Genomic DNA, 44,145 nt, shown 5'->3' on the forward strand with positions numbered 1-44,145 from the left:
TAGGAAAATGTAAGTTAATTTTTTTGAGCTAGTTTTCCTTTAATAATCACGCATTTTTTTGATGTCACGACGCCAGTGGTGAAAGAGCCACTGGCCAGCAAGACCTACATATTGTGTGCCAAGAATTTCACGAGCGGCATCAGCGAGGGTGCGGTATGCACGAGAACTCAGGCTGGTAGTAGGTGTCTTCAAGCCAAACCATTGAGCAAGGTACTGGCGCACGTGGGTATCAATTGGAAAAGCATCATGGTGCCCGAGTCCGAAAAGACAGATGCAGTCAGCAATTTTATCGCCAATGCCATCGTATTGGAGCAGTGTGTTGCGGGCATGTTCAAGCGTAGCATGTGGTGCAGCAAGTGCATTGAGATTGAGCGAGCCATCGGCAACAGCATGTGCGACACGGCGGATATTTTCTGCGCGTCGGCTGTTGTTGTTAGTGCATTGGCGCAGTTGGCGAAGTGGTGCATCGGCAAGATCAGCCGGCGTAGGAAAGGTGTAATCCTTGATGACAAAAAACGACGGTGAAGCACTGTGAGGCTTACGCAGCGGTAGAGAAAATGCAAGCGGTGTTCCAAAGCGTTGTGCAAGCTGTGCCACTTGACGACGAATCAGAGCAATGCCCATACCTTGCGCACACATAAACGAAATCAGGGTTTCAAACGGTGCTTGTCGCAGAAGTCGCAATCCAAAGTATGGCATGGCACCAGCCACCAAATGCGGGTAGCGGCTCTGAAACGATGGACTGAAAACCTCTTGCAGATTATCAGACAGTCCCAGGTAGTAGTCTACGAAGAGTGTTAGCGGTTGTTGCGCAATCATGGGTGCAGAAGAGGCAATGAGGAGTTGTGATGACTGCATCTGCAGCGCAACGAAAGCATTTTGTACAACTGCTGTATAAATTTCGCCCGAATCACTGTGCAAAGTTTGCCAGCGAAAGGCTTGACCGCAAAAGAGAGTTTCGCGCAAATTCAGTGGTACGTTGAGCGAGAGCTTTTCCACAAAAGGGCTTGCTAGTTCAATACAATCGCCTCTGGAAGAGATCAGCACAGCTAAAATCAGGATTCTTGGAGTGCGTGCGTAGTAAGAAATTTTTCCATCAGCTCCACGCAGCGTGCGTTTTCTTTGGGCAATCCAATTGAGATACGCAGACAATGTGGCAACCCAAACGCTTTGAGTGGGCGGACAATAACGCCATTGCGAAGCAAAAATTCTGTAAGGTCATTGACGCGCGCCTCACTTTCCAAATCCAGCATAATAAAATTCGCCCAAGAGGGAATCCAAGTATAGCCGAGCTCTGAAAAAGCTTTGGTAAAAAACTGATAGCCTTCTCGGTTAAGTGCAAGTGAGCGTTGTAAGAACTCTTCATCGTCAAGGGCGGCAAGTGCGGCGGCTTGCGCAACAGAATTCGGTTCAAACGGGAGCTTGACTTTCAGAAGGTTGGTGATGAATTTTTCATGCGCAAAGCCATATCCAACACGCAAGCCTGCAAGTGCGTAGGCTTTTGAAAAGGTGCGCAGTGTAATAACGTTGTCATAGCGATACGACATAGAATCAGGGTAGAGTGGGTCGGAAGCGGCATACTCAAAGTAGGCTTCATCGAGGATGATAATGACGCGCTCAGGAATATGCTGAATGAAACGATCGAATTCTTCACGGGTGAAAATTGTGCCAGTCGGGTTATTGGGGTTGCAGAGATAGATGACTTTTGTGTTTTGTGTGACGGCATTTGCGATAGCATCTAAATCAAAGCGGTAGTCTTTTTTCAAGGGAACTTGAATGAAAGGGGCGCCTTTGGATTGCGCTAGCACTTTGAAGCCGATAAATGTGCCTTCGGATGTAAGCAGTTCGTCTTCGTCGCTGACAAATGCGCGAATGATGTTTGACATAATGCCTTCTGAGCCGGCGCCAGCGATGACATTATCTACTTTGAGATTGAAGCGTGCCGCTAATTTTTCACGCAAGGCAAGTGACAACGGATCGCCATAACGATTCACGCTGGTAATTGCTTCACGCATCGCTGAAAGTGCACGGAGTGAAATGCCCAGGGGATTTTCATTTGAGGCAAGTTTATAGACTTCGCTGATGCCGTAGAGCGTCTGGATTTCTGAAATGCTGCGTCCCGCTTTATAGGGCTCTAATTTTTCGATATGCGGTGGCACTAATTGCGACATACTTGTGCTGAAAAAGCGTTAGCGAAATTGGCAAAGTAATTTAGCAAAAGTGTAAAACTAAAAGTATGGAGCGTGCTACGACCGCCAGCGCTCAGCTGAAGTTGTAGCTAAAAGTGCCGCTCGATGCGCAGGGTAGAGACTGGCAAGAAATACAATCAGAAGTGCAGCCAAAATCACGGCAAGAAAATCGCTAGCAAGCATGGAAACGGGATAAGCACTAATGATAAACGACTCGGCATAAGGCAATGGCACAAGACCAAGTTTTTCTTGTAGCAAGCACACGAGAAACCCAAGTGCAGTGCCAATTGCTACGCCAATGAGTCCGATGAGCAAGCCCTCGAAGAGAAAGATGCGTCGCAGACTTGCAGGTGTAAATCCGATGCAATAGAGAAAATAGATATCGCGTCGTTTCTCGATGGCGGTCATGGTAAGTGAGCCAATCAAGCTCAAAGCTGCAACGATAACAATGAGTAACAGAATGATAAAGCTGCCCCATTTTTCTAGCTTCATAACGCGAAAAAGATCGAGAAATTTATCCGACAGACTCTCAACACTATACTGTTCTGAAAGCCCCTTTTGCTCAAGCCACTTAATCAACTGTGCTTTAAGCACGTCGTCAGAGATGCCTGATTTTGCGCGTACTTCAATGCCTGTAACGACGTCAGCCGGATAGCCAAAGACTTCTTGTGCAGTGCGAAGTGCAGCAAGGGCATAGATCTCGTCATAGACACGATGTGCTGAAAAGAAATTAGCAACGCGAAGTGTAGGCAACTCAAGGGTAGAGTAAAACAGCGGATTTTGCAGGGCGGCAAGTCCAGCATCAATGTGTTTTGCAGAAAGCAGACGCGCCTTGGTGTTATACATTGCAGAAAATCGGTAAGCCAGTGGCAAGCCCAACGTGAGTGTCCCTTCCTCGAGCGGTCGGCGATGTTCATCTAAGTAGTACGCTATTTCTTGATATGCTTCAGGCAAAATGCCTTTGAGCATGATAACGCCGCTTTGTTTATCGGTAATCATTAAGGCTTTGCCTTCAACGAATGGACGTGCTGAAGCGACACCATTGAGTGTAGAGAGTTCAGCACAAAGCGAATCGGAAAAACGAAGAGTAGCGCCCTGTTTGGCAATAACTTTTGCTTCGCTATCAATCACCAAAAAAAGGTTGTAGGCAAGATCTCGAAAGCCATTCATGACGCTGAGCACAATGATAATTGTGGCAGTGCCGATAATCACGCCAAGGATGCTAATGCCTGTAATCACGTTAATGATGCGAACTTTTTTAGCGGCGAAAATAAACCGTGAGGCAACATGCATGTTGGCTTTCAACTGCGGCGCTTGATGAAGCAAAGGAGTCTTCATATGCGAATGGCGTTGATGGGACTAAGTCGTGCCGCACTTTGTGCAGGAACAAGCGATGCCAAAAGTGCAATGACAAGTGCGACAATTGAAACAATAGCGTAATGTGCTGGCTCAATGATAATTGGAGCTTGCGAAATGTAGTATGTTTCTTCAGGCAAGGGAATAAAGTGAAAGTGCAGCTCAAGCAGCGAAAGTGCAAGTGCAAGTGCATTGCCAATCCCAATTCCCAAAAGCGACATCAAAAAAGCCTGAGAAATGAAGATTCGGCGTATATGTTTTGGGCTTGCGCCAAATGACATCAAAATACCGATTTCCATACTCTTTTCTAAAACAGTGATAAGCAAGGTGGAAATAATGTTGAAGGAAGCGACGATTGTAACCATCACCAAGAGCAGCGGCACGACATTTTTCTGCAAGCCAAGCCACGCATAAATCGAGGCGTGAAGTTGATAAATCGTGCGTGCAACAAGCGGCGCTTTGAGCTCATGGTTTATGATGTCGGCGGTTTGCCGCACCTGCGCAAAATTCTCAACGCGCACGTCGTATCCAGAAATTTTTTGGGGCGAATCTAGAAAGTGTTGAAGTGCAGGCAGCGTGGTGAAAACAATTGTTTCATCGAAGCCTTGCGCAAGACCTGTTTCATAGATACCGACGACCTGAGCGGTTTCAATTTTAAGTTGGCGCAAAAGTTCTTCAGGGCGTTGAATGTGAATGTGCGGCGGCAACTCACTCATTGCCACCGTTGAGGAAATAACCAAGAGTTCGGAGCCAACAGACAGTGCCAGACGCTGGGCTAGTTTTTTACCAATCAAAATTGGCAGTTTCACTGAAGCACTGTCTGAGAGGAAGTTGCCAGCGATAACTTTTTCATGTATGAATGAGACATCGTCTTTAGGTAAAATGCCTTTGACGAGAGCAGGCTCAATGAGTGCTTCACCAGTGTTGGAGCGCGATTTCAGAATCACATTGCGCTGCAGGAACGGTGCAACAGCTGCAACATTTTCAAGCTGCGAAAGGCTCAAGAGGGTTTGTGTGTCTAATTCAATTTCTTTGAGTGAGGCGTGCGAGACTTGAAGATGTGCACCGAAGAGAGAGAGTTTGGATTCAATGACTTGACTGAAGCCATAGACAATCGAGAGTGTCAGAATGAGAGCGGCTGTACCAACGCTCATGCCAACAACAGCAATAAGTGTAATGAACGAGGGTTTGCGATGACGCTCTTCTCTTGGAAAGGTAAAACGCCGAGCAATTGTGAACTCAAATTTCACAGCGCTTTATTCAGTTTGAGTCAGTTGAAGGTCGGAATAATGTAAGGATCGGTTTCGACCACGTGCTTTTGCTTCGTAGAGCGCCACATCAGCCACGCTAATCAGTTCCTCTTCGCTAGTGGCATCATGTGGGAAGGTGGCGATGCCTAAACTTGCGGTCAGGTTACCGCCCGGTTGCTTTTCCTGATTGATGAAAACTTCAGCTTCTATGGCTTTGCGAATGCGTTCAGCGACAGCTTTAGCTTCCTCCTTGTCAGTGCGGGGTAAAAGTACCGCAAACTCTTCACCGCCGAAACGCGCAGGCACATCGGTCTCACGGCACTCTTGACGAATCAGGCGTGCAACTTTCTTCAAGACTTCATCGCCGAGCAAGTGTCCGTTTGTGTCGTTGTAATGCTTGAATTTATCGACATCGACCATAATGATAGAGAAGGGCTCTTGAAAACGACGGGCGCGAACAAACTCTTGATGCAGTTGCGATTTGAAGTAGCGAAAATTGAACATTTGAGTTTTTTCATCAGTAATGATTAGGCGACTGAGCTCTTCGTTTTTTTCGTTGATGGCAGTACCAAATTCACTGATTTTTCGACAGAGCATTGCAATTTCGTCATTAAATCGGCGTGAGGTGCTCATCATGCGCATGTTGCTAATCATTTGAACGATAGTTTGAGGATCATCGACGCGCACAGAGCCCAGTCGGTCGCAGATGTTGCGGAGTGGCACGGCGGTCGAGCGGTAAATCAGGTAAGCAATGAGACAAAGAAGGGGCAAGAACACCGCAGCCATGAGAATAGCAAGACTGGTCAGCGTAGAAAGTTTTTCTCGCAGTTGAGTTGAAGCTCCAACAAGATCATCTTGTGTCGCTGACAGCAGTACATTGATGTCGCGCATAATTTGGTCAATCTTTTGCTGCTGATTCAAAGCCAACCGGCGCACTTCACTTTGCGACTTAGAGATTTCTGCAACATCAGCAAAATACTGCTGCACCGCCGCTTTCACATTTTGCAGTCTCGAGCGTGACAGAGAATCGGAATGGGGGTTTTTGAGCAAATCTTTCAAATCGCGCTCAATGCTTGCTTCAAGCGGTTTCATCTTGGAAAAAAGGGAACGATCACCTGTGGCAACAAACTTCCACAAACCCGAGTCATAAATCAAAAGGTGAATTTTCACTTCTTTGAGGGAAATGAAGTCATTGCTTTGCTCGGCTACATAACGCTTGAAGTCTGTCTCGAAGCGATACAACAGAAAAAGTGACACAGCTGGAAATGCCCCAGAAATCGCAATCGTGAAGATCAACAGAGCGATGATTTTGCCTTGAAGCGTCATAGTTACATGTGTTGTTCAAGAGTTGTTAAATTACTTAATTTACTTCAAGCTCCTCAAACAAATTCTTAAAGTGTTCAGGATGCGCCTCAGGTGAGATGTTTTGTTCCTGCCCTAGTCCAATAGAGTTGCAGAAACAAGTATTGCATCTACAAGTTATGTAAAAAAGCACAATGAATGCATTGTGGCGCAGACACCTTTCCGTAGCAAGCAGAGCGGAAGACAATGTGCAAGCATGTCAAACCGTACAAAATGTGCAACAGCTCTTATCAAAACTGTTGAATTGAAAAGTTCTTTTTTTATCTTTTGCAAAACTAACTCAACGCGCATTTTACACTTACACATTTACCTGCCATAACTATGAGCAAATTCGTCTTTTACTTCAACCTTGCGCGACTTGCGCTGTTTCAAATCTCTTTTGGCATTATCTACGCGATTCTCACCGATACACTAAACCGCGTAATGACAATTGAGCTGGGCATTGCAGCGGCACTTGTTGGTGCGCTCATTGGTATTCGTGAACTGATGGTGCTTCTAGGTGTGAAAATTTGGGCGGGCAATCTCTCCGATAAGACACACTTTTTTGGCTACAAACGCACACCCTTTATTCTGGGAGGCTTGGTGCTCTGCTGCATGATGTTCCCACTGATTGCGCCGCTTGCAATTAAGATGCAGACAAATTTCTGGCCTAACTTACTGTTGCTGATTGCAGTCTTCACAGTGTTCGGGATAGGTTACCATGCTTCACTGACAACCTACTACGCCTTAATTGCTGATTATGCCGGCGAAAAATCGCTGAGCAAAGTTGCAGCCATTAGTTGGATTTTGATGGTGCTCTCTGGCATCTTTACAGCGGTGGCAATGAAGAAAGCCTTAGAAGATTTTACGACCGATAAGCTTATTGCGGCAATGCAAACTGCAACAATGGTTTCATTTCTCATTGGCACATTGACCACGATTGGACTAGAACGCCGCTACCAAGAACCCACCCAGCAAAGCGATGCCCCACTCACATTTTTGCAATCACTGGCACTTATTAACGACTCTCCAATGACAAAAGGGTTTTTCTTCTATGTCTTCATCTCCATTTTTGCCGCGTTTGGCAATGAACTTGTTATGGAGCCTTTTGGTGCCGATGTGCATGGTCTGACCGTCGCTGAAACCACCAATTTCAGACCTTATCTTGGCGGCTCGCAGTTGATTTTCATGCTGATTACAGGCTTTACGATTCAGTATGTTGGCTTAAAAAATGCCATTGCGTTTGGCAATACCGTAGCAGCGATTGGGTTTTTCATTTTAATTGCTTCTGGACTGCTGCATTACAAACTTTTGCTCTATGTCGGACTTGTTGTTGTCGGTATTGGTTTAGGATGCTGCACAGTAGGAAACATCATCTTCATGATTTCCATGCATGCAGGGCGTTCGGGACTTTACATTGGGCTTTGGGGCACAGCACAGAGCCTTGCCAACTTTTCAGGTGAGCTTGGAATGGGCGCAATTCGCGACATATTAATACATTGGTTCCCTAATCCGATGGTAGCCTATGGCGCGGTGTTTTTGCTAGAAATAGTGGCATTCAGTATTGCGACGCTCATGCTGCCAAGGTTCTCGCAAGAAAAATTCGAAGCCGAAAGCAGAGTCTCACTGGAGCGAGTGCTGGCGGTTGCCGCCGATTGATACAGGGCGATGCGCCTCAAGAATCTCTACGATGAGAATGAGTAAAACTGTATTGAAGCCAAAGCAAGTCTTTGAGCGGCATTTTCGTGTGCAACCCGAAGACATTGATATGCAAAATCACGCTAGCAACATTGCCTACCTGAAATGGACACAAGACGTGGCGGTACAGCATTGGCGTGCTCGCGCAACGATAGAGCAACAAGAAAACTTCACATGGGTTGTGATTCGCCACGAAATTGACTACCTCAAACCATCTTTTTTAGGTCAAGAATTGCTCTCGAAGACTTGGATTGGCAAAGCCACTGCAGCAACCTGCGAACGCTTTACAGAAATTTGGCGACCAAGTGACAACCAGCTCTTGGCAAAAGTGCGCAGCGTCTGGTGCCTACTAAATAGACAATCACTCCGACCGCAACGCATTACGCCAGACTTAGTGGCGCGTTTTCAATAAGCAAAACCACATGACTCAACCTTAACAGCCGTCAGAGGAGGCTTGACCATGAAAAATGTCCTCATTATTGGTACAACAGGCGTTTTAGGCAGGGAACTCGTGCCACGCCTCAAAGCCAAAGGATATCAGGTACGCGGGCTTGTACGCCCTGAGTCCAAAGAAAAATTAGAAGCTGCACGCGCAGCAGGGCTACCAGAGTTTGAGGTTGCTTTTGGCAACATTATGGACAAGGCGAGCTTAGTGCAAGCCATGCAGGGAATGGATGTCGTGATTTCTTGTGTGAGCGCAGGACAAGACCGTACAGCTCAATCGCGTGGCAATGCAGAGCACTTCGGACAAATGAATGCCATTGAAGCCGCAAAAGAGACAGGCGTAAAGCAGTTTATTTTTACTTCGACACTCTTTCCTAAAAACTCTCTCGGATACAGTTTCGTCTGGGCAAAGCTAATGACAGAGGAAAAACTACGTGAAAGCGGGCTAACCTACACGATTTTCCGTCCATGCGGATTTTTCTACGAGCTCTATTACAGAGGCGAGCCGTTTGTTCAAGCCACAAACATCTTTCCCATTCTCGGTGATGGCAAAACCACGACGCAAATGCTTGCAGAGCAAGATGTGGCAGCAATGTATGTTGCAGCAATTGGCAACCCAGAGTGCTTGAACAAAACACTGGAAATTGGTGGTGGTAGACTCATGACTTTTAATGATCTCATTGAAGAGTGGTCGAAGGTGAGAATGAAGTATGAAGGCAAGCCTGTTGTAGCGTTCCACATTCCTGTAACGCCGCTACGTATCTTTGCTGAAGCCGTCAAGCCTTTCTGGGAGCAAGCGTGGGGACTAGTGCATCTCTTAGATTTTAGTTACGACAATATGGCGTGCGACATGACAGAACCTAAGCGCATCTTGGGCATCGATCGCCTGATGACGCTGGAGGAATACATCACAGAAGCCTATGAGAAAAAATATGCCGGGCGGCTTCATCAGGCAACAAGTGCAACAAGTGAGCACTTGACATCTGAACAAGTCTCTCACACGGCATAATAAGCATGCATCAAGTTTGAACTAAGCGTGGTCGATAGAGCCGAATTTTCAGGCAAGTGGTTCTACTGCGTAACATGAGTTTTTACACTATGGTCTAACTTTGTCTGCGCGCGGTCTCGCTTCGCAAAAAACTTTAAGTAAATTAGAGTGGTTTCAGTGGGTAGTGTTTACCCACAGCGCACATTCAACTCGCATAGTAGTTTTGCGCATTGCATTGTGAGTGTGGGCAGACAAATGTATCGTAGTATCTGCAACAACTAAACAACTTTCGCAAACTATGGACAGATCATCAATTAAGCTCTTCCTTGCAGTCGTGCTCGGTATCTTGACAATCTTTGTCATTTATCTAGCAGTTGCAGCATGGAATGGCGTTCCCGTCAGTAAAGTCGGCTATACTTACATTAGATACGTTGCGCTGTTTCTGGGCGCCAGTCTAACGGTGTGGATTGCTGGCAAATTCGTACAGCAGTACAATTCAGGGTGGTTCCTGCCAATTATTTTCGTCGGCATGGCATCTATCTTCTTTGCGTGGATCGGGGTAGTGGCTACCAACCCGCGTGAAGTCAGAGTCTTCAAGGATGGCAGCCCTGCACCACGTACCGTTGCGCAACTTAACGGCGAAGAGCCAGTGCCTGCTACACCTGCAAGCGAGGTAACCCCGCCAGCTTTGACCTCTGTCGATGCCGCCAAAGCTGAGTACGATGAGTTAATGAAGAAATACGACTTCCCTGAAAAGTATCGCCAATTCGATGAAACCTTTATCGTATCCGAATCAAAGGTTAACGAATTTGTGGCGCAAATGCTCGCTTCCAAAAATTCTAAAGGTGAAGCCATCAAGGTAGAAGATGTTGATGTCTTCAAAATTCAGAACTACCTGATGAAGGAATTTTTGAAGCGTAAGGAAGAAAAGGAAAAGAAAGCCTCAGAAGCGACTTCCGCTGTCAATGCCCCTGCGCCAGCAACGGTTGCTGCTGCTGAGCCAGCTCCAGCTGATGAACCTGCGGCACCTGCTGAAGCAGTAGTCGTACCAGCCTCTGGTGGACAAGATGCACTAGCTTATGAAGCACTCTACAAAAAGAAGTGTGCTAGTTGCCATTCGCTGAGTGCCAATGCAGGCAAGATGCGCCAAAAGTGGATGAAAGATGATGCGAAAACGCTGGAACTTGTCCAATGGATGCAGCGCCTTGCAAAACAAGATCGCTCCAAAGCCTTCACCGATGATGAAGCTAAGAAAATCGCAGCGTTCATCAGAGCGCCCGGCGCAAAACTTTACTAGCCGACTTTCAAACCCTGAAGAAAGCGTTTCAAGGCACAAATCTTGAAACGCTTTTTATTTTGTCTTTCAGTCTTACTACGATACCACTATGTCCGTCATTCTCATCACTGGCGCAGGTAAAGGGATTGGGCGCCATCTTGCTCTTGAATTTGCACAGCGCAAGTGCACTGACTTTGAGCCTAAGTTGTTGCTTGTCTCCCGCACCCACGCCGATTTAGAAACGCTTCAACACGAGTGCCACCAGCATCATGTGGAAGCAGAAATTTGTGTCGCTGATATTGCCCGCCTCTCTGACATTGAAAACATCTACACGTGTGCCATCAAGCGTTTCGGCAAGATTGACTGCCTCGTCAACAATGCAGGTGTGGGGCGCTTCAAGAACATCTTAGAGCTCACCGAAGAGGACTTTGACTACACCATAGACATTAACCTAAAAGGCACATTTTTCCTGACTCAGAAGGTCTTTGAAGACATGCAACGTCGCCGTAGTGGGCATATCATTTTCATAACCTCTGTGGCAGCAGAGACCCCCTTTGAGCAAAGTGCAATTTACTGCATGTCAAAGTTTGGTCAGAAAGGCTTGGTAGAAGTCCTCCGACTTTATGCGCGCAAATGCAATGTGCGTGTAACCAACATCATGCCCGGCGCGGTCTATACGCCAATGTGGGGCGAAGATGCTCAAAAATTCCAACCACGCATGATGATGCCTGAAGATGTTGCAAAACTTGTCGTGGAGGCATACTTGCAGCCCGAGCGCACCAGCGTTGAGGAAATTGTCTTACGACCTATCGCAGGAGATTTGTGATGCATGTGACGCACTTACTGCAAAGTGCGAACTTTCATTGACACTACTTCTTCAGTCAGAATATCTACCTTGAAGACTTTATAGCGGCGCACAAGATTTGATAACGCATACGACGAATCATTGGTGGGCATATCGTAGCCAATGGTAACAAACCAGAATTGCCCATCTTCCGACTTTCTCAATTTCTTCAACGCAGATATTTTGATAGGCAGCATCTTGCATCACATCACGAAAGTGCGAGAGCGCTTTCTGTGCCGCTTCCTTGAAACCTACAATGTTTTTGGACATACTACTAAATTTGAGTTAGAGTTTGTGTAAGATACGCACTTCGACTGAACGTCTTTAGAAGGCAAGGCGTTTTGAGAACAATGTTTTCTTCATTTCGGCATGATTGAACTCAAAGACGTTGTCAAAATCTACAACGAAAAAAACTGCACCAGTCTATGCGCTTGCAGGGGTCTCACTCAAGATTGAGCGGGCCGAACTTGTAGCACTCATGGGCAGTTCGGGCAGTGGCAAGACCACAATGCTGAACATTGTGTCGGCAATTGACAAACCGACGCGCGGCACCGTGAAAATTGATGGAACGGATATCAGCATGATGACCGAGCGCGAACTGACGGCATTTCGACGCAAAAAAATTGGGGTCATCTTCCAATTCTTCAATTTGATGCCCACACTCACCGTACTGGAAAATGTGCTTTTGCCAAGCACGCTGGCGCGCTTACCTGAAAAAGAAACACAGCGCGTGCATTGATGCTCATTGAACGCGTAGGACTTTCACATCGGCTGTCGCATAAGCCCTTTGAACTCTCAGGCGGAGAAATGCAGCGCACCGCAATTGCCCGCGCTTTGATGAACAATCCTGATATCATTATTGCTGACGAACCAACGGGAAATTTGGACTCAAAAAATGCGGCACAAATTTTGGACCTTGTAGAAGAGCTAGCGCGTGAGCAAAAAAAGACATTCATCATTGCCACCCATGCCAGTGATGTAGCGCAAATCGCGGACCGTACAATTGTCATGCGCGATGGACAAATCGTGGAAGATGAACTTGCCATAAGACGCTGAAAGTGTTTGCCCTAACGCTATCAAAACGCTCCAATGAATTACCAACTTGTTGAAGACATTCTGCTCAATTTCATTCGCTGCGAAGTGCGCAAAGTCGGATTTGAGAAAGTTGTACTCGGGCTTTCAGGCGGTGTGGATTCGGCAGTGTCGTGTGCCTTGGCGACACGTGCATTAGGCAAGGAAAACGTGCTGGCTGTGATGATGCCCTACAAAACAAGTAGCCCCGATAGTCTCTCTGATGCAGAATTGCTGATTGCGCAGTTAGGCATTGCCTCAGAGCGGCGTGATATTACACCAATGGTTGATGCGTATTTTGCAACAGAGCCTGATGCCAATCACGTGCGTCGTGGCAATGTTATGGCGAGAATGCGTATGATTGTGCTCTATGATATTTCCATGCGCGATCATCGACTCGTGATAGGCACAAGCAATAAAACGGAATTGCTGCTGGGCTACGGCACACTCTTTGGCGATATGGCTTCCGCAATCAATCCGATTGGTGATCTCTACAAAACGCAAGTTTGGCAGTTAGCTAAGCACCTGCAGATACCGCAGCGCATCATTGATAAAAAGCCCAGTGCAGACCTCTGGGAAGGACAAACAGATGAAGATGAGCTTGGCTTCACGTACGCTGAAGTCGATAAATTGCTCTATCAAATGATAGACTTGCGCCTATCCGATGAAGAACTCATAAAGAGTGGAACTTCTGCGGCGTTTTTGAGTAAAACAAGGCAACTTGTCGTGCGCAGTCAATTTAAGCGAATGACACCAGTGATTGCAAAACTTTCTGCACGCACACTGGGCGTTGATTTTCGCTATGCGCGCGATTGGCAAGCTGTCAAATAACTCTTGAACTCAATAGGTACAATGCAAAGCATTTTTCTGATTACTTTTGCTGCTTCCCAACGAAGCGACGAAAACACAAATGCACTGATTTTGAACACTAAAACGTCATCGCTGCGTGCCGAAATAGAGCTGAGCGGTGATCTCTGGGGCGGCGAGCAGTCACAACCACTCTATAACGAGGTAACGCGCCTGCTTGAAGCTGGGCACAAACACATTATCTTGGATATCAAAAATGTCTTTTTTGCAAATAGCTCAGGCGTAGGATTGCTGATTCGCTTGCATGTCAAAGCCGAAAAGCATGGTGCGAAGATCACAATTGCAAATCCTAATCCGAACCTCAAAAAGGTCTTTGAGACAATGAACCTCAATCAAGTAATGCATATTGTATCGGCATCCGTTTAGAGCTTATCACAGCGCCATCATGCGACTACAGGGCAGTGCATAACACTGCCTTTTTGCGTTCATGCCAATTTTGGCTGTAAAAAGATGCAAGCAAGTGTAAAGGGTAGAGTATTTGGAGAGTGTCAAGGGCGCATGGCACTTTTTTCACCACGCAGGTAAAGCAACCGCTCTGCAAAATCTCGGAAGGCACCATATCCACCACGTGCTTTGCACACATAGTGCACAATGGAGCGAATTGCAGGCAGTGCATCGTTGGGAGAGGCGGTCAAGCCCGATTCGCCAATGATGTGAAGAATATCCCAATCGTTCATATCGTCACCGATGTAAGCAAGATTTTCAACTTTCAAACATGTTTCTTTAAGGATGTGCTCAAGATGCGCACGTTTATCTTTGATACCAAGGTAGAGAAAGGGGAGATGAAGTTTTTCAGCACGTTTTTTGACACTGCCCGATTGCTCACCAGTGATAATTGCCGTTTCTATGCCAGCCAGTTTACGCAAACGCTCCACACCCATGCCATCACGGATAGAAAAACGCTTTAATTCTTCGCCGCGCTCGGAGTAATAGACGCCGGTGTCAGTCAAGACGCCGTCGTTATCGGTGAGCACAAGTTTGATGCGCGCGGCACGCTTCTTTTGTTCGGCAAGCGAGAGTTTTTTGGGCATCTCATTAGCTTAGCTTTTTTTGAGATACTCACGCAGGTATTTGGCAGTGTAGGAGCGCTCTGACATAGCAACCTCTTCGGGTGTGCCTTGCGCAATAATTTCACCACCACGCTCACCTGCCTCTGGTCCTAAATCAATAATCCAGTCCGCTTGCTTGATGAGGTCAAGATTGTGTTCAATGACGACAAGTGTGTTGTTTTGCTCAAGAAGTCGATTGAAGCAGGCGATGAGTTTTCGAATATCATCAAAGTGCAAGCCTGTCGTCGGCTCATCGAAGATAAACAAGCTATTTTTGGATTCACTGCTAGCGATGTGATAAGCAAGTTTCAGGCGCTGGGCTTCGCCACCAGAAAGTGTACTGCCAGATTGACCGAGCTGCAAATAATCTAAGCCAACTTCCTGCAAGATTTTGAGTTTTTTTACGATGTTCTTTTGGTCGCTAAAAACTCGGCAGCTTCGGCAACTGTCATCTCCAACACATCGGCAATAGATTTGTCTTTGTAGCGGGCATTCAAGGTATCGCTTTTGTAGCGCTTGCCGTTGCAAGCCTCACAGATGGTTTCAACGTCTGCAAGAAATTGCATCTCAACGCGAACAATGCCTTCACCTGCACAGGCTTCGCAGCGACCCCCCGGAATGTTAAACGAGAAATAGCCTGCATCCCAGCCTTTCATTTTGGCATATGGGGTTTGGGCAAACAGCAAGCGAATGTCATCAAAGACTTTCATGTAAGTAGCTGGATTGCTGCGACTGGAGCGTCCGATTGGCGACTGGTCGACAATCTCGACTTTCTCGACAAGGTGTGCGCCACGCAGCGCTTTGTGAGTGCCAACTTTTTCACTGGTGCCGACTTTTTGTTTAAGCAAACCCAAGTAGAGAATGTCGTGCACCAGCGTAGATTTGCCTGAGCCGCTTACGCCCGTTACACAGGTCATGACGCCAAGCGGAAATTTGACCGTGAGGTTTTTGAGATTATTCTCGAGCGCGCCCTCAATTTCAATTGCCCTTGAAAAATCCACGGCGCGTCGCTGTTGAGGCACAGCAATAGCATGTTTGTTGTAAAGATATTTTCCGGTAAGTGAATGAGGCGATTGTACCACGTCGGCAGGTGGACCTTGAAAGACAAGCGAGCCGCCATGGCGACCAGCACCTATACCCAAATCAATGAGTTCATCAGCAGCTTCGATAATTTCGCGGTCGTGCTCAACAACGACAACCGTATTGCCAATATCGCGCAAGCGTTTGAGAATTTGAATCAGCCGTGCGGAATCGTGTTGATGCAGTCCAATCGAGGGCTCGTCCAAAATGTAAATGGAGCCCATGAGTGAAGAGCCGAGCGAAGTTGCTAAGTTGATGCGTTGCGACTCTCCACCTGAGAGTGTGTTCGAGGGACGATTCAGTGTCAGGTAGTCTAAGCCTACTTCAACCAGATAGCCCAAGCGTTTTTCTAGTTCATTCAAAATGGTTTGTGCAATCTCTTTATCGAAGCGCGAGATTTCAAGGTGTTTGATAAACTCATAGGCTTCAGCGATGCTCATTTGCACAATGTCGAAAATCGTTTTGCCGGCAACTTTCACATACAAGGCTTCTTTGCGCAAGCGAGAGCCACCGCAGTCGGGGCAAGTGGAGTAGCCGCGGTAGCGATTAAGCAGCACGCGGTAGTGCATCTTGTATTGCGCTTCTTTTTCAACTTCTTCAAAGAAGCCGTTGATGCCAAGAAAGCCATCTTTCGGTGCACCTTGCCAAATCAGTTTTTGGCACTAGCAGGAAGTTTGCTGTAGGGCATATCGAGCGGAAGGTCATATTTTGGTGCGATTCGAATGAGCGCACGCAAATGCTGAGAATGCTTATCTGAGTTCCAACAGACGATGGCGCCATCGCGCAAGCACAAGGCTTTGTTCGGCACCACTGCATCTTCATCGATGCCAGCCACACGCCCAAGACCTTGACAAGTTGGACATGCCCCAAAGGGCGAATTAAACGCAAAAAGCTGAGGCGTGGGTTCTTCGTATTCGACACCGTTGAGTTCAAACTTATCGCTAAAGACATAATCTCTGCCTTCCAAAACACGCACGGTGCAATAACCATTCGATTCAGCAAAAGCGGTTTCAACAGCTTCCGTGATGCGTGAGAAAGTCTCATCGTTGTGTTTGAGAACTAACCTATCGACCAGCACAAGCAACTTTTCTTGCTCTTTCTTTGCAAGTGCAAGCAATTTTTTTCATCGTCTGGACGACTGACATCTAAAAGGGTTTTTCCATGAACAATACGGTAAAAGCCTTTTTGTTTGAGGGTTTGGATTTCTTCTGTGAGCGTGCGGTCTTTTTTTCTTTTCGTCTTTGTGATGCGGAAAGGGAAAGCAGATGTAGAACTTGATGCCTTCTTCCAAAAGCCGCATTTGAATCAAGACATCTTCGGGCGAGTGCTTGAGCACCATTTCATGTGTATCGGGTGAATAGGTTTTCCCAATGCGTGCAAAGAGCAGTCGCAGGTAGTCATAGATTTCCGTAACTGTACCAACGGTTGAGCGTGGATTTTTAGAAATGGTTTTCTGTTCAATTGCAATAGCAGGCGCGATGCCAGAGATAAAATCTACATCAGGCTTTTGCATGCGCTCGAGAAACTGGCGAATGTAAGCAGAGAGCGATTCCACATACCGGCGATGCCCTTCCGCATACAGCGTGTCGAAAGCAAGGCTAGATTTCCCTGAGCCACTGACGCCTGTGATGACAACCAGCTTATTGCGCGGAATAACAACATCAAGATTTTTGAGGTTGTGTGTTCTTGCCCCTTTGATGAAAATCCCATTTACAGCTCGGCTGGTCTGAGAAGCCAACGGCGTGTGAACTTCTGCACTCATGCTTTAGGATGTCTAAGTTTGCACAGCGTAAATGAACTGACTACGGCTTAACCACCAAGTTGACGAGTTTATTGGGCACAACGATTTTCTTAATAATTTCTTTGCCATCAATAAACTTTTGCACGGTGTCGACTTGCATAGCGCGTGCAATGAGTTCTTCGTTAGTAATGCCAACAGGGGCTTCAAAGGTGCCGCGCAATTTCCCACTGACTTGAACGGCAATCGTAACCACATCATCTTTCGCTAATTCTGGGTCATAAGTCGGATAAGGCTCGTTGGCAATCGAGGTCGTATGTCCCAGCGCTTGCCAGAGTTCTTCGGCGATATGAGGCGCAAAAGGGGAGAGCATCAAAAGCAAGTTTTCAATGGCGATGCGGTTATGACAATTTTCTTTGGTCAAGAGATTGACAAACTCCATCATGGCAGCAATCGCCGTATTGAACCGCAAATTCTCACAATCTTCGCTAACCTTTTTAATCGTTTTGTGCATCATACGCTCAATCTCTGCGCTCATGGGTGTATCGTCGACAATAATATCATGCTCGGGCGTTTCATGCGATTTGAAGACCAGGCGCCAGACTCTGCCCAAAAAGCGCGAGATGCCTTCAATGCCTTTGGTACTCCAAGGTTTAACTTGTTCAAGCGGTCCTAAAAACATCTCGTATAGTCTGACGGCATCAGCGCCATGTTCAGCGAGCACTTTGTCAGCAGGAATGACATTGCCACGCGATTTGGACATTTTCTCGCCATCTTCACCCAGAATCATACCTTGATTGAAGAGCTTTTGGAAGGGCTCTTTGGTTGAAACAATACCTAAGTCGAAGAGCACTTTGTGCCAGAACCGTGCATAAAGCAAATGCAAAACTGCATGTTCGGCTCCGCCGACATAGAGGTCAACGGCACCCCAGTATTTCTCTTTTTCAGGTGAAAGCAGTTGATGATTGTTATGTGCATCTTTGAATCGAAGGTAATACCAGCAACTGCCAGCCCATTGAGGCATGGTGTTTGTTTCACGGCGGAATTTGCCGTACTCATCTTCACCGTAGAGCCAGTGTGTGATAGTGGCAAGTGGCGATTCGCCTGTGCCAGAAGGCTCATACTTTTCTACGTCAGGCAAGAGTAATGGCAAGTTCGTTTCGGGTCGCAAAATTGTGTATTCGCCGTTTTCATCTTGGTAGTATTTCATGGGAATCGGCTCGCCCCAATAACGCTGACGTGAGAAAACCCAGTCGCGCAGCTTGTAATTGACTTTGCGCCGTCCCATCCCCTTTGATTCAAGCCATGAAACGATTTTCTCGAAGGCATCTTTGAAAACTAAGCCGTCAAGGGAGACTTCATCGTTTGAAGAATTAACACAAGGAGCATCTTTACCGACGAACGCTTGCTCTTGGACGCTGTGCGGTGAGTGTACCACTTCTTTAATTGGCAAACCAAATTTCTTTGCAAATTCCCAGTCACGCTCATCATGTGCAGGGACAGCCATAATAGCGCCTGTGCCATAACTCATCAAAACATAATCGGCAATCCAGATTGGAATCGCAGATTGGGTAGCAGGATTGATGGCATAGCCACCCGTGAACACTCCTGTTTTTTCTTTTTGCAAATCGGTGCGCTCCAAGTCGCTTTTTTTAGCAGTTTCAGTGCGATAGTGTTCTACAGCTGCGCGTTGTGCTGGGCTAACGATGCGATCGACAAGCGGATGCTCAGGTGAGAGCACTATGTATGTTGCGCCAAAAAGTGTATCGGGGCGCGTGGTAAAGACCGTGATTTTTTTAGGAGAGTTTTCAAGTTGAAAATCAATCTCGCAGCCTTCACTTTTGCCAATCCAATTGCGTTGCATGTCTTTGATGCTCTCACTCCAATCAAGCTCGTCTAAATCTTGAAGCAAGCGTTCAGCGTATGCCGTAATTTTCAAGACCCACTGGCGCAAGGGCTTGCGAAGGACGGTGAAGCCTTTTTCGACATATTCTGCGACTTCTTCATTTGCTAGGACAACACGCTGCTCGACACACCAATTGACAGGCACTTCTGCTGTGTAGGCTAAGCCTTTTTCATAGAGTTTGAGAAAAATCCATTGTGTCCATTTGTAGTAGTCTGGGTCGGTTGTATTGATTTCGCGCGACCAATCATAGGAAAAACCGAAGCGCATCAAGGTTTGCTTAAAGCTCTGCACGTTTTGTTCCGTTGTAATGCGCGGGTGTGTACCGGTTTTGATGGCATACTGTTCAGCAGGTAAGCCAAAGGCATCCCATCCCATCGGATGCAAGACATTGAACCCTTTGTGGCGTTTGAAGCGCGCAAAAATATCTGTTGCCGTATAACCTTCAAGGTGTCCGACATGCAGCCCACTGCCACTGGGGTAGGGAAACATATCGAGAACATAATACTTGGGCTTTGTTTCGTCTTCCGTTACACGGAAAGTCTGATGGGTTTGCCAGTAAGTTTGCCACTTTTTTCAATTTCAGTGAAATTGTATCTCATGAGCGTGATGATTGGTTGTGCGATGCAACAAACTTGGATAACTTGGATTTGCCGTCAAGCTATGCCTGAGCTTTGAGCAATTCTTTAAAGATAGTAACAAATACGTCGTGAATTTTGCTTCAAAGAGCGAGGCTTGCATGAGAAGCTTTGCATAAGAAAAAAATCGTTGTATCTTTGTATTTCCTTTCGGGGCTATAGCTCAGTTGGTAGAGCGCTTCAATGGCATTGAAGAGGTCAGGAGTTCGAATCTCCTTAGCTCCACAAGTACCCCTTTTTCTCAAAGCAGCGCAGATATGCCGATAACTCTGACGCAAAAACGCCAGAATGCCTGACAAAGAATACCTTCTCAGAGATTCTCTTCGTCGACTCTCTGAACTTAAAGCCACAGAAGATTCACTGCGCTTATCTGAGCAATCAGCCGTGTCATATTGGCTCGACCAAATGCTCTCACCAGAGTTGTCGTTGCAATTTTTTGTATCACTTTTACTCATTTTTCTTGGGACTGTTTTTGCCTATTTGCTCTACCGTCGCAGTAATCGCCTCAAAAGCATTGACAAGCTGCAAGCACGGGCACTGCAGTTTGCAGCGTTGGCACTACTTTGTCTTGCATCCAAAGGTGTGTTTTTCATTATCTCGTCACTAGCGGTGTCAGGTGTGCTAGCTGCTGGCAGCTATGGTCAACTCTACTGGCTGGGCTGGCAGATTTCACTGCTGTGGTTTGTCTATTTTGCATTTATGTTCGCTATCGGTTTTACACGCTCCAGAAAAAGTTACGACATTTATTTTGCCATGAGTCTAATGCTGTTGTTCCTAGTGATTACGGCGCTCTACAACGAGTGGTTTTGGAAGTGGCTACTTTACAAAATGAAAGTGGCTGAAATTGCCCCGAGCAGAATTGATATGCTTGTCGTGACGCTGGCGCCACCGCTGCCTTTCAAAACTGAAACCCTCATTCCTGTGCTGAGCCGGTTTTCATTCTTTGCCCTTAGTGTGCATCTCTTGTTGTGGCTGGTGCTGTTTGGCTATGCTGCGTTTATCATGTTTCGTCGCAGTCGCTCCTACAAAGATAGCAGTGCGAAAAATGCCGTATTTCTACTTGCGAGCACTTTCTTGGTGCTTGCACTCTTTGGCGGCTTTGGGCTCCTGAAATTTCGTAGTGATTTTTCTCTGCTCACTTCAAAGTCCTATCTTGTAGCACTCGTTGCAATGATCATCTTTTTTTTGAGTGTAAGAAATACATATCGGCACGGTCGATACAAACGCAATTAATCAACTTTTGAACAAAGAAAACGAGAATGTGTGGTGTTTTTGGGGTCTATAACTCTCCTACAGCCGCAATTGATGCCTTCTATGGCTTATATGCACTGCAACACCGCGGGCAGGAAGGCGCCGGCATCGTGGTCTCTGACTTTGATGCAGAACGACAAAAACCCGTGTTCCGTACGCACAAAGGACTTGGGCTTGTCGCAGAAGTTTCCGAGACGAAAAATTTTTGAGCAGCTCAAAGGACGAGCCGCTATCGGGCACAATCGCTATTCTACTGCGGGCTCGGCAAAAACGCCACAAAACATTCAACCCTTTTCAGTCAATTACAAAGGTGGACACCTCGCGCTTGGGCACAATGGGAATCTGAGCAATCAACGTGCCTTGCGCAAAAACTCTCAGAGGATGGCGTGATTTTTCAAGCAACCTCCGACACTGAAGTCATCTTGCACCTTATTGCACGCAGTAAAGCTGAAACGACGCTTGAACGCATTTATGATGCGCTCTTGCAAGTTCAGGGCGCATATTCCCTTGTGATTCTTACCGATGGGGCGCTCATTGCAGCGCGCGATCCGCTCGGTTTTCGACCGCTGGCACTTGGTATAAAAAACCCACTGACAGAAAGACAAAACCAGCTTACTTACTTGCCAGTGAAACCTGCGCGTTTGACTTGATTGGAGCAAAGTATGAGCGTGAAATTGAACCCGGAGAAATTTTGATGATTGACCAGCATACCGTCGAGACAGGCGAATATAAGAGCATGCATTTACCAAAATCAGCACGCAAAGCACGATGTATTTTTGAGTATGTCTATTTTTCGCGTCCTGACAGCATCGTCTTCGGCGAATCTGTCGATAAAGTGCGCCGTAAGTTGGGCAAAAATCTCTCGCTTGAAGCAGGGGTTTCGCCTAAAGAAGATGAAAAGTATGTTACGGTTATTAGCGTGCCTGATTCATCCAACACAGCGGCACTAGGATTCGTTACAGAAAGCAACAAGCACGGCTCACCAGCACGCCTTGAAATCGGCTTAATCCGCAATCATTACATCGGGCGCACATTTATTCAACCGGGTGAAGCTGATCGGCAACTCAAAGTGCGTACCAAATACAACATCGTGCGCGGAATTCTGAAGAATCGTCGCATCGTGGTTGTCGATGACTCTATTGTACGTGGTACAACATCCAAGATGCTCGTGCAACTCCTGCGCGAAGCGCATCCAAAAGAAATTCACATGCGTATTAGCTCCCCGCCTATCGTCAACCCCTGCTTCTACGGAATGGATTTTCCAACGCGCGACAAACTCATTGCATATCAATTTGGCGGCAACATTGAGAAAATTCGAGAAGAACTTGGCGTTGATTCCTTAGCGTATCTTTCACATAAGGGCTTACTTAACAGCGTGCCAAAGTATGAAGATGAACAAGGCAGTTACTGCACAGCTTGCTTTAGCGGCAATTATCCCGTACCCATAGATGACGCAACAACTGAAAAAGAAGAAAACGACATTTAGACATAGGGCAACGCATGGGCTTCAAAAATGTGTGCGGCGCTAAAGGCTTGAAGTTCAGGAATCCACAACTTGATATACTGCGCATTAGCATCATACATCTCCGCTTGTCGCTTCGGGTTGAAGTAACGGTCTTCGCGTGGATCGTTGCCAATGCCAGCAACATAGTTCCAGTTGCCATAGTTGCTGCACACATCGTAATCAATCAAGATGGATTCAAAGTATTCAGCCCCCCAACGCCAATCTACATTCAAATCGCGCACCAAGTAACTGGCTACATTTTGCCGACCACGGTTCGACATAAAGCCTGTTGCAGCCAGCTCACGCATGTTGGCGTCAATGAACGGTTGACCAGTTGTTCCCGATACCCATTTTTGAAAGGCGGTTTTATCGCGTCCCCATTTTTTAGGTTTGCCTTGGATGCCGAATTTGTGAAAAATGCGGTTGCCATATTTGAGCGCAATGAAGCGAAAGTAATCGCGCCAGACAAGTTCAAAAATGAGCCAGTAAGTTGAGTCATTAGCAACGCGCTGGGCTTCATACTTTTTAACTTCATCGTAGATTTTTCTCGGTGAAAGCGCGCCATGAGCAAGCCAAGCCGAAAATTTTGAAGAATAATCTGCGCCGATAAGCCCGTTGCGTGTCTCTTTGTAGGTTTTGAGCAGATCTTTTTGCCAGATGTATTCGTCAAGGCGCTTCAAGCCTTCGCTCTCGCCTCCTTTGAAATGAAGCACAGCGCGCGCGTCAACTTGCGGCTCTTCCAGTCCAAAAGTGTGCAGCGTGGGAAGTTCGCCAGCTTCAACTTCTACGACAGACTTCAAGCGTGTTGGGGTTGGAAAAAGTGCGCGCACACGCGCATGCTTTTCGACTTGCTTGCGAAAATGCGTGAAAACATCAGGAAGACGCTCAATCGACATTGGCAAGTCGTTTTTGTGGTAGAGCGTGCTGCCCCAGTATTCTTTTGTGCTGACGCCAAGCGTGCGAAGGTTTTTTCTCAAAGCGGCTTCAACGCGCAGCTCTTCATCTGTTGCTTCTTGATGAAAATACACACATAAGATGCCAAGCGACTGAGCAAGGCTTGCGATAATTTCTTCAGGCTTGCCGACACGCACAAGAAGTTCGCCGCCACGCTCACGAATAGATTGGCGCAAATCAGCGACGCTCTCGAGCAAAAACTTTGCACGAAATTTTCCCGTCTTTGCAAATCCAGAGGGGAGCTTACCAAACTGACGCTCATCGAAGCAGTAGAGCAAGATAACTTCGCTGGATTCAGCAAGAGCACGTGTAAGTGCTTCGTGGTCGTGCAAGCGCAGGTCGTTTCGAAACCAGACAAGCGTCTTTTGAGGCATGTGATGTGTGTTGAGATGATGCTTGAACGGCTTGCAAGATCAAACGCCAAAAAGGTGGTGATTGGTTTCTTTGTCGCACTGATGTAAAGCAAGTGAGCGTCGGTACGCTGTATTGAGTATTGCCCACCAAAAAAACGTTTGCAGACGAGCAAGCAATGTTTAACTTTCCGAGCTAAAGTCGGAAAGACGCAATCTTTAGCGCATTTTTAAAAATAGCTTTTCAGAAAGTTTTTTGCGCAATACAGCATGTGGAAAAATAGCATTCTTGATACCATCGGGCAGACGCCAATGGTACGACTGCATCGCATCACCAAATCGCTGAAGCCTGTGATGCTGGCAAAGTTAGAGTTTATGAATCCGGGGGGCAGTATCAAAGACCGCATTGCGCTAAGCATGATTGAACATGCCGAACAAAACGGGCTACTCAAACCGGGCGGCACGATTATCGAGTGGACGGCGGGCAACACGGGCATCGGACTTGCGCTGGTGGCGACTGTGAAAGGCTACAAGTGCATTATGGTGATGCCTGATAAAGTCTCACAAGAAAAAATCGATCTTTTGCGTGCCTTAGGCTCTGAGGTAGTCATTACCCCTACAGCCGTTAAGCCCGAGGATCCACGAAGTTGCTACAGTGTAGCAGAGCACCTAGCAAAGACAATTCCGAACTCTTACTACCCGAATCAATTTAGCAACGAAGCAAATCCAGAGGTACATTATCGCACGACGGCACAAGAGATTTGGGAACAAACTGACGGCAAAGTAACGCATGTGTTTGCGGCAATGGGTACAGGTGGCACGGTCTCGGGTATCGCTAAGCGACTGAAAGAGTTGAATCCAAAGGTCAAAGTCATTGGTGTAGATTCTGTGGGGTCAGCTTATGCGCCTTATTTCAAGACGCGACAGATGCCCGAGGAAATTGGACTGTGGAAGTTAGAAGGAATGGGCGGCAGTCGCATCCCTGAAACCGCTGATTTTGACGTGCTCGATGATGTTATTGCAGTCAGTGATGGTGATGCATTCTCAGCTGGGCGAGCACTCTCGAAACTTGAAGCTATCTTTGCAGGAGGCTCATCTGGGGCAGCACTGCATGCCGCAATGAAATACGCCAAGCAACTGAGCGAAGATGATGTTGTTGTCGTGATGATTACTGACACCGGTACGCGCTACCTTAGCAAAATGTATAACGACCTGTGGATGAAGGAAAACAATTTTGCGCAATCGTTCAGCCACGATAAATCCCAGATGACAGCAGCAGATGTGCTTGCAACTAAAAAGAATCGCAAATTGATTTTCGTAACGCCAGAAACGCCCCTATTTGAAGCGTTTGAGTTGATGAAAAAATATGAAATCTCTCAAGCCCCGATTATTTCCGATGGCGCAGAGATTGGAAGTATTAGCGATAACAAAATCCTCAGCATCTTGCTTGCCGAAGCAGATGCAAAGCAGAATAAGGTGATTGGCTACATGGAAAAACCATTTCCAATTCTACCGCCTAATGCACCGCTATCAAAACTCTCTGATGAACTCACGCGCGACAATGCTGTGCTCATTGGCGATGGCAACAGTGAATTTGAAATTATCACCAAGTCGGACCTCATCGCTGCAATTACATCCTAAGACAGCAAGTTTAGTTAAGTTCGTAGCGGCGAATCACGAACGTGTGTCGCTGAAAAATCACCTGATTGAATGAAGGTTCGCTTTGTGCACGCTGTGCTGAGGCGGGTCGTTCAAGCTCACCATCAAAAAGCCATGAAAGTCCTTCGAGCCGAGACCCGAGGTAAAGGAGCCCTATCGCAATCAATGGAAACACACTGACAAGAAAGAGCGGCACCGTAAGCGCAAGCAAAATGCCAGCAGGAATGGCAAAAAGGGCAATCAAAAGAATAACCGCAAGAAAAATAAACGTGCGTCTAATCATCTCTGACGATGGTTTGCGTGGAACTGCGATTATGGACTATGATACTTGGGAAATGACACTGCTGGTAACTTCTAAATGCGAGAAACTCTCGTATGGAGTAAAACGTTCAAACCGTCCGCAAGTTTTTTGTAGCAACGCACATTTTTACACTCAAATTGTCTAGCGCTGTGCGTAGAGGAGCGCAACAGAAGAGCATCGGCATGAAGCCTTATGTTGAAGTAGCACGAGAGAAACAAAGCAGTGCATTTGCCTTTCGGCTTCGCAGGCTTTTTGGTAACTTAAAATTTCAACGGTTTATTATCGGCTAAATGGACATGGACAAAAAACGCTGTGGCTTTAGCACGCGTGCAATTCATCACGCGCAAGAGCCTGACGAGAAAACGGGCGCGGTGGTGCCAATGCTCTCAATGGCAACCACATACAAACAAGATGGTATCAATCAACCGCGCGGTGGCTTTGAGTATTCTCGAGCGCAAAACCCGACACGTGCTCAGTTAGAACACGTCTTAGCAGGCTTGGAAAACGCAATGTATTGCAATGCATTTTCGTCAGGACTTGCTGCACTTGCTGCACTGATGAGCCTCTTTGAAGTACAAGACCATATCATTGCTGGCGATGACCTCTATGGTGGCACCGTGCGCTATTTCAATCAAGTGCTTGCCAGGTATGGCATCACATTTTCTTATGTGGATACAAATGATTTGCAGGCAGTCGAAAAGGCGATTACACCGAAGACAAAACTCATCTACCTTGAATCACCAACAAATCCGATGCTGCGGCTCTCCGACATTTGCGCTGTAGCAACGCTTGCCAAAGCACATGGGTTGTTGCTCGCTGTCGATAACACATTTGCAAGTCCCTATCTACAAAACCCATTGGATTTGGGGGCTGATGTTGTGCTGCATAGTTCAACGAAGTATCTAGGCGGGCACTCCGACATTGTAGGCGGTGCGTTGATGACAAACAACAAATCGCTCTACGACAAATTTTGCTTTCAGCAGAAAGCAGTAGGCGCCGTGCCATCGCCATTTGATTGCTGGCTACTAATGCGCTCGGTCAAAACGCTGGCGGTGCGCATGCGTCAGCAGTGTGAAAACGCACTGGCGATTGCCAATTTTCTTGCACAACATGGTGGAATTGAAAAAGTCTATTATCCGGGCTTGCCCACGCATCCACAGCATGAATTAGCAAAGCGTCAGATGCCACGCGGCTTCGGGGGTATTGTCTCTGTGGATTTAGGTTCAAGAGCACGTGTGGAGGCGTTCATCAAAGGCTTACAGATTTTCACATTTGCGGAAAGTTTAGGCTGCGTTGAAAGTCTGGTTTGCTATCCGTGGGAGATGACACACGCCGCTGTGCCCGTAGAGCAGCGCAGAAAACTTGGTATCACCGAGGGCTTGATTCGCCTCTCTATTGGAATTGAAGAAAAAGAAGACTTGATAGAGGAATTGCATGCTGCACTAGCACTTGCAATGCCGCAGATTGAGACAGCGCGATAGGACAACCATCGCTTGCTGCAAGGATGCTAAACACATTCACTTAACTTAACCCGATACAACTCCAATGACGCCTGAACCACAACCGCAACAGCCGTTTCAACTCAACATTGAAATTGACGAGAAAATGGCAGAAGGGACTTACTCTAATTTTGTGCTCATCAATCATTCACCTGCCGAGTTTGTGATTGATTTCACACGTGTATTGCCCGGCATTGCGAAAGCCAAAGTAAGTGCAAGAATTGTCATGACACCGCAACACGCAAAGTCATTTTTGCTGGCGCTGCAAGACAACATTCAAAAATACGAGAGTGCATTTGGCACAATTAAAATCATCGGTGCACCTGAAACATCCTCGCAAATGGGATTTCGCATCGATAACAAGACAAAACCATCCTAATTGCAAGATAGCTTGCTGTGTGTGAAGGGCGGACTTCGTGCAGCATGGCGCTATACTTTGGTGAGCAATTTGTGCAAATCTTCATGCGGATTTTCAAGCGCATGAGCAGAGATAAGTTCACCAGCACGCTGTGCTGCAATTGCGCCCGCTTCAACGGCATGTTTGACCGCAGGCTGCTCCCCTTTGACAATGACAGCCACGTAACCGCCGCCAATGTATTCTTTGCTGACAAATTCTACATTTCCCGATTTGAGCATCGCGTTGGCTGCCTCTAAGGCACCGACAAATCCTTTTGTTTCGACAATTCCTAATGCACTCATAATGCGTGTTGATAGAGATTGATTGAAGCGCAGGTATGGACTTTTCAACATGCTTGCCTAAAGATTGACAGGAAGTGGCAGTACAGCATTTCGTTTTACTTCCTCAAACGAATACTGTCGCACAATTTCGCCATTCTCAAAAACAGTCTGCAAAATATCTTCGCCGCTCTCGTGTTGGCTAACGGTCTTGAAGGTATCGCCGCTTTTGACAAGTTTCAATCGTCCGCGCTTAGACTGCTTGCCATTGTCAGTGATTGGACTTTTGAAGACGTCACGCATTTCGTTTTGAATCGTGATGCTGCTGCATTTGAAAGCAAACTTCTGTGTATCGCGGTCGAGTTTCTGCAGCAGTGCACCGCCCATTCCAAATGCGATATTATCGGCTGACCATCCATGCTGCTTGAGTGTCTCTAAAACTTCAGCAATGGTGTCGTAATTGACGCCGTCGCCCTGAATGACTCTCACTTTGGGATGTAAGACTTTGAACTGCTTGCGGTTAAGTTCATAACCAAACTTTTCACCTAAAATTTCTACAACGCGCAGCACGACATCTTTCGGGTTGCCTGAATCGGGACGAATGACAAGGGTGCCATCACGCGAGAGCACGTCTTGACGCAAGACTTCGCCCCAGAGATGCTCACAAGCGTGGTAGATATCGTAAGAATCGCTCACGACGGCAATTGTACCAGTCGGGTATTGGCGCAGCATGTTCTCGAATGCTTGTACTTCGTTTTCTTTGCCCCACGATGTAATGGTGCTATGCTCAGCAGCAGGAATTGAGAAGCCAAACATCGCTTGGCTCTCATAATAATTGCGAATCAACAGCAAGCCGGGCAACGTATCCGTTCCCGCAAAATTAACAAGGTGTGCGGCAGCGCCTATCATCGCCGATTCAACTGAAGAGACACCTCTGAACCCAAAATCGTGCAGCTTAAAATCGATAAGGTCAGGGCTACCAGTTTCAGCAAGGTAATCCAAAATCAAGCGTTTAATCTCGCGCGACTGTGTAGCGACAGTGCAGCCATACCAGACTTGCACAAGCAGCGTTTCTAAGTAGTTTGTAAGCCAGTAGCAATTCATATCTGTGTTTTCAACCGTCATGAGCACATTTTGTGTGGGCACAACAAACCCCTCGGGCACCGCTTTGATTCTAACAGGCAAACGACCTCTGTGTGCATCGACGATATACTCCCAACCTGTGCGGTTAAAAACAAAGGCGTTGCCAAAGTGCGCAGCGCAACATTCTTCAGCCTCATCAATTTTTTTCTTAGTGATAACTTCTCCTGCCAGATAGGCTTTGAGATAATACTGCAGTCCGAAAAAAACCACTTCTTTGAAACGCCCACCACGTGACTCAAAATACGAATAGACATTTTCCGTTTTCGGCGGATATTGCTTGTAATGGCTGATTTTGTAGGAATCTGTCAGAAGAATCAAGTTGTGTAGTGTCATGTCGTTTCCCTCAAGTTTAATTCATGCAAGTTTAATTCATGCAATTAAAAAGCTAAGTCTGAGCTTCTGATTCGGTCTCTGCTCAGGAACATAAGGCTTTTGCTAGGCTACAAAATTCTGCAAGTCAAAATAAAAACCTGACTTTGCAAGTGCATCATATTTCTTTTTATTGAAGCGATAATACTCCGCTTTGCGGTGCGCCACACCTTCTTGATATTCACCGAGAGGCTCTAAGATGCCAAACTTCAATATCTTCTTGCGAAAGTTACGCTTATCGAGTTCGTGTCCTAAAATCGCTTCATAGAAGCGTTGTAATTCAGTTAGGGTAAATTTTTTAGGCAAGAGCTCAAAGCCGATAGGCTGATAGGTAACCTTGCTGCGAAGGCGTGCGATAGCGGTTTGAACAATAAGGTTATGGTCAAAAGCAAGTTTGGGAATGTTATGAATAGGATGCCAGATTACATGTCGCGCATCGCTGCGGGCTTTGAGCCTGTGATGCGCGAGCCGCGCAAGAGCATAGTAAGCAACTGAAATGACTCTATCTCTTGGGTCGCGCTTTGGGGCACCGAAGGTATAGAGTTGTTCCAAAAACACATTTTTGACGCTCGTTTCTTCCCAGAGTTCGCGTTTTGCAGCGTCATCGAGCGTTTCATTCATTTTGATAAATCCGCCGGGCAAAGCAAATGCGCCTTTAAATGGCTCTTTAGCACGCTCAATTAAGAGAAGTTTTAGATCGGCACCATCATAGCCAAATACGACACAATCGACTGCAAGCGCCGGGCGCGGATAAGCGTAAGTATATGGCACGCTATAAAGTCTCTTTTAGTGTAATTTTTACACTAAGATAGGAAAAAAGCATGATTTTGAAATCATGCTCACTGAGCACTGCGAAACGAAAGTTGGGGCTTGAGTGGAAATCTAGCACATGTAGGGGCGGCTAACACCCCTAAGACGCGTGTGTACTGGATGTTAGAGTAGCTTAGTGTTCATTCTACTTCAGCCTGCGCAAGTTCAAATGCAAACGTACTGCCTCTCCCAGGTCCTTCTGATTCAGCCCAGACTCTGCCGCCATGCATTTCGACTAATTGCTTAACGATGGCTAAGCCAAGTCCCGTTGAAGATTCACCGCCAGTGGGCTTTGCCGTCAGACGCTGAAACTTCTTGAAGAGTTTCTCCTTCTCGTCCTGCGAAAAACCTTGTCCTTCATCTCTGACCTCAAACACAACCCACTTTTCACGATGATAGATGCGCACGTCAATGGCTTTACCATGTGGTGAGTACTTGATAGCGTTACTGATAAGGTTATCAATAATTTCTTTTAAGCGCTCTTCATCACCTTCCACAATACAATTTTGCTCAATGTGGCTGGTCAAGGTTTGACCTTTTTGTTCAGCGCGTACCGATGAGATGGCTACCAGCAATGCACCCAGTTGACCTAAATCCAGCAGACGCAAGTTAAGTTTGACCTTGCCGCTCTCAATTGTCATGCTATTGAGCAAGTCATTGATGATGTGATGCATACGATGAGCAAGGTCTTTGATAAGCGAAAGAACCTGCGCCGGTCTTTCTGCCATAGGTGAGGCGGGATCGAGCAACATGTCGGCAAAAGTCATAATCGAAAAAGCGGATTTTGAGGTCGTGTGCGGCAATGCCCAAGAGTTCGGTTTTAAGGTGGTTGGCTTCCTCGAGCGCTTTGTTGGCTTTAGTAAGTTCTAAGTTGCGCACTCTTACCAGTTCAGCTTCGCGCTGCGCTTTTTCTACTTCGCGCTCAATCGTAACACGGCGTACCCGCTTGCTGGCTTCTTCTCCAAAAACTTCTTCTTTGACACAGTGAAACGCTTTGTAGTGCGCTAATGCCGCTTTCAAATCGCCCATCGTCTCAAAAATCTCGGAGAGCTCAAGGTGGTAACAATACTCTAAGTCTTTTGCCCCAATTTCCTGAGCAATGTGCAAGGCTTGCAGAAAACGGTGCTCGGCTTTTTTTAAGGTCGTTGAGCCCACGATAAAGCATACCCACGCACCCGAGACTTTCAGCCTCAATGCGCCTATCGCCTAATTCGCGTGCAAACTGCGTGCTTTGCATCATAAAAGACAGCGCATTTTCAGGATCGCCAAGAGCAATGTAGGCTTTGCCCAAATTGAGCAAGATGACGCTCTCGGTGCGGCGCAAGTCCATGGCTTGCACAACCTCTAATCCCTTCTTGAAATACTCTAAGGCTTGCTTTGGCTTTTGCATAGCCGCATAGACTTCGCCGATATGGTTAAGAGCGTTGGCTTCGATGTTATGGCTATTCAGCACATGGCTAATACTGAGACTTTCCAAAAATATCCTAACGCTTGATTGTAATCGCCCAACTCTTGATAAATCGAGCCAATGTTCATAATCGTCATCACTTCGCCGTGCTGGTCGCCGATGTCCTCGAAGAGTTTCAGGCTTTCATCGTAGTAGTGAAGTGCTTTTTCGTAGTCGCTCAGGTCGGTGTAAATAACGCCCAGCGTGTTGAGTGTAGAGGCTTTGCCGTCCAAGTCATTCATTGCAGCAAAGTGTTCAACCGCTTCAAGCGAGACGGTAAGGGCTTCACTGTAGCAAGAAAGCATCGCCAAGAACGTGCCTTTGTTACGCAGGCTGTAAGCAATCCCTTTGGCATAATGCTCTGCTGTAGAAAGCCTATAGGCTTCTTCAGCAAGTGTCAATGCACGCCTTGGGTCAGAGTGTCGAATTTGCCATGCAAGCGCATTGAGCACATCAACTCTTAAGGTGTTGCTAACGGCAGATTGCAATTGCAATTCTAAAGCTTCACTGCTCATCATTTTTCTGGAAAAACTTTAATGCCAGGCTAACAAACATACTTAGCATAAACGCAAGGTAAACTAGAGCGCCAGCAGAGAAATGCCTTGTGCTGCCAGTATGATGGATAATTAGTATAAACTGGGTTGTATGCCCTTAGAAACTCTGCTGAATTTACGCCTTTGACAAGGAAAATTTAAATTTTTAGCTTAGCTAAATTTTAGCTCTTCCTTATTGAGAAACGATGCGACTTTTTGTTGGAATTTTTTTAGAAGTCTCGCTGCGTGAGGCTGTAAGACGCTTTTGTGCTGCATTGAGCGAAGCGTGTCCAAGCATGTCGGCAGCAGTCAAATGGGTTCAGCCAGAAAATTTGCATCTGACTCTAAAATTCTTGGGCACAGTGAGCGCAGAAAAGTTGCCTGCACTTACAGAAGCGCTGCATGAGGCAGCAACTGTTGGGGCTTTTGACATTGCGTTGTGTGAGTTCAACGCTTTTCCTTCTCTTGCGCATCCACAAATTCTCTGGATAGGCGTAGAGGAAGGAGCGCCATATTTAGCTAGTCTTGCTGCTTCTATCAATGACCGACTCACCGAAAGAGGCTTCCCAAAAGAGACACGCAAGTTTGCAGCACATGTAACTATCGGACGAGTTCGCCAAGGTTATCATCTCAGCGGCTTGGCTAAAGCAGCACAAACCTTAAAACCTGTAAAACTTGGCAGACAGCATGTGGATGCCTTTGCGCTCATTGAAAGCCGCCTAACGCCGAGGGGATCACTTTATGCGCTGCGTGAAAACATTGCCTTGATGCCGCCAGCATAGTGTCTTACTTTTCCTTGTAGAAGCAAGTTGCAAAAATTATCTTTACACTTCCTTCAGACTTTAGGCAAATGGTCCCTTAGCTCAGTTGGTCAGAGCAGGCGACTCATAATCGCTTGGTCGCAGGTTCAAGTCCTGCAGGGACCACATTGCTACAAGCCTGCTCCACATCCTGCTCATTGCTAAAGAGATAAATCAAGTGAGAGCAAGTCAATTACTTGATTTCCCATTCGTGTGCATTAATCAGAACGGCAAGCATGTTTACTTTGACATTCCTAATGCGCTTGTTGAAGCCTTGCAGTTCATCATAGTAGTAAAGAAAAGTTCGCGGTTGTTCATCATGCAGAATCTCTTGGTATTCGTGCCAGTATCGGAGGGCGGTGTCAGCGGGAAGGGGTTCAGTGAGGCGTTGGCACAGCGTATCCAATCGTGCGTTTTGAAAGCAAGAGGAATTAAAGGGCGTATTCTTAAAGTCGGAGTTCCAAATTGTAAGTTGAAACGGTAAAGTTTCTGCAGAAAGACCAGAGAGGGCGGCATCGTAGCGCAATTGATTTTGATTGTCATTAAAGACAACGGCTTCAGCAGCAGAAAGCGTACACTCAATGCCAATTTCTTTGAGGTTTTGTTGAATAGCGGTGGCGGCGTACATGCGGCGCTGATTGCCAGCAGGGTAAGCCAGTGTGATAGCAAAGGGTTTGCCATCTTTTTCTAGTGTGCCAGATTTGCCACGCTGCCAGCCAGCAGCACGAAGCAGTTCAAGGGCTTTTTGAGGATTGTAGTCGTAAGGGTGCAATGATGGATGCAAAATGCTTTTGTAGGCAGGTGAAAGAGAGGTATTGACAATGGTTGCACGATCTTTGCCCATGAAGCCCTCTGCAATAGCCTGACGATTGATTGCGTAAGTCATAGCTTGACGCACGCGTTTATCGCCAAAGAAAAAATTAGGTACGATTTTACTGCTGGTACGATAAGCCTCACCATCGATTGTAAGCCAGACAATGCTGTCAAAACTGCGGGCGCGCACTGCTAGCACATCGAGATTAGGGTTTTGCTGCACTTCGCCAAGATCTTTTGGACTAATACCGCCAGCGGACATAATCACGTCGACTTCACCGGTTTTAAAGGCGGCAAGACGTGTTGCATACTCTGGAATAATGCGAAAAACGATGCGCTGCACTTTTGCAGGATGTGGCAAAACGGAGCGTGGATTTGAGACCAGCACAAGTGATTTTTGCCGTTCCCATTTTTCAACTTTGAAAGGACCGCCGCCCACGATTGCTAACTCTGCAGACTTTGCTCGCAAATCCTTCGGATCAATCTTTTCGAAAATGTGCTTTGCAACTGGCATCAGGTCGTAGAAGTGATCTAAAATGATGAGCGGGGCGAGCGGCTTATTAAAAGTGAGAATAAGTGTGGTATCGTTCGGGGTTTGAACAGCGCGCTCAAAATCGATATTGCCATTTTGGTCGCGCAGCAAGTCTTGAACATACTGCTGACGTGTGCTGGCAACAGCAGGGTGTGCATAAAGTTGATAAGAAAATTTGAGGTCGGCGGCAGTAATGGGCTGACCGTCGTCCCACTCTGCATCACTGCGCAAGTAAAATGTAGCGCGCCTGCCATCATCAGAAAATTCCCAGCGTGTAGCAAGACAAGGTGAGTAGCGCACTTCGCCAGTGGCTTCATCAAAGTCGGCAAGAACCAATTTAGGAAAGACTTGGATGCAGACCTCGCGTGAGAGCGAGAGCTGAATCAGCAGCGGATTGAGATGATCAAAGTCGTTTGCAATAGCTACAACAATAGGTTTGGGTGATGCGCTGTGCTCTTGACTTTTTTTACACGAAAGGTTCAGAAAAAGAAAGGGCAGTGCAAAGATGAAGAGCTGCAAAAGACCGAAACGCAAAGACAAGTGAATTCGGCGCAAAGATTTGCACAAGAAGACTAGTTGTTCAGACCGTGTAGCGACCATTGACCATTGTTGTGCTGCAAGTGCATGATGCCACCAAAGGCAACATCGACCGAGAAGGCGCGTTGAAGCGGTAAGCCAATAGCATGACAGAGTGCGGCGCGAATCGGTCCAGCATGCGTAACAATCACAACGCGCTGTTCAGGGCGTTGCAAAAGCAAATCCATTTGCAGACCGATGCGGTAGTGCAGTGATTGAAATGATTCACCATCAGGCGGTGTAACACGCACAAAATCTTTCATCCACGCTTGCAAGACAAGGCTATCGTTGCGCTCAATATCTTCCCAAGTCCGATTTTCCCATTGACCAAAATCTACTTCGCGCCATGAGCGTGAGGTTTCAACTGAAAGCCCAAGTTGACTGGAAGCAGACTCTGCAAGGGCAAGGCAGCGATCCAGATCGCTTGAAATGATTAAATCAGGTTTTAGGGCAACCAATCGAGCTGCAACGAGGTGAATGTTCTGTTTGCCAAGCTCAGAGAGCGGCACATTGGTTTGACCAATGCATCGCGCTTCGCCATTCTGCTCAATTTCTGTATGGCGCACTAAAAAAACTTCCATTCTGGCATCAAGGTTTTTGAAGCGTTCTCAAAAGTCAAAATTACGAAATATAACGAAAGTTCGACAATCTGATTGGCTGCACCCAGAGTGTCGCCTGTAATGCCTCCAATCCTGCGTTTGAAAAAGCCTGCAGCAAAGGCACTCACGACAAAAGCAGCGATGACGATAAAAAAAGCAAGCCAGTTAAAGCAAAGCAACGCAATGAGCACAAATGCTGACGATGCAAGCCAAAACCGACGTGGAGTAACGCTGCTGGCAAAAGGTTTAGCCGTAGCAGATTCTGCGCGCACATACTCCAAGCGCCAAATAAGCCAAAGGCTAGACCATCGCCCCGCTGAATGGGCGATAATGAGCGATAGCATTGCAGTTTCAAGGCGCAGCTCACAGAGGTGTGTGAGCAGTATCCACTTTGCCGTAAGTAAAAACCAGAGGGCAATTGCGCCAAAAGTGCCGATACGACTATCGCGCATAATCTCCAGCACACGCGCTTTTTCAGCAGCGCCCCCAAAGCCATCAGCGCTATCGGCAAGCCCATCTTCATGAAATGCACCTGTAACAAGAATTGTCGTCAGCATGGATAACAACACGGCAAGCGAGAGCGGGAAGGCCAGCGCGCATAACCACAACGCACCGGCAGCGATCATACCTACACCGGCACCAACAAGCGGAAAATACAGCGTCGAGCGCGCCAGCAATCCCTGTTCATAGTCTATCCACTTACCAACAGGGATACGGGTTAGGAACATGACAGCAATCAAGAAAATATTCCAGTGCTCTTTCAAAGTGGGCTACGCTTATGCAGGTTGAACTTTTTTCTCTGCCAGAAATGAAAGAAAGCCTTTGAGCAAATTTTCTGAAAATGCATTGTTGAATTCAGGTCTGTGGTCGCGCCGCGCTTCAAGCCACATGCGTTCAGGGTGCCACTGCACAAGCAAAATCGTTTGTTCAGGTGCAGAAGATTCTAACGCTTCAATGATACCATCAGGTGAGTACGCAACTGGCTTCAAGCCATGACCGATTTTCTCAATACCTTGGTGATGACGTGAACTGACAAAATCCGTGTAGGTTTCGCCTATTAGTTCGTAGAGCAGTGAGTTTTTCTCGAGCGTAACGGCATGATAGCGGCTATGCTCTGGGTCGAACTTCTTGTGGGTTTGCGGCGATGCGCCTTGTTTGTCAATATCCAAGTAAAGCGTGCCGCCCATTACCACATTGATGAGCTGCATGCCACGGCAGATGCCAAAAATGGGCAAGCGCCGCTCCAAACTCGCCTCTGCAAGTGCCCATTCCATCTCATCGCGCTCAGGTTCAGAGACAATATCGAAGTAAGAGAGTTCTTCTGGGCTCAAGACAACGCCAAGCCGTTTTGGCTCAACATCTTCACCACCCGTGAAGACAATCGCATCAAGGTGATGTAAGGCATCAAGATTTTGCTTCAAAAGCGCGTCGGTGTGGCTGCCTTTGAAAGGCAGCTCAATGCACTCGAGCTGATAGCCAAATTTTTCGCCATCTTTCAACCAATTGATGTATTGTGGGGTTTTTGAACATTGAGTAACGCCGATTCGCAAAGTTTGCATATTGCGCAAGTTTGATTTGTAGTTTTTAGAAGGATTCGCAAAAATACGATATTATCAATTTCAAGCACAAAAATTAGAGGTCGCTGAGCAATAAAGATGGTGCTCAAAGCGATAAGCAAAAGACGCCAAGTGCGCGTCTGGGAAAAGTTGAAACATCATAACAAAACATCAAGCCTTCATTGAGATGATGCCACAGTGGCTTTTTTTGCTCCTTGCTCTAGTTGCAGGTGCGATTTTACCGATGCAAGTTGGCATGAATGCAACCTTGCGTCAGAGTGTAGGTAGCCCTGTGTGGGCATCGCTGACATCATTTAGCGTTGGCACACTTTGCCTGACGCTCTACGCACTTTTCAGTCGGTTGAGCACACCGGCGCTAAGCACCTTAAGCACGGTGCCAGTTTGGTCATGGTTTGGTGGCGCGATTGGTGCAATGTATGTCACGCTCTCAATTGTGCTGGCGCCGAAACTGGGCTCTGCGACACTCATTGCAGCAACGATTACAGGACAAATGCTTGCTTCAATCACCATAGACCACTTTGGGTGGCTTGGCTTTTCCGAACATCCTATCAGCGTGGAAAGGGTGTTTGGTGTAGCACTGCTGCTGACAGGAGTGTTACTGATTCAACGTGGATGACCGACATCTTGCTCAAGATGGCATGACTTGATGAAACTTTGCACACTTTGCGCAATGGCTGCCTCGCGCTATCTTTGTACTTCAAACTATGGCTGTAAACGCTGTTTCTATCAAGAAAGACTGAATGGAGAATCAGGCGCCTCTTTCACCAGAAAACTCAACTGGCGAAAATCCTTACTCATCGAAGGAACGCGAAAGATACTTCAACGATCCTGAAGCACGACGCCGTATTGCACGACGTCGGCAACTGCTTGACCGCATCTTCTATGCGATAGTAGGTACAATTGGCATCGGTTTTTTGCAGCCATCATTCTTATCGTCATACTCTCGCGCAGCCTGCCTAGCCTTGAACAGCTTGAAAACCCAAAGCCACAACTTGCTACCGAAGTGTATTCGGCAGATGGGGTGTTGCTGACCAAATTCTTCAATCAGAATCGCACGGTGGTACGCTTGGATTCGATTTCTCCACATGTCATTCACGCGCTGATTGCAACGGAAGATGTCGGATTCTATGAGCACTGGGGACTTGATGCGCCGCGCTTGATGCGTGCAATGGTCGAAAATATCGGTCTCGTCTTGCGTGGCAGACGCGCACGCGGCGCCAGTACTATCACGCAGCAACTTGCACGTAACCTTTGGCTGACACCAGAGCGGAGTTTGAGTCGCAAACTCCAAGAACTTCTAATTTCAATTCAGATTGAGCGCACCTACACGAAAGATGAAATTCTGTCGCTCTATCTCAACACGGTCTACTTTGGCGAAGGTGCCTATGGTGTGGAAGCAGCGGCGTGGACATACTTTGCAAAACCCGCCTCGCAGCTCACTGTGCCGGAAAGCGCACTTTTGGTTGCTGCGCTCAAAGAACCGGCTCGATACAACCCGGTCAAGAATCCGAAAGATGCACAGGCTCGGCGCAATCTGGTCATTAGCCTAATGGAGCGCGCTAAGTTCATTACTGCACGTGAGGCTGAAAAATACCGCGCCTCCAAAATCGAATTGCACTATACGCCCGTTACCGACTTAGGCATTGCACCTTATTTCACAGAATATGTGCGCAGGCAACTTCAAAGTGAGGCGGAAAAGCATAAGTTTGACATCTACCGCGATGGCTTAGTGATTTACACTACGCTCGACACACGCATGCAAGCGCATGCCGAACGTGCTATTCAACGCCACTTGCCCATGCTACAAAATGAGTTCAACAAAAATTGGAAGTGGGATTCCAAACGCGGTGACTCGCTGCGTACAGTGTTTATTAAAGAATCTGACCGCTTCAAAGAACTCATTACAAAAGGCATTTCAGAAAAAGAGGCTATTCGCCAACTAAAAAATGACAAAGGTTGGTTAGACACACTGCTCTATGAAAAAACGGTCGTGCAAGTTGCCTTTGTAGCCATTGAACCTTCAACGGGGCACATCAAAGCATGGGTAGGCGGCACAGACTTTGTTAAGTATAAGTTCGACCATGTCTGGCAAGCCAAGCGTCAGCCTGGCTCCACCTTCAAACCCTTTGTCTACACAGGTGCTATTGACCAAGGCATTCCACCGAACTACAAAATTCTCAATCAGCCGATTGCCATCAAGACCCCACAAAAAATGTGGATGCCTGAAAATTCAGAGAAAGATGTCGGCGGCCTGGTAACACTGCGTGATGCAATTGCAAACTCTATGAACCTTGTTACCATTCGTTTGGCACAAGCCCATGTGCCGCCTTCAAAAATCGCTCAGTATGCCCGTCGAATGGGCATTGAAACACCACTCGAAGAAAATTTGGCGTTAGCCTTGGGAGCCTCAGTTGTTACCCCGCTGGAAATGACGTCCGCTTACGGCACATTTGCAAACAATGGTGTGCATGTCTCGCCCATCAGCATCTTGCGCATTGAAGATCGATTTGGCAATGTGATTTTAAGTAATAAACCCGTCAAGCGTGAAGCCTTAAACCCAGCGACAAACTACGTGATGGTAACCATGCTCAAAGGTGTCATGGACAGAGGTACAGGTGCAGCGGCACGCTCAAAGTATAACTTTCGCTACGAAGCAGGAGGAAAAACAGGCACAACACAAGAGCAGGGCGATGCATGGTTTATGGGCTTCACGCCGCAACTTGTCGCTGGTGTCTGGACAGGCTTTGATGACCAACGCATAAAGTTTACCTCAATGAGCTATGGGCAAGGCTCCCGTGCAGCATTACCAATATGGGCGATGTTTATGAAAGCCTGCTATGATGATAAATCCTTGAAATACAGCGCACAGTATTTTGCCCGACCGAGCAATGTCTACACGCGTTTGATTTCACTCGATACTAACCAACCAACCGATGCCTCATCGCCGCGTGCTTATGTGGAGTTTTTTACTGAAGCTTGTTTGCGCCGATATGCATCACTCATTCCAGGCGGTGATTCCTTACGCCTCAATACACCTATCTTGCTACCTGCCGCAAGCAAAAAACGCGGTGAAGGCGAGTACTAAGTAAAACATGAGTACTTGTGCTAAACAAACAAGAGCAGCCTAACACGAGAGCAACCCAATGTGATTTTTAAGTGTGGAATGAGACCAATAAAAAGATGAGAACGACAACTAACTGATGTTAGTCGGGCAAGGCTACACTCTGACTTGAAAACTTGCAGCGCAAGCCTAACTGACTTCCATCAGAAGTGTTTTGATTGACCTGTCCTGCTTTATGACGATGTGCTCTCTACTTTTGGCTCATCAGATTTGGGCTGATAAAGAATTGCATAGACAATCCACGCGTAACTGCCAATGAGAAGAATAGGGCAGAGCGTCAGCGAGATAAAGCCATCGACACTGTTATCAATTGCCATCAACACATAGCTTCCTATAATCATAGCAATACCAATTGCAATGAAAAGGTAGTTTTCCTTGCGCAGCGGCATGGTCAGTGAGAGAGCAGATTTCTTACTGGAACGCTCGGCAGATTTTCGCTTTTCGCGGTCACGCTTTCTTTCGGAAGTAGCTTGCGGTTTCGACATCGTGATGAGTTTGCAGAATTGGTAATTCGTTAAGGTTTTGAAGTTGAGCGAGACTAAGAAATTTTCTTGAAAGAAAAAAGAGAAAAATGCCTCTTGCGCAATTTTTAGTTTTTAATCAGCCATTCTTCCGAGAGAACTTTGTCTAGTGCATGCATGCAGATTTCAGCTTCATGTTCGGTAATCGTCAGTGGCGGGAGCAAACGAATGACGTTGGTATTTGTAGCGTTGATGATAACGCCGTGTGCAAGCATTTTTTCTACATAGAAACTGGCATCACGTGGCATGGAAAAGCCCACCATCAATCCAATTTGTCGCACCGAACGAATCTGAATGTGCTTGCGCATCAGCTCATGTCCTCGCTTTTGCAAATAGGAGCCGACTTTGACTGCATTTTCCATCAAGTTCTTCTCCAAGAGCTCCTCGATTAGTGCAAGACCAGCGGCGCAAGCAACAGGATTGCCGCCAAACGTGGTGCCATGATTGCCTTTCGTGAAAGTTTCGGCAACACGCGCATTGCCGATAATAGCGCTGAGTGGCAAGCCACCGCCAAGCGGTTTGGCGGCACAAATCACATCGGGCTGCACATCATAGTGCATATAACTAAAAAATTTGCCTGTTCTGCCGCAGCCTGCTTGCACTTCATCAGCAATGATGAGGAAGTTGTAACGCTCACGCAGTTCAGCGAGTTTTTCAGCAAAAGTCTTGGAGATAGCGCAAATGCCGCCTTCGCCTTGCACAAATTCTACAAACACTGCAGCCGTGCGTGCGGAAACTTTCGCTTCTAAATCAGAGACATCGTTGAAGGTAATGAAGCCAGTTTCAGGCAAAAGTGGCTCGAAGCCTTTGTGGTATTTTGAGTTTGCTGTAAGTGTAACAGCGCCGTAGGTTCGACCGTGAAATCCATTTGTGAGAGAAAGAATCTCGCGTTTTTGCTCGGAGATTGCACTTGCCCACTTGCGTGCAAGTTTCATAGCACCTTCAATAGCTTCTGCGCCGCTGTTAGAGAAAAAAACTTTTGAGAAGCCAGTAAGCTCCAGAAGTTTTTCTGCAAGTTTGAATTGCGGCTCGAGCAGGAAAAGATTGGACGTGTGAATGTACTTTTTCGCTTGTGCTTCAATCGCTGCAAGAATACGTGGGTTGCCATACCCAAGCGCATTGACGCCAATGCCTGAAATCATATCCAAAAATTGACGACCATCTTTGGTGTAGAGATAGACGCCTTCACCGTGCGAAATTTCAAGTGGCAAGCGCGCATAGGTATGAAAAAAAATCTCGCTTTCTTTTTCTTTTAGCGAAAGCCTTTCAGATGAGAGCACATCTTGTTGAGTCATATCTGATAGAATTTGAAAAATAGTATTAGTTGATAGTTATCGGTTGATGCGAACCGGTGTCGATGAGCTTAGAATTTTTTCTAGCGTTATTTTCACGCTGCGCTCTAAGTCTTCAAGTGAGCCATTATTTTCGATAACATAATCTGCACGAGTGCGCAAATCATCGTCAGAGAGTTGGGCAGCCATTCGGCGCTCGATTTCCTCTTTTGTTAAGCCCCTTTCTTGTAGGCGTTTGAAGCGCAGGTCTTTGCGAGCCAGCACAGCGATAGTATCGTCGACTTGTTTGGCGCCGCCTGATTCAAAGAGAATCGCCGCTTCTTTAACGAGCGCTTTAACACCTTTTTGTGCGGCAGCTTTTTTAGCGGTCTCAAAGCATTCAAACACTTTCGGGTGAATGAGGTGATTGAGTGCCGCTAATTTTTCAGGGTTTTGGAAAGCAACTTCGGCAATTTTTTGCGGTTCGGCATGGTGCCTGTGTAACTGTCTTCACCAAAAAGCGCTTTGATGCCTGCAATAATGTCGGGGTCGCGCTCTTGCAAGGCTTTCGCGGCAAGGTCGGCACTGAAAATGTCGCAGCCAAGTCTACGCAAGATGTTGCAAACAGTGGTCTTGCCGCTGCCAATGCCGCCAGTTACGCCAATTACTCTCACTGTCAAGTTGGTATGCTAGTGTTGCGCAAAAATCTTTACTGCATCTGAATCTTTCTATAGATCGTGTCCTGCTTTTCTTGCAGAATCAGATTGCGCCGTTCCTCTAAAATTTGCAGCGTGCGCATTTGAATTTCTTGCCATCGCTTGGGGTCGGTACGATAGCGTTCAAACTGCCGAACAAACGTTTCAGGTGAATAAGCGTGCGCTGCAAAAAGTGCATTCAGGCTATCACTTTTGCTAAAAAACTCTCGAAGCGAATCACCGACCGCGGCGTAACTACCCTGCAAAACAAGCACATCAGCATATACTGCGATAAACTTTTGGTCGCTTTCGTCTAACTTAACCTGTTGCGTGCAGCCTGCAACGCAAAGTGTGTACAGCGCAAGTGCAAACGCTATTAGCTGGTTCTGCAAGGCTTTCTGTAGGCTCCACTTTAAGTGATTAGGTCGAGTAAAAACTGCTGCTCCTTACAAACATAACCCTATTTTGCACACAATTTAAGCTACTAAATGCTTGCAAAGCAAGGCTTTGGAAACGAAGCGGAGGCGTTTTTGGTTGAAGCATTGCAGTTTTTCCAACTCTAAAAAATAAAAAAAGAAAGCAAACGCTATGCCATTCACGCTTCCTGACTTACCCTATCCAAAAGATGCACTTGAGCCACATCTTTCAGCACGCACATTTGAATTTCACTACGGCAAGCATCATCAAGCCTATGTAACTAACCTGAACAATCTGCTGCCGGGCTCAGAATTTGAAAATGCGTCGCTCGAAGAGATTGTGATGAAAACCGCTAAAGATGCATCAAAAGCTGCATTTTTCAACAATGCTGCACAAGTGTGGAATCATACCTTCTACTGGAACTGCATGAAGCCAAACGGCGGAGGTGAGCCCACAGGCGCCTTGATGGATAAAATCAAAGAAGACTTCGGGGATTTCGGCAAGTTCAAAGAGGCTTTCAAACAAGCAGGCGTGACACAATTTGGTTCGGGCTGGGCATGGCTGGTTTTAGATAATGGCAAACTTGCCGTAACCAAAACCCCAAATGCCGAAGTGCCACTGACCGAAGGTAAAAAGCCGCTGCTCACGATGGACGTATGGGAACATGCTTACTACATTGACTACCAAAACCGTCGTCCCGACTACGCGCAAACCTTTATTGACAAACTTATCAACTGGGATTTCGTGAGTGAGAACTTCGCTGCAGCGATGAAGTAAAAACCTAAAAACTTTTCAGGAATAACCAGTAATAAAAAAGAGGGGCTTCAACCCCTCTTTTGGTCATATCGCAACCTTGGCAAGTTTGCCTATCGTGCGATACTGACAGTTTGTGCATGGTGCATACTATCAGTCCAAACTGATTTGTATGCCATCGTTACTTCTTACTGGTACTGCGGGTACTACTATACTACTGTACTACTACTATACTACTGTACT

Annotated in this window: 36 protein-coding genes, 2 tRNA genes and 5 pseudogenes; 19 read left to right on the top strand and 24 right to left on the bottom strand. The window is 46.8% G+C overall.

Annotation, left to right across the window (positions count from 1 at the left end; genetic code table 11):
- Positions 1–39 precede the first annotated feature (39 nt).
- From CMR00_09170 to CMR00_09190, 5 genes are all read right to left on the bottom strand, one after another.
- The gene (locus CMR00_09170; protein ID PIO47617.1) at positions 40–1,152 is read right to left on the bottom strand and encodes a Fe-S cluster assembly protein HesB; all 1,113 of its coding nucleotides are present in this window, start codon (positions 1,150–1,152) and stop codon (positions 40–42) included.
- Entirely contained in the window at positions 1,056–2,171 is a 1,116-nt protein-coding gene (locus CMR00_09175; protein ID PIO47618.1) for a histidinol-phosphate transaminase, read from the bottom strand. Before CMR00_09175 ends, CMR00_09170 begins: the two co-directional genes overlap by 97 nt.
- Before the next feature lie 75 nt (positions 2,172–2,246).
- On the bottom strand, positions 2,247–3,527 hold the full coding sequence (locus CMR00_09180; GenBank protein PIO47619.1) for an ABC transporter permease: 1,281 nt from the start codon (positions 3,525–3,527) through the stop codon (positions 2,247–2,249).
- Positions 3,524–4,795: a hypothetical protein gene (locus tag CMR00_09185; GenBank protein ID PIO47620.1), complete on the bottom strand. Its 1,272-nt coding sequence runs from the start codon at positions 4,793–4,795 to the stop codon at positions 3,524–3,526. The genes CMR00_09180 and CMR00_09185 overlap by 4 nt, the downstream gene beginning before the upstream one ends.
- Before the next feature lie 6 nt (positions 4,796–4,801).
- A complete protein-coding gene (locus tag CMR00_09190; GenBank protein ID PIO47621.1) occupies positions 4,802–6,121 on the bottom strand; it encodes a hypothetical protein in 1,320 nt (439 codons plus the stop codon).
- A gap of 357 nt (positions 6,122–6,478) precedes the next feature.
- Here CMR00_09190 and CMR00_09195 point away from each other — a divergent pair, with 357 nt between their 5' ends.
- From CMR00_09195 to CMR00_09230, 8 genes and pseudogenes are all read left to right on the top strand, one after another.
- The gene (locus CMR00_09195) at positions 6,479–7,795 is read left to right on the top strand and encodes an MFS transporter (protein PIO47622.1); all 1,317 of its coding nucleotides are present in this window, start codon (positions 6,479–6,481) and stop codon (positions 7,793–7,795) included.
- Positions 7,796–7,826: 31 nt separating this feature from the next.
- A complete protein-coding gene (locus CMR00_09200) occupies positions 7,827–8,246 on the top strand; it encodes a thioesterase (GenBank protein ID PIO47623.1) in 420 nt (139 codons plus the stop codon).
- Between the two features lie 48 nt (positions 8,247–8,294).
- Positions 8,295–9,287, top strand: a complete 993-nt coding sequence (locus CMR00_09205; GenBank protein PIO47624.1) for a hypothetical protein — start codon at positions 8,295–8,297, stop codon at positions 9,285–9,287.
- A gap of 277 nt (positions 9,288–9,564) precedes the next feature.
- Positions 9,565–10,563, top strand: a complete 999-nt coding sequence (locus tag CMR00_09210; protein ID PIO47625.1) for a hypothetical protein — start codon at positions 9,565–9,567, stop codon at positions 10,561–10,563.
- 88 nt (positions 10,564–10,651) lie between these two features.
- Positions 10,652–11,368: a short-chain dehydrogenase gene (locus CMR00_09215; protein PIO47626.1), complete on the top strand. Its 717-nt coding sequence runs from the start codon at positions 10,652–10,654 to the stop codon at positions 11,366–11,368.
- 496 nt (positions 11,369–11,864) lie between these two features.
- Positions 11,865–12,442 (top strand): annotated as a pseudogene (locus CMR00_09220) (macrolide ABC transporter ATP-binding protein).
- A 33-nt stretch (positions 12,443–12,475) separates the two neighbouring features.
- On the top strand, positions 12,476–13,288 hold the full coding sequence (locus tag CMR00_09225) for an NAD(+) synthetase (protein PIO47627.1): 813 nt from the start codon (positions 12,476–12,478) through the stop codon (positions 13,286–13,288).
- 21 nt (positions 13,289–13,309) lie between these two features.
- On the top strand, positions 13,310–13,690 hold the full coding sequence (locus CMR00_09230; protein ID PIO47628.1) for a hypothetical protein: 381 nt from the start codon (positions 13,310–13,312) through the stop codon (positions 13,688–13,690).
- A gap of 122 nt (positions 13,691–13,812) precedes the next feature.
- Here CMR00_09230 and CMR00_09235 read toward each other — a convergent pair whose 3' ends face one another.
- The 3 genes and pseudogenes from CMR00_09235 to CMR00_09245 all read right to left on the bottom strand — a co-directional run bounded on the left by CMR00_09235 (position 13,813) and on the right by CMR00_09245 (position 19,696).
- A complete protein-coding gene (locus CMR00_09235) occupies positions 13,813–14,355 on the bottom strand; it encodes a 3-deoxy-D-manno-octulosonate 8-phosphate phosphatase (protein ID PIO47629.1) in 543 nt (180 codons plus the stop codon).
- A gap of 9 nt (positions 14,356–14,364) precedes the next feature.
- Positions 14,365–17,215: pseudogene (locus CMR00_09240) on the bottom strand (excinuclease ABC subunit A).
- A gap of 40 nt (positions 17,216–17,255) precedes the next feature.
- Positions 17,256–19,696 (bottom strand): annotated as a pseudogene (locus tag CMR00_09245) (leucine--tRNA ligase).
- A 188-nt stretch (positions 19,697–19,884) separates the two neighbouring features.
- Between CMR00_09245 and CMR00_09250 the strand changes: the two are divergent.
- From CMR00_09250 to CMR00_09260, 3 genes and pseudogenes are all read left to right on the top strand, one after another.
- Positions 19,885–19,960 (top strand) — tRNA-Ala (locus CMR00_09250).
- 60 nt (positions 19,961–20,020) lie between these two features.
- Entirely contained in the window at positions 20,021–20,965 is a 945-nt protein-coding gene (locus CMR00_09255) for a hypothetical protein (GenBank protein PIO47630.1), read from the top strand.
- 26 nt (positions 20,966–20,991) lie between these two features.
- A pseudogene (locus tag CMR00_09260) lies at positions 20,992–22,469 on the top strand (amidophosphoribosyltransferase).
- Here CMR00_09260 and CMR00_09265 read toward each other — a convergent pair.
- Entirely contained in the window at positions 22,466–23,815 is a 1,350-nt protein-coding gene (locus CMR00_09265) for a cryptochrome DASH (GenBank protein PIO47631.1), read from the bottom strand. The pseudogene CMR00_09260 and the gene CMR00_09265 overlap by 4 nt on opposite strands.
- 246 nt (positions 23,816–24,061) lie before the next feature.
- On the opposite strand from CMR00_09265, the gene CMR00_09270 reads away from it, so the two are divergent.
- On the top strand, positions 24,062–25,432 hold the full coding sequence (locus tag CMR00_09270) for a cystathionine beta-synthase (GenBank protein ID PIO47632.1): 1,371 nt from the start codon (positions 24,062–24,064) through the stop codon (positions 25,430–25,432).
- Positions 25,433–25,442: 10 nt separating this feature from the next.
- Here the strand turns inward: CMR00_09270 and CMR00_09275 are convergent, their stop codons facing one another.
- Positions 25,443–25,733 carry a hypothetical protein gene (locus CMR00_09275; GenBank protein ID PIO47633.1) on the bottom strand — a complete coding sequence of 97 codons (291 nt, stop codon included), beginning with the start codon at positions 25,731–25,733 and terminating at the stop codon, positions 25,443–25,445.
- A 314-nt stretch (positions 25,734–26,047) separates the two neighbouring features.
- Here CMR00_09275 and CMR00_09280 point away from each other — a divergent pair, with 314 nt between their 5' ends.
- Together CMR00_09280 and CMR00_09285 are read left to right on the top strand one after the other, a co-directional pair.
- Complete coding sequence (locus CMR00_09280) at positions 26,048–27,232, top strand: cystathionine gamma-synthase (protein PIO47650.1); 1,185 nt, start codon at positions 26,048–26,050, stop codon at positions 27,230–27,232.
- A gap of 64 nt (positions 27,233–27,296) precedes the next feature.
- A complete protein-coding gene (locus CMR00_09285; GenBank protein ID PIO47634.1) occupies positions 27,297–27,629 on the top strand; it encodes a hypothetical protein in 333 nt (110 codons plus the stop codon).
- Between the two features lie 50 nt (positions 27,630–27,679).
- On the opposite strand, the gene CMR00_09290 is transcribed toward CMR00_09285, so the two are convergent.
- The 6 genes from CMR00_09290 to CMR00_09315 form a co-directional block, all read right to left on the bottom strand.
- Complete coding sequence (locus CMR00_09290; protein PIO47635.1) at positions 27,680–27,949, bottom strand: ethanolamine utilization protein EutM; 270 nt, start codon at positions 27,947–27,949, stop codon at positions 27,680–27,682.
- A gap of 57 nt (positions 27,950–28,006) precedes the next feature.
- Positions 28,007–29,401 carry a nicotinate phosphoribosyltransferase gene (locus tag CMR00_09295; GenBank protein PIO47636.1) on the bottom strand — a complete coding sequence of 465 codons (1,395 nt, stop codon included), beginning with the start codon at positions 29,399–29,401 and terminating at the stop codon, positions 28,007–28,009.
- 102 nt (positions 29,402–29,503) lie between these two features.
- On the bottom strand, positions 29,504–30,208 hold the full coding sequence (locus CMR00_09300; protein ID PIO47637.1) for an NUDIX hydrolase: 705 nt from the start codon (positions 30,206–30,208) through the stop codon (positions 29,504–29,506).
- Positions 30,209–30,387: 179 nt separating this feature from the next.
- Complete coding sequence (locus CMR00_09305) at positions 30,388–31,014, bottom strand: hypothetical protein (protein ID PIO47638.1); 627 nt, start codon at positions 31,012–31,014, stop codon at positions 30,388–30,390.
- Positions 31,015–31,298: 284 nt separating this feature from the next.
- A complete protein-coding gene (locus CMR00_09310) occupies positions 31,299–31,724 on the bottom strand; it encodes a hypothetical protein (protein PIO47639.1) in 426 nt (141 codons plus the stop codon).
- Positions 31,694–32,212: a hypothetical protein gene (locus CMR00_09315; GenBank protein PIO47640.1), complete on the bottom strand. Its 519-nt coding sequence runs from the start codon at positions 32,210–32,212 to the stop codon at positions 31,694–31,696. The genes CMR00_09310 and CMR00_09315 overlap by 31 nt, the downstream gene beginning before the upstream one ends.
- A 221-nt stretch (positions 32,213–32,433) precedes the next feature.
- Between CMR00_09315 and CMR00_09320 the strand changes: the two genes are divergently transcribed.
- Together CMR00_09320 and CMR00_09325 are read left to right on the top strand one after the other, a co-directional pair.
- Entirely contained in the window at positions 32,434–33,009 is a 576-nt protein-coding gene (locus CMR00_09320; GenBank protein ID PIO47641.1) for an RNA 2',3'-cyclic phosphodiesterase, read from the top strand.
- A gap of 70 nt (positions 33,010–33,079) precedes the next feature.
- Positions 33,080–33,153, top strand: a tRNA-Met gene (locus CMR00_09325).
- 67 nt (positions 33,154–33,220) lie between these two features.
- Here CMR00_09325 and CMR00_09330 read toward each other — a convergent pair.
- The 4 genes from CMR00_09330 to CMR00_09345 are packed head-to-tail and all read right to left on the bottom strand — an operon-like array spanning position 33,221 to position 37,106.
- Positions 33,221–34,972, bottom strand: a complete 1,752-nt coding sequence (locus CMR00_09330; GenBank protein PIO47642.1) for an ABC transporter substrate-binding protein — start codon at positions 34,970–34,972, stop codon at positions 33,221–33,223.
- A complete protein-coding gene (locus CMR00_09335) occupies positions 34,945–35,529 on the bottom strand; it encodes a hypothetical protein (GenBank protein PIO47643.1) in 585 nt (194 codons plus the stop codon). The genes CMR00_09330 and CMR00_09335 overlap by 28 nt, the downstream gene beginning before the upstream one ends.
- Positions 35,514–36,311, bottom strand: coding sequence for an adenosylcobinamide-GDP ribazoletransferase (gene cobS / locus CMR00_09340; protein PIO47644.1), 798 nt, complete (start codon positions 36,309–36,311; stop codon positions 35,514–35,516). The genes CMR00_09335 and cobS overlap by 16 nt, the downstream gene beginning before the upstream one ends.
- Positions 36,312–36,323: 12 nt before the next feature.
- Positions 36,324–37,106: a hypothetical protein gene (locus tag CMR00_09345; protein ID PIO47645.1), complete on the bottom strand. Its 783-nt coding sequence runs from the start codon at positions 37,104–37,106 to the stop codon at positions 36,324–36,326.
- 187 nt (positions 37,107–37,293) lie between these two features.
- Here CMR00_09345 and CMR00_09350 point away from each other — a divergent pair, with 187 nt between their 5' ends.
- A complete protein-coding gene (locus tag CMR00_09350) occupies positions 37,294–37,740 on the top strand; it encodes a hypothetical protein (protein PIO47651.1) in 447 nt (148 codons plus the stop codon).
- 306 nt (positions 37,741–38,046) lie between these two features.
- Positions 38,047–40,209: a penicillin-binding protein gene (locus CMR00_09355; protein ID PIO47646.1), complete on the top strand. Its 2,163-nt coding sequence runs from the start codon at positions 38,047–38,049 to the stop codon at positions 40,207–40,209.
- Positions 40,210–40,418: 209 nt separating this feature from the next.
- Here CMR00_09355 and CMR00_09360 read toward each other — a convergent pair whose 3' ends face one another.
- The 4 genes and pseudogenes from CMR00_09360 to CMR00_09375 form a co-directional block, all read right to left on the bottom strand.
- Entirely contained in the window at positions 40,419–40,634 is a 216-nt protein-coding gene (locus CMR00_09360) for a hypothetical protein (GenBank protein PIO47652.1), read from the bottom strand.
- Between the two features lie 200 nt (positions 40,635–40,834).
- Positions 40,835–42,061: an acetylornithine aminotransferase gene (locus tag CMR00_09365; protein PIO47647.1), complete on the bottom strand. Its 1,227-nt coding sequence runs from the start codon at positions 42,059–42,061 to the stop codon at positions 40,835–40,837.
- A gap of 36 nt (positions 42,062–42,097) precedes the next feature.
- A pseudogene (locus CMR00_09370) lies at positions 42,098–42,717 on the bottom strand (dephospho-CoA kinase).
- A 29-nt stretch (positions 42,718–42,746) separates the two neighbouring features.
- Entirely contained in the window at positions 42,747–43,124 is a 378-nt protein-coding gene (locus CMR00_09375; GenBank protein PIO47648.1) for a hypothetical protein, read from the bottom strand.
- Between the two features lie 196 nt (positions 43,125–43,320).
- Between CMR00_09375 and CMR00_09380 the strand changes: the two genes are divergently transcribed.
- Entirely contained in the window at positions 43,321–43,926 is a 606-nt protein-coding gene (locus CMR00_09380; protein PIO47649.1) for a superoxide dismutase [Fe], read from the top strand.
- Positions 43,927–44,145 lie beyond the last annotated feature (219 nt).

The sequence above is a fragment of the [Chlorobium] sp. 445 genome, from assembly GCA_002763895.1.
Classification (GTDB): domain Bacteria; phylum Bacteroidota; class Chlorobiia; order Chlorobiales; family Thermochlorobacteraceae; genus Thermochlorobacter.

Coding starts and splice junctions, on each gene's coding strand:
- CMR00_09235 (PIO47629.1), bottom strand. CDS start 14,355: ATGCCCAAAAAACTCTCGCTTGCCGAACAAAAGAAGCGTGCCGCGCGC.
- CMR00_09230 (PIO47628.1), top strand. CDS start 13,310: ATGCAAAGCATTTTTCTGATTACTTTTGCTGCTTCCCAACGAAGCGAC.
- CMR00_09320 (PIO47641.1), top strand. CDS start 32,434: ATGCGACTTTTTGTTGGAATTTTTTTAGAAGTCTCGCTGCGTGAGGCT.
- CMR00_09365 (PIO47647.1), bottom strand. CDS start 42,061: ATGACTCAACAAGATGTGCTCTCATCTGAAAGGCTTTCGCTAAAAGAA.
- CMR00_09225 (PIO47627.1), top strand. CDS start 12,476: ATGAATTACCAACTTGTTGAAGACATTCTGCTCAATTTCATTCGCTGC.
- CMR00_09315 (PIO47640.1), bottom strand. CDS start 32,212: ATGATGAGCAGTGAAGCTTTAGAATTGCAATTGCAATCTGCCGTTAGC.
- CMR00_09265 (PIO47631.1), bottom strand. CDS start 23,815: ATGCCTCAAAAGACGCTTGTCTGGTTTCGAAACGACCTGCGCTTGCAC.
- CMR00_09335 (PIO47643.1), bottom strand. CDS start 35,529: ATGGAAGTTTTTTTAGTGCGCCATACAGAAATTGAGCAGAATGGCGAA.
- CMR00_09195 (PIO47622.1), top strand. CDS start 6,479: ATGAGCAAATTCGTCTTTTACTTCAACCTTGCGCGACTTGCGCTGTTT.
- CMR00_09280 (PIO47650.1), top strand. CDS start 26,048: ATGGACAAAAAACGCTGTGGCTTTAGCACGCGTGCAATTCATCACGCG.
- CMR00_09205 (PIO47624.1), top strand. CDS start 8,295: ATGAAAAATGTCCTCATTATTGGTACAACAGGCGTTTTAGGCAGGGAA.
- CMR00_09360 (PIO47652.1), bottom strand. CDS start 40,634: ATGCCGCTGCGCAAGGAAAACTACCTTTTCATTGCAATTGGTATTGCT.
- CMR00_09290 (PIO47635.1), bottom strand. CDS start 27,949: ATGAGTGCATTAGGAATTGTCGAAACAAAAGGATTTGTCGGTGCCTTA.
- CMR00_09270 (PIO47632.1), top strand. CDS start 24,062: ATGTGGAAAAATAGCATTCTTGATACCATCGGGCAGACGCCAATGGTA.
- CMR00_09330 (PIO47642.1), bottom strand. CDS start 34,972: ATGGTCGCTACACGGTCTGAACAACTAGTCTTCTTGTGCAAATCTTTG.
- CMR00_09180 (PIO47619.1), bottom strand. CDS start 3,527: ATGAAGACTCCTTTGCTTCATCAAGCGCCGCAGTTGAAAGCCAACATG.
- CMR00_09295 (PIO47636.1), bottom strand. CDS start 29,401: ATGACACTACACAACTTGATTCTTCTGACAGATTCCTACAAAATCAGC.
- CMR00_09210 (PIO47625.1), top strand. CDS start 9,565: ATGGACAGATCATCAATTAAGCTCTTCCTTGCAGTCGTGCTCGGTATC.
- CMR00_09275 (PIO47633.1), bottom strand. CDS start 25,733: ATGATTAGACGCACGTTTATTTTTCTTGCGGTTATTCTTTTGATTGCC.
- CMR00_09305 (PIO47638.1), bottom strand. CDS start 31,014: ATGACTTTTGCCGACATGTTGCTCGATCCCGCCTCACCTATGGCAGAA.
- CMR00_09350 (PIO47651.1), top strand. CDS start 37,294: ATGCCACAGTGGCTTTTTTTGCTCCTTGCTCTAGTTGCAGGTGCGATT.
- CMR00_09215 (PIO47626.1), top strand. CDS start 10,652: ATGTCCGTCATTCTCATCACTGGCGCAGGTAAAGGGATTGGGCGCCAT.
- CMR00_09175 (PIO47618.1), bottom strand. CDS start 2,171: ATGTCGCAATTAGTGCCACCGCATATCGAAAAATTAGAGCCCTATAAA.
- CMR00_09190 (PIO47621.1), bottom strand. CDS start 6,121: ATGACGCTTCAAGGCAAAATCATCGCTCTGTTGATCTTCACGATTGCG.
- CMR00_09345 (PIO47645.1), bottom strand. CDS start 37,106: ATGCAAACTTTGCGAATCGGCGTTACTCAATGTTCAAAAACCCCACAA.
- CMR00_09285 (PIO47634.1), top strand. CDS start 27,297: ATGACGCCTGAACCACAACCGCAACAGCCGTTTCAACTCAACATTGAA.
- CMR00_09255 (PIO47630.1), top strand. CDS start 20,021: ATGCCTGACAAAGAATACCTTCTCAGAGATTCTCTTCGTCGACTCTCT.
- CMR00_09380 (PIO47649.1), top strand. CDS start 43,321: ATGCCATTCACGCTTCCTGACTTACCCTATCCAAAAGATGCACTTGAG.
- CMR00_09200 (PIO47623.1), top strand. CDS start 7,827: ATGAGAATGAGTAAAACTGTATTGAAGCCAAAGCAAGTCTTTGAGCGG.